The sequence below is a fragment of the Chryseobacterium sp. genome (assembly GCF_041914225.1).
Lineage (GTDB): Bacteria > Bacteroidota > Bacteroidia > Flavobacteriales > Weeksellaceae > Chryseobacterium.
Genome location: NZ_JAYSDT010000009.1, coordinates 57,672 through 114,049 on the forward strand (window position 1 = coordinate 57,672; position 56,378 = coordinate 114,049).

The following is a 56,378-nucleotide window of genomic DNA, read 5'->3' on the forward strand; positions in this document are numbered from 1 at the left end:
AAAAGCTGTCATATTGAAATAGAAACCAAAACAGAACATATAAAAATCCGTTTTGTTGATCATGGAATCGGTATTTCAGAAAAAGATCTTTCAAAAATTTTTGATCTTTTTTACCGTGGCTCCAATAAGAGCTTCGAAAAAGGAAACGGAATCGGTCTTTCCATTGTAAAAAGAATTGTAGAAATACACGAAGGAAAACTGACAATAGATTCTGAAGTCTCAAAAGGAAGTGTATTTACTGTAGAATTTCCCTCCAAAAAATAAAAAAGCAGTCAAAAACTGACTGCTTTTATTTTATGCTTTCAACCATTCTGAAGAAGAAAGATAGTTCTGATCGGGATAATAGATGAAGAGGCAGTTTCGTCCCTTAATGGTATTAATGATAGACTGCGTCAGTTCTCTTGGTACAGCAGGGCACCCCCAGCTTCTTCCGATTCTTTTGTGCATGGCTGCAAATGCATCACTTACATAATCCGCTCCATGAAGTACAATTGCTCTTCTGTAGGCAGCATCATTAAAGCCTTTGTCCATTCCAAGCAATTTCAAAGAATATCCGTTATCCCCCTGATAGGTTGCATCTGTGATATAAAATCCCAGGCTGCTCTGCAGCGAACTTTCCCTGTTAGAAAAATTCGTCGCAAATTCTTCACCTGTGTTTTTTCCGTGTGCCACCAATGAGTTAAACAGAACTTTTTTGTCTTTAAGATCAATTACCCAAAGTCTTTTCATGTTGGAAGACATAGAAAAATCGCAGATAGTTAATAAATGCGAGTCCTGGGTAAGCAATCCTGCTTTTTTTAAATTTTCATAGCCAGTCAATGCTTTTGAGAACACTTCATAATTCAGTTCATGTTCGGGGTCAAATGCGATTGATTGGTATAGTGCTTCTGATGAAGATATGGCTGTTGTGCCCTTCTCAGATTTCGTTTCAGCTACTTTTTCAGTTTTCGTTGTTTTGACATTCTCACTTTTCACCACCACTCTTGGAGAAATGTAGAATGAAGTCGTCACCATGTAAACAAGGCCTAGTACGCTATAAAATCCTTTCATTCAATAATATATAAATCCAAATTAGTGGGGCAAAATTATAAAAACATAATTACCAAGGAGTTATAACTCTAAAAAGTTTAACGCTATTTAAGAAACTTTAACGTCCTGATTTTGTGAATTAAAGCAGTTATTTTTGAGAATCCGGAACAAATTCCAGACTCACAGAATTCATACAATATCGTAATCCGGTAGGTTTCGGGCCAGCATCAAAAACATGCCCCAGGTGGGAATCACATCTTTTGCAAAGCACCTCCACTCTGTCCATCCATAGGACTGGTCTCTTTTATAATATACGCCTTCTTTATCTGCTTCAAAGAAACTCGGCCAGCCACAGCTGCTGGAAAATTTTGAGGTAGACCGAAAGAGATGATTTCCGCACACAGCGCAATAGTATTCCCCAATTTCATCAAACTCGTTATATTTTCCGGTAAAAGCTCTTTCTGTTGCTGCTTCTCTGGCGATTGCGTATAGATCCGGAGCGAGGATTTTTTTCCATTCTTCATTGGAAACATCAAGTTTTGTGGTATCGGTTCTGGAGTAGTATGGATTGCTTTTTGCTTCTGTATTTTCCATAAGAGTTTTTTTAATGGGTTCATATTTCTGCGCACATGCCTGCAGAAAAAATAATAGGATGAGTGAAACTAAAAATTTCATTACAAATTTTATGGTTTAACCGCAAAAGTTTGAAGCTTAAAAGCTTTTTTTAAGATTAAACGGTTTCATAACCAAATTTAGTAAATTTGAGAATATGAATGACGAAGCAAAAAGAAAACAGCTCAGAAAATATAAAGCATTTGCCACAGGATTATTTGTTCTGATGGCCGTTATTTTCATCGTTACCACTATTTTACAGAAGTCTGACAACTCTCATTGGGTCGGCTATGTACGGGCTTTTGCCGAAGCAGCAATGGTGGGTGCGCTGGCCGATTGGTTTGCAGTAACGGCACTGTTCCGTCATCCTCTTGGGCTTCCGATTCCTCATACCAACCTTATTGAAAACAGCAAACAAAGGTTAGGGGATAATCTGGGAAGCTTTGTAGTGAGTAATTTTCTTTCTCCACAGAACATCCGGCCTTATATTCAAAAACTCAAAGTCTCCAATTTCGCCGGCGAGTGGCTTGGGAAAGAAAAAAACCAGGAAATATTACTGAGAAACCTGTCCGATATTGTACTGGATATTCTTAACAAACTGGACGATTCTACGGTGAGCCAGTTTATCAGCAAAAAGGTATCGGAAATGACAGATGATATTAAGCTTAATAAGGTGGTCGGAAACGGGATTCACTATATTCTTGAAAAAAATGATCACCAGAGAATCATCACCAATCTTTCCAAACAGATCAAAGAATACATCCTTGAAAACGATGAAATGATTAAAGACCGCGTAAAAAAAGGCAGTTACTCCTTCATTCCTTCTTTTGTAGATAATAAAATTGCGGATAAAATTGCCGACGGACTTTCTGATTTTTTCAAAGAAATAGAAGAAGATCCCCGGCATGAAGTAAGAGCATTGATTACACAGAAAATTCATGAATTCTCTGTTGAGCTGAAAGAAGATCCTAAATGGGATGAAGAATTTAAAACCATCAAAAACGGTCTCCTGAAAAATGATAAACTGGATGAATATTCCAATGATATCTGGGTTTCTATCAAAAAAACACTGATCAAAGAACTTCAGGAAGAAAATTCCGCACTGAAGAACTACCTTTCAAAAAACCTGAATGAGTTTGCTCAAAACCTAAAGACAGACGAAAACCTTCAGAATAAAATTGATCATTGGGTTCGGGTGACGGCTTATAAATATATTCTGAAAAATACGCATCAGTTCGGGAACCTCATCAGTACTACTGTCGGTAACTGGCAGGGAAAAGAGCTCAGTGAAAAACTGGAACTGGAAGTAGGAAAAGACCTTCAGTTTATCCGGGTCAACGGAACACTTGTAGGAGGCCTTGTAGGGTTGATTATCTACACCATTGCTCACTTTTTCATTTAAAAAAACTAATATCCACGATACTCAACCATGAAAAAAGTTTTCACTGCATTCTTTTTTTGTTTCCTCACATTTGCCCTCTGCCAAAAAGTTGAATTAAAAAAAGTAACGGATTCTTCCCAGACATTTACTGGAGAAATCGGAGGAATACCGATTACCCTTGAACTCAACTACACAGGTGTGGTAGACTGTGATCAGTATCAGCACTATGTGGACGGGTGGTACTATTACGATAAGTACAAAAAGAAAATCCCACTCACCGGTATTTATGATTATTATGGAAGTCTCTCGTTATATAATTTTGGAACAAAGCAAAAACAAAATGCCAGGCTGTTAAAGGAGCAGATCACCTCTATGCAGAAAGTTGGGCAAACAGATGAAATAGCACAGAAGCTGGCTCCCCGGGAGTCTATACTATTTGAAAACCTCAACACTAACAGCAACCCGATTCCCGGGCATTTTTATATGGGTAAAAAAGAGCAGCCGGTAAAATTATTTACAGGCAATGCTATGATCTACCGCCTCAATAACTATCTGTATTTACCTAATAATAAAAAGATCAATACGTACGACTTTATCAACAAAGCAGGAGGAAATGAACTGATTTCCTATGCATCCGGGGAAAACGGAAACAGGGTTCTTCTTTATTTTGAACAAACTTCCAACTTTAATGCCTGCGGGCGATGTGGTGCAAGCGAAGGAGAAAAAGGTTACAGGGTTCTGCATTTTACAAAGGACTGGAATTATAAAAATTATGAAGAATTCCTGATCGAAAGCTGCCTGGAAAATATTTATGATGTCACCAAAACAAAATCCAAAGACAGACAAACCATATACTATAAAATAGGAAAATCTGATACGGCTCCGGCTCATACACTTACTGTAGATATGAAACATGCATCCGTAATAAAATCAAAATAAAAAGAGAGCCATATAGACTCTCTTTTATTTTATCTTGGTAATCTGCCTGCTCTTTTCAGAAGTTCCTGATTGATATCGTTGATCAGTTGCGGACCTTCATAAATAAATCCGGTGTATAACTGAATAAGGCTTGCTCCTGCATCTAATTTCTCCATAGCATCTTTTGCAGAATGTATTCCTCCCACTCCAATGATCGGGAAAGCCCTGTTGCTTTTATCAGAAAGATATTTGATCATTTTCGTGCTTCTCTCACGGATAGGTTTTCCGCTCAGTCCTCCGTTGCCAATCTGTTCCAAAACTTCCGGAGAAGTTTTCAGACCTTCTCTGTTTACTGATGTATTGGAAACTACAATACCATCAATTTTTGTTTCAGCAATCAACTCAATGATTTCGTCTAATTGGTTGTTATTAAGATCCGGTGCAATTTTCAGGAGTATAGGCTTCTGTACAGCTTTTGACTGGTTTATTTTTTTCACTTCTGTAATCAGCTCTCTCAGATAGTCTACATCTTCCAGTTTCGCGTGGCTTCCTACATTCGGGCAGCTTACATTCAGTACAAAATAGTCGACATGAGGATGAAGGCCTTCAAAACAGTCCAAGTAATCCTGGGTATAGCTTTCCGGGCTTGTATCTGTATTTTTTCCGATGTTTCCACCGATGATTATTTTTCCTTTGTTGGATTTCAGTTTTTCAATAGCTGCTTCAAGACCATCGTTATTGAATCCCATTCTGTTGATGATTCCCCCATCTTCAATAAGACGGAATAATCTTTTTTTAGGATTTCCAGTCTGTGCTCTTGGAGTTACAGTTCCGATTTCCACAAATCCGAAACCTAAATCTGCCAGTTCATTGAACAAAACAGCATTTTTATCGAAACCGGCAGCCAGTCCTACAGGATTTTTAAATTTCAATCCGAAAACTTCTCTTTCCAGACGTTTGTCTTCAACAGGTTTCGGGAAAAATAATTTTGTGAGAAATCCAAAATTCTTAAGTACCGAAAAGGTAAAGTGATGAACATCTTCGGGATCGAATTTAAAAAGGATAGGACGAATGAGCGATTTGTACATTGAAAAAAAGTTTTACAAAATTACTCATTTTAAAATTAATGCCCGATTGATGTATGATATTTTATCGAAATGGCTCATTTATAGTATCTATAAGCTGGAAAACAGCTATATATGCAACAAATCAGTGGGATTTTTTAACGCTGCGACCGCAAAGAAAGATGATTACCCTGAAACATTTTGGTTCGCAAAGGCGTTTCACTAAGCAAAGTACACGCTATCAGCCTTTGCTGAACGAAGTGCCCTTGCGATCGGAAATAAAAGTTATTTATTAATAAACTTTGTGAGCATTGCGATAAAACAATAGGTACAATCTGTGTACGCTGCAAATGAGTGAGATTTTAACACTACCATCGCAAAGAAATATCATCATCCTGAAAACATTTTGGTTCGCAAAGGCGTTTCACTAAGTAAAGTACACGCTATCGGCTTTTGCTGAACGAAGTGCCCTTGCGATCGGAAATAAAAAGCAGACATAATTAAACTTGCGAACATTGCGTTAAAAAATGTGGAGAAATATTTCCGCTATTTCTGAATGGAGTGAGATCAGGTGAAATTAGTAGATTTAATAGTTTATTTTTAAACTAAGAGTATGCATTCAAATCAAATTTCAGGATGTCTCCTACTCTTTTGAAATCGTCATCTATAGTAGCATTTACTATAATTCTTTCGTTGGAAATGGGATGATTAAAAATCAACTGATGGGCATGAAGCGTCATTTTGCTGATGCCAAATGTCTGAAGCCACAACTTATTCTGTTTATTGCAGCCATGCTTACGACAGCCTAAAATAGGATGCAGAATATGCTTAAAGTGTTTTCTTAACTGGTGAAATCTTCCCGTTTCAGGAATGGCTTCTACCAAAGAATATCTCGAAGTCTGATGTTTTAAAAATGGCAGATCTATTTCCGAAATCTGCAAACGGCGATAATTTGTAACGGCATTTTGTCTGACTTCATTTTCATTAACCAAATCATAATCAATCGTTTCCTCTTCTTTTGTCCAGCCACGAAGGATGGCCAGATATTTCTTCTCTACTTCACGTGACGAAAACTGCTCGCTCATGATTCTAAGGGTGTCTTTATCTAAAGTAAACAGAAGAACCCCCGAAGTTTTCCGGTCTAACCGATGTACGGGATAGACTTTTTGCCCAATCTGTTTCTTCAGCTCCTGAATAGCATATGTATCGGCTTCTCCCGCATAGAAAGATTTGTGAACCAGTAGTCCGCTGGGTTTATTAATGGCAATAATATGCTCGTCGCGATAAAGAATTTCTAACATGGGGCAAAAGTAAAGATTTTCGGCTGATATTATATGCTGCCGTGTTTGTAAACCTAACAGGTTTTCAAAACCTGTTAGGTTTAGACATTCCTTTATTAATAGCCCCGATCAAAGAGAAAATCCCGCAGTGAGGCGGCGGAGCGAAGCAGAGCCGCCGAGCGAGGAATTGCAACGGAGAGCGGGTTCCCGGCTCCTGAAATCACAAAAGTGACTATTTACACTTTTATTTACTGCTTTTTTTGTTCATTTTCATGATTTTGGAATCCAAATTCCTATTTTTGCACATCAGACGTAAAAATTATGGCAAAGCAAGAAGATGTTTTCAAGAAAGTGATTTCTCACGCTAAAGAATATGGTTTTATTTTCCCATCAAGTGAGATCTATGATGGTTTATCCGCTGTTTATGATTATGGACAGAACGGTGCCGAACTAAAAAATAATATCAAACAATACTGGTGGAAAGCTATGGTACAGCTTAACGAAAATATTGTGGGTATTGATTCGGCAATTTTGATGCACCCGACAACATGGAAGGCATCCGGCCACGTAGACGCTTTCAACGATCCATTGATTGACAATAAAGATTCTAAGAAACGTTTCAGAGCAGACGTTCTGGTAGAAGATTACTGTGCTAAAATTGAAGATAAAGAGAAAAAGGAGATTGAAAAAGCAGCGAAAAGATTCGGGGATGCTTTCGATAAAGATCAGTTTGTAGCTACCAATCCTAAAATCATTGAATACAGGGCAAAAAGAGAGACTATTCTTTCAAGACTGGCAAAATCTCTGGAAAATGAAGATCTTGCTGACGTAAAAGCTTTGATTGAAGAGCTTGAAATTGCAGATCCCGACACAGGCTCTAAAAACTGGACGGAAGTGAGACAGTTCAACCTGATGTTCGGAACTAAACTGGGAGCCTCTGCGGACAGTGCAATGGATCTTTATCTGAGACCTGAAACAGCTCAGGGTATTTTCGTTAACTTCTTAAACGTACAGAAAACTTCACGTCACAAGCTTCCTTTCGGTATTGCACAGATTGGTAAGGCATTCAGAAATGAGATTGTTGCAAGACAGTTCATCTTCAGAATGCGTGAATTCGAACAGATGGAAATGCAGTTCTTTGTAGCTCCGGGAACAGAACTTGAATTCTACGAGCAATGGAAGCAAAAACGTCTGAACTGGCACAGAGCTTTAGGTTTGGGAGATGAGAACTACAGATTCCATGATCATGAAAAGCTTGCTCACTACGCAAATGCTGCTGCTGATATTGAGTTTAACTTCCCATTCGGATTTAAAGAATTAGAAGGTATCCACTCAAGAACAGATTTCGACTTAAAGGCTCACGAGAAATATTCCGGCAGGAAACTACAGTTCTTCGATCCTGAGAGAAACGAAAACTATGTACCTTATGTGGTGGAAACTTCAGTAGGTTTAGACAGATTATTCCTTTCCATTTTCTCTCATTGTCTGAAAGACGAAGTATTGGAAGACGGTTCAGAAAGAACGGTTTTATCTTTACCTCCTGCATTGGCGCCAATTAAAGCGGCTATTCTTCCATTGATGAAGAAAGACGGTTTGGCAGAATATGCAGAAAAGATTTTCAATGACCTGAAATATGATTTCAACCTGTTCTACGAAGAGAAAGATGCGATAGGAAAACGTTACAGAAGACAGGATGCCATCGGTACTCCATACTGCATCACGGTGGATCACGACTCTCTTACGGATCACACTGTAACGATCAGGGATAGAGATACGATGCAGCAGGAAAGAGTTCCTGTTTCAGAGTTGAGAAGAATCATTGATGAGAAAACGAACTTTAGAAATTTACTTTCTCAATTATAATTTAAAAGCCCTGGTTCAGGGCTTTTTTATTTTTTATCAACATATCTGCTAATTTATTACTTTTATCCCTCAAATTTTAACCATGAAAAAAATAACACTAATGGTGTTTGGGCTGATCCAGACCTTTGCTTTTTCCCAGACCCAGGACCTGACAACACTAGCTGCCGGGGATCACGTGGGAATGAATGCTCTATTTGATGATAAAGACAACCTTTACGGCTACGTTTCTCTATATTCTTACGGAAAATCCGGTGACAAGACCAAAAAGTTCGAGTATGTGATACTGGACAAAAACCTCAACCCTGTTGCCAATAAAGAATTTGAAGGAGACATCACGGCTGCCTCTTATTTAGGCTATGTCGATTTCAAAGGACAGATTATCCTAAAGCCTTCCATGATGGATTATTCCCTTGTAAAAAGCAAAGAAGTCTTCACTCCGGTTTCTATGGTAATAGACCCGAAAACCAACTCCATTACCAGAAAAATATATTATGATTATCTGGAAAACGGTACTTTCAAAGAGATCAACGAGCCGAAAAGCTGGAAAGAACAGCGTAAAGAGAACCGTGACGAGAAGAAAGAAAAAGGTTACAACTATGTTTCTGCTGTCGGAGAACTGAAAGAAGGCGGTTATTTTGCTATTGAGTACAAAGATTACGGCAAGTATGAGAACAGCAACAGCCTAATGAAGTTTGATGAGAATAAAAAAGAAGTCTGGAGATACAGATACAATACAGACGGAAGCAAAAAAATTCACACTTCTTTATCTGTTCTTGAAAGAGATGAGAACTACATGTACTGCATCATGAAGAAGGTCAATGACAAGCAGAAAACATTCAGTCTGATGGTTCTGGATATGAAAACAGGTAAAGAAAAATCCAACAAACCCGTTACAGGGTTATCTGATGATACTATAGACAATATTGAATCTTTCTACTCAGGGTACCGAAAGCTTGACAATGACAAAACCTTTGATGATAAAGTAGTTCTTTTGGGAAGAAATTATGATAATTCCGAATCTGTAGGATTTGCAAGAATGATCCTCAATAAATCTGATTTTTCTGTTGATACGAAAGCCATCAATTACGAGCCTAATATCTCCGCTTTCCTTCCCAAAGTGGATAAATATGGAATGGTAGAAAGCGGTTATATGCTTCAGACCAAAGACATGTACTTTATGAATGACGGAAGTGTTGGTATTTTATCAGAAAAATATAAACCTGCAGGCCAGTACAACGCTCCGAAAACCACCGATCTTGTTTACATCTATACCGATAAGGATTTCAAGGTGAAAAATGTTCAGGTCTTTGAAAAGGAAAAATCAAAGTGGGTAAACAGTGATTATCTGTTTTCACAATACCTCAACGGAGGAAAAGATGTAGTGTTTTTCTACCGCGACTATCAGAAAGATGAAGTAACGAAACAGAAAAGGTGGAACCTGTTTATCAATACTATTATTGACGGAAAGTTCAAACAGGAGATTATCCCGATTTCTGAAAAAGACAATTATGCCGTAACTCCGTATGTAGGAAAAGAAGGCTATATCCTGCTTCGTGAGTACAACGAGAAGGAAAAGTTTAATAAGATCCGTCTGGAGAAATTAAATTACTAAAATAATAAGAACCCTGACGAAATATCAGGGTTCTTTCTTTTATGTTTGGCTAAAGCCAGTGGATTTTTTTATTATTTCAAAAACGGGCTAAAGCCCGGTCCTATTGAGATTTCATCAGAGATAATTAAATCAGTTTACCTTTGCTAAAGTCTCATTCGTTTGATAAAAATCTGCTATATTTTTTATTTCATCAAGGCTTAAATTCCACATAAAGTTCAGGAACTGCTGGTAACTTTCGCTTTGATCTTTAGGTTCTATCCGATCCAGATACCGGTTCAGGTTATAATTTTTTCTCGCTTCGTATATTTTGGTAAAGCATTTTCCCAGCCAGCTTTTATAATATTTTTCTTCCTCTTCATCCTGCAAAAACTGCATGGCAGCATAAATCCCTAATCCATAGTCTTCCGAGTGGAAATAATTAGGTAAAATCTCCATCCTTGCTGTTTTCTGTAATGCGACAAACAGATCAGAAGGTTTTTCAGAAGCAGCGGGTGTTTTCAGTTCAGCAAATGTTTTTTTAAGCATTTCTATTCTTCTGGAAACTTCAGGGTGTGATGCCAGGGAATCTTTGTTCAGCTTTTCTTTGTAAAAGTTGTAGTTATACAGTGAGAAGTCTTCCTTTTTCATCCATTTTTCATTGAATGCCTGCTTGGGAAGATTAAAAAGCTTTTTGTAGGTTTCCACCTTCAGTTCTCTTGGAGAGATCGTATCAAAATCCTGTAATCTCTGAAGAGCGTTTACAAATTCTGTTTTCCTGAAATCACTGTTTTTAAAAATAACATACCCTAAAGAATCTGCCTGTATTTCGTTTTGTCTTCTTTCCACGCTTTTCTTGTAGACTCTGTTTTTAAAAATATCGAAAGCCTTTTGGTTCTGGCTCTGGCTTCTGCTTGTTGTCGTTGACTTTATATTATCAACCACGATTTTATCCTGCTTATCCTGCTCAATGATTTTTAAAAAGGTTTTAAGGGAATGCTCTTCTATTTTATGTCCCAGTTCATGGGAAATCACTGCAGCAATCTGTTCCTCATTATTCAACCAGCTGTACAATCCCATATTGATGACGAAAGTTCCGTCTGCAAGGCAATAAGCATTAGGAGTATTGTCCTTTGCAATCAGAATTTTCAGATCTTGTGGAATCTTAGGATTATTCTTTTTCAAACGTTGAATCATAGATTGTATGCTGGCTTCAAATTCAGATTTGAAAATGAAATCCTTATTCTTCACCTGCTTTTCGAAGTCAGTACCGAATTCTTTATAAATTTTGGATAATTCTGAGCCCGTTTTCCCGGAATATTGCATCTTCAGCCTCTTCACAGTTGCTTCATTATTCCCTTCAAAATTCTTCAAAAATGTTTTTCTCTGTATATAATCTGCAGTATCTATCGGCTTATACATCTGGGCTATTCCAATGATCGAAAATAGAAAGCAACCCAATACAAAAAGTTTTCTGGTCATAGTTTTCATCAATAAGAACAAAAATAACGTATTTGTGGGTTCATTTTAAATTTTATAGTCAAATTATTCTAAATTTGTTAAAGACCCATTCATGAAAAAATGAGAATACTGAAGTATATGATAGGCGGAGCTGTGGCAGGTGCTGCCGCTGCTTATTTTCTGGGATATGATTATTTATTTAATGGTATTTCCAAAACCTATTTGAAAGGAAAATCAAGTGCATACATTGATGACGGAAATCTTTTCCCGAGCAATCCTGTTGCTACTGAAGAACCCAGGCTCTGGGAGGAAGATCCCGAATACAATAAAAAAGAATTACCGAAACATTTAGTTGAAAACTTAAAACATTCCAGGACAGCAGCTTTTGTGGTAATCAGGAATGGGAAAATCCTTCACGAGCAGTATTGGGGCGGCTACAATCAGCTATCACAAACCAATTCTTTTTCGATGGCCAAAGCTGTGACGGTAATGCTATTGGGAAAGGCTCTGGAAGAAGGCATTATTCCGGATATTGATAAAAAGCTGTCGGATTTTTACCCGGAATTTAAAAATAAAGTATTTGGAAATCAGGTTACACTTAAAAATCTAGCACAAATGGAAGCCGGACTGGACTGGGATGAGAATTATAACAATCCTTTTCTCCCCAATGCCAAGGCTTACTATGCCAAAAACCTTATAAAAGCTGTATTCTCAAGGAAATTTAAAGAAGAACCGGGAACCAGATTTGAGTACCAGAGCGGTTCTACACAACTTCTTGGCTTTGCTGTCCGAAAAGCGCTGAACCAACCATTGGCAAGCTATTTATCAGAAAAATTCTGGATTCCTTTGGGAATGGAACAAAATGCCAAATGGAGCACAGATGATTACGGCATGGAAAAAGCCTATTGCTGTATTCATTCCAATTCAAGAGACTTTGCCAAACTTGGACAGCTGTTTCTGGATAACGGGAAGGCCGGTGATCATCAAATTCTTAACGCAGACTTCATTGAAAAGATGAGAACTCCTACAGAAAAGTCTGAAAACATTTATGGTATGGGGCTTTGGATTAATCATGACAATCCGGTCAAACATTATTATTTCCTCGGATTGCAGGGACAGTATATCATTATGGTTCCGGAGCATCATATGGTTATTGTAAAAACCGGAAGCTATGCCAACAATCCTAAAAATGACCGTGGAAGACCTGATCAGGTAAAGTTCCTTGTAAATGAAATTGTAGAACTATTCCAATAAACAATATGGAAAAGCACAGCATAAACGTTGATGAATACATTGAAAAATCTCCGGATTTTGCAAAACCTATCTTACATTATCTCCGTGAAATCATTCACGAAGCCTGTCCCGATGCGGAAGAAGCCATCAAATGGAAATTCCCTACGTTTATGTATAAAGGGAAGATTTTATGTTCCATTATCGCTTTCAAGCAATACTGCAGTATGGGATTCTGGCTGCATCAGGAAATGAAAACGTTACAGGAAATAGAAACAACTGCTGAAAAGAGTTCAATGTTCAGCTTAGGAAAAATAACCCGTCTTGAAGATCTTCCATCCCCATCTCAGCTGAAAAGAGCCATTAAAGAAGCCATGGAGCTTACAGATATGGGTGTAAAGATGAAAAAAGCACCTCCATCCAAAACAGAAATGGAGATTCCTGATTATTTTCAGTCAGCTCTAAATGCCCGCCCTAAAACGCTGGAAATTTTTAAAAAAGCTTCCCCGTCCTTCAGAAAGGAATATATTTCCTGGATAACGGAGGCCAAAACAGAAGCCACCAGAAATAAAAGAATGGAACAGGCTCTGGAATGGATAGCCGAAGGTAAAGGAAGAAACTGGAAATATGAAAGAAAGTAGATCTGATTATACATCGAGATTGTTTAAGCTTTCATTATTTTAACCATAAAAGGCACAAAATTTTAAACACTTCAATTTTTTTCAGAACCAAACCTTATGTGTAATAAGTACACCTAAGTTTTGTGAAAATCTTTTGATTTTCATCTTATGTGAGCTTTTCTGCGGTATTATTTTAAACTTACTTAAGTGAACTCAGGTGTTTAAAATGATACCTTTTGTGACTTTTGTGGTTTTGTAAAGTTTAAACAACTTTATCATTATTCTGAATCTTCAAATTCCTGAAGGTAAGCAACAAGCTCAGTATATGATATATTTTGCCCTTCCTTCAATATTTTCCCGGTTTCATATTCTTCAATAATGATATCATAATGCCCGGTTTGAGAAAAATCAAATGTTGAAATATAGATGACAACATTTCCTTTTTGCAGCCCTAAAGCTTCATTATCGGCATCCCAATAGTTAACAAGCTTATATCCGTAAAAGTCTTCCCGGGACAGATCATCCAATAAATAACTGATTTTAAATGTTTTATTCTCCATTCAAAAAAAAATAGTAAAAAGGAAAAATAAGCAGAATTTTTAAATTAAAATAATTCCTAATGAAATCTGAAATTGGCTTCAGGTAATGTATTCTTTTTCAGGAACGCTTCATATTCCGGGGACAGCTTTGCACGGCCGAAAGTATTTTCTCCGCTCATGCTTCCCAGACGGACTTTATCCTTCCCAAATTTTCGGTTCATGGCATCCATTGCTTTCATTACGGGAAGATGCTGGTTTTGTATATCTTCTTCAAAAAGGCTGATCTGTCTCTGATCTTCAGGTACAAAGTCATTCACCATTACTCCTGCCCTTTTATAATGAAATCCTTCTCTGTAAATAGCTTCAAAAAGCTCATTAACCACTCTTCCAATCAGAATGGATGAATTCGTAGGATTGGAAAGAATCCTTGTCATAGCATTTTTATACTCAGGCAGATCTTTTCTGAAACGGTTGGTCTGCACAAAAACCGTAATCATTTTACAGCAGGTATTCTGCTTCCTCAGCCTTTCTGAACAATACATTCCAAAGGTTTCCACCCGTTCCCGGACTTCTTCTTTTTTGGTAAGCATCTGCATAAAGCTTCGGGTAACTGCTATAGATTTTTTAGGGGAAGGAGCGTCCAGTTCCAGTTGACGGATTCCTCTCAGCTCGTTGATCATTCTTACTCCATGAATCCCCATCATCTTCCGAACCCACATTTCAGGTTTCTGAAGAAGATCCCAGGCTTTATACACTCCGCTGTCATTCATTTTGGCGGCAAGCCTTCTTCCGATTCCCCAGACATCTCCTATATTGAGCCATTTCAAAGCTTTTTCTATCTTTTCAGGAGTATCTAAAATATAAACTCCGTTAAAATTCTCAGGAAAATCTTTCACAATTCTGTTGGCTACTTTACATAAAGTCTTGGTAGGTGCAATTCCTATACTTACAGGGATATTTTCCTTTTCTCTGATCTCTTCTTTAATTTTAAAGCAGTATTCATAAATATTGATATACTTAAATCCTGTTAAATCAAGAAAAAGCTCATCAATACTGTAAACTTCATGATCAAGAACGTAGGATTTAGCAATATTGATGACCTGCTGGCTTTTATAATTATACAATTCAAATTTTGCAGAAAAGCTTTTTACATCATGCTTCTGGAAAAGCTCTTTGTACTTGAATGCAGGAGCTGCCATCGGAATTCCAAGATCTTTTGCTTCCTTACTTCTGGATACAACACATCCATCGTTGTTGGAAAGAACCACAACGGGCTTACCTTCAAGATCGGGATCCAAAGTCCTTTCACAGGAAACAAAAAAATTGTTACAGTCTACCAGAGCATACATGACAATTGTATCGTAAATATCTGTACAAAATTATAGTTTTTGAAGAATAAAATAATCTTTTAATCCATAATTAACATCATATTTAACAATCTGAAAAACAAATGAATAAAATTTTTAAATGCGACATATTTTGTCGCATAAGCGCTTTAATTTTGTTTTCAAAAACATTATCGTGATGCCCATCAAATCATTCTCAACCGCTCTTCCTCAAGGTCAATCTGATAAAGCTGGTGGCGGATAATTTCTTCATTCACGGAAATATCTTTATTGAGCTCTGAAAGAAACTGTCTCTGGCTTTCCAGCATTTCAAAGAAGATCTCTTTTGTTTTTTCATTCATCCACTCTGTTTCATTGGTCTGTATTTTTTCCTCCCAGTGCTTTAGCATTCTTTCTAATCCTGCATGGCTGTTCAGTTCACTTTCATGTTTATTTTTAAGAAAATGATAAATGTGCTGTTTCAGTTTGTGCTTTATTTCTTCCCTGGCCCGTTTGTCTTTCTCTTCATCTGTAAAGTCATCAAAGACATGTCCATATTTTATAAGGTATGGCAATGTGAGCCCCTGAACAAGTAATGTAAGCAGGATCACGACAAAAGTAATAAACAGGATAAGGTTTCTGTTGGGGAAAGGAAGTCCGTTTTCAAGAGTAATCGGAATCGCCAGCGCTGCGGCCAATGAAACAACACCTCTCATACCCGTCCATCCAAGCATAAGAGGCATCAGCAAACGTCTCCTTCTGGAAGAAACACGGGGTGCAACACCTGGCCGGAAAATCATAGTGCCCAGCATTGCAGCATAGGAACTTATAATTCTGGCAGCAATCAGAATACCGGTCACCAATATCCCATATTGAATGGCTGTTCTCAAAGGAATGCCTTCGGACCTCAGACCGCCAACAATTTCAGGAAGCTCAAGTCCGATCATTAAGAATACAATACCATTCAGAATGAAAACAAAACTTTCCCACACACTATAACCTCTTATACGGCTGGTACTATTTAAGAATATCATCCTTTTGCCTGACATATATAAACCTCCACAGACTACAGCCAGGACGCCGGAAGTATGAAACTGTTCTGCAATCCAATACATCAGATAAGGTTCAATAAGTGTCAATGCAATATCTGAAGAAGCATCTGTAGGAAGCCTCCTGTGTGCCTGTACAAAAAGCCATGCCAATACTAACCCGATTGCTGCGCCTCCTATTACCATCCATAAAAAATGTAACGAAGCTTCATGCCATACAAACTGACCGGTTCCTACAGCAATTAAGGCAAAACGAAATATAATCAGTGAAGAAGCATCATTCAGCAGGCTTTCTCCTTCCAGAATGGCAGATGTTGAAGATGGTATTTTTACAAACTTCATGATCGCCCCTGTGCTTACTGCATCAGGCGGAGATACAATTCCTCCCAGCAGAAATCCGAGCGCGATAGTAAACCCGGGTATAAAGTAATTAGCTGTCACTGCAACGGCAAGTGCGGTGAAAAAGACCACTAAAAAGGCAAAGCTTCCAATGATACGCCACCATCTTTTCATTTCTTTAAAAGAAATGGACCAGGCCGCCTCAAACAGCAGAGGGGGTAAAAAAATAAAGAAAATGAGATCCGGATTGATCTTTACCACCGGGAGGCCGGGCACAAAACTAACGAGAAGCCCAAATACGACAAGCAAAATAGGATAAGCAATTTTTAATTTTGCCGCCCACATATTCAGCAGTACGATGGCCGCTATCATAGCAAGTAGAAAAGGTAAGATGGTATGCATTTGATATTGTGTTTTTATCCGTCATATTTACTACTTCTATTTGGTTTTTAAAAATTTAAAGCAATTTTTTTTCCTGTTCTGCATGTTTATCCCTGAGGATGAATGTTCTGGAATTGTAAATGAATTTCTAATAAAACACGTCAAGTTTCGTCGCTTCCGTGCTATACTTTTGTCCTGTAACAAAATAAGAAATATGGACAAAGTAACCTTAGAACGAATTCAGAAACTTCACCCGTTGGTAAGAGATGAAGTGAAGCAAATTATACAGGAATGTGACGAAGCCCTGACCGGCAGAGCCAAGATACGGATCACCCAGGGCTTAAGGTCTTTTGAAGAGCAGGAAAAGCTTTATGCAATCGGAAGAATCACTTCAGGAAAAAAGGTAACCAACGCTAAAGCAGGGCAAAGCATCCACAATTATGGTCTTGCGGTAGACATCTGCCTGATGATTGACGGAAAAACAGCAAGCTGGGATACCGTAAAAGACTGGGATAATGATAAGGTTGCAGACTGGTACGAATGTGTCAAAATTTTTGCCCGTTATGGCTGGGACTGGGGCGGAAACTGGAAGACATTTAAAGACCTTCCCCATTTTGAAAAAAAGAATATCCCATCTAAAAAAGGTCCTGTAAAAACAAGCTGGAAAACGCTTTTAAAGATGCCAAGAGATAAGCATGGTTATGTTATTTTTTAACCCTTGTTGATTTAAGATTAAAAAAAACCTACAAACACATAACAACCTGGTTTATAATTCTATTCTTTAATAAAATTAATTAAAAATATTTATAATACGACAAGTTCTGACGCTTCCTCCATCTATATTTGCTTTATAAGAAAAACATCAAAAAGCATCCTTATAATAAGCTGGAACCAATAGACATTTTTTCGGAAATCTATTGGTTTTACTTGTCTAAAGTTGCTAAATGTTTCTTCTAAAAAATGAAAAAATAACATGAAAAAGACAACCATTCTTTCTTTGGACGGAGGTGGAATAAGAGGAATTATTACCTGTATTATTCTGCGTTACATAGAAGAACAGCTCCAGTATTATGATAAACCCACTGCAAAGCTCGGGGATTATTTTGATCTGGTGGCAGGCAGCAGTACCGGAGGTCTGATTGCTTCTATTATTCTATGTCCCGACGAAACCCGAAAAGCAAAATATTCTATCCAGAAAGGATTGGAATTATATGCGGAAAAGGGCGGCGATATCTTCCAGGTTTCCTTTTGGGAAAAACTGGTTAATCCATTCGGATTATTGAATGAAAAAATTCCACAGGAATCACTTGAAAGGAATTTAAATGACTTTTTTGGAAATTTAGAATTAAAAGAATTAATAAAACCATGTTTAATAACAAGTTATGATATAGAGAACAGAAGGGCAAAGCTTTTTAACTCATGGAAAGCCCATCTCAGCACAGATAATTTTTATGTGAAAGATGTCTGCAGGGCAACCTCAGCTGCTCCCACTTACTTCTGCCCTGTTCAGATTAAATCTATGTATGGGCAGATCTTCAGCCTGATAGACGGTGGTATGTTTGCTAATAATCCCGCGCTATGCGCTTATGCAGAAGCCAGAAAAATTCCTTTCGCAGAAGTGCTGAAGAACCATCAGAAAGCCAATCATCCGGGAGTAAATGATATGATTATTGTTTCCATCGGAACAGGAATAGAAGCAAGACCTTACTCTTTTAAAAAACTGCAGAAAGCGGGAAAAATAGGCTGGGTAAATCCTATTATTGATATTTTGATGTCTGCCAATGCAGAAACGGTAGATTATCAGCTGGGCCAGATGTTTCAGACATTGGGATTCAGAAATCAAAAAAACTATTATCGTTTGAATCCTTCACTGAAAAATGCTTCTCCGGCAATGGACAATGTAAGAAGATCCAATATTGAGAATCTGATACAAGCCGGATTAAGCTATATTGATGACAACAGGGATACCTTGAACCAGATTGTTCAGAAACTCATCAAAAATAAAATATAAGCTATTTACCTTATAATAACCTTATATAAGCTTTAAAGATTATATTTTAAAATTAGAAAATCTTTTTTAAACACGTCAAGTTTTGTCGTTTCGCCCCATTACCTTTGGAGTATCAAAAAAGACACAAAACAACCATCCATAAAAACTTTAAAAAGCCTTTGAATTCAACATTCCCTTATGCTGAACAGCCTGAAATATGTTCAAAATATAACCAACACCCAATTACACAAAACATGGAAACACCAGATCACAAAACAGATACCCTCTTCGATGAAGACCTCTATACCATAGAATGGAGCGATATCGAAAATGCTGAGATGGATTATGAAAACTATCTCAATGACATTGAAAACTTTTTCAGAGAAGATTTTGAAGAAGGCATACTTGAAGAAGATATTTTTTAAGTAAAAAATTTAAAACACGACAAGTTCTGACGCTGTCCGGTATTACCTTTATAATCTACGAACAGCAATCTCATTAAACATTTTCAACACCTTTGAATTCACCATTCACAAAATGCTGGACAGCCAGAACTATGTCTGAAAATATAGCAATAGTAAGCCTGTTATGCTAAAAGACAGGACATATAATCAATTTATTAACCAACAAATCACACAACATTTTATGAAAACAAAAGAAGAATTAAAAAAATATTTCGAAAACGGAGATATTCCGGTACTGGAAGAATTCTGGGAGTGGCAGGAGTCATACTGGCATAAAGATGAAAAAATTCCAACTGATAAACTAGACTATGATCTTACTCAAAAAGCAGATGTGACGGCATCCAATTTAACTCCGCAAAATGCACAGCTCTGGAAAGATAAAATTGAAACTCAGACATCTATTCAGGCTCCGCAATTGAACGGAAACGTCTTAACAGTATTTTATACAGGAGAGAATGGTGTACAGCAGAGTAAATCGGTAGATTTAAGCAGTTTAGCAACCCGTGATATCAGTATTGAGAATGCAGTATATGATGCCTCTCAAAATATTATTACAATTACCCAGAATGATGGTTCAGCCTTTCACATTAATCTTTCGGAATTCAGTATTATTCCAACCACCAATTCTGATGGAAGTGTAACGTTGTCCCAGGAAGGACAGGAAAAAATTACAGTGAAAAAGGTAGCTGTAACAGGCAGCTATAATGATCTAACTGATAAACCAGCCTTTAGCGGAAATGATAATTTACAAAATGTTATCGACAGAGGTAACGGAACAACTAAACCTATTATTTTCCAACCAAATGAAGGCAGGGCCGGTGAAATAAATTTCAACCCTACCACGTATTCATTATGGTTTGGAAATATGAATCCTGACCACACAGGAACATATGGAATTGGAATTGGGTATAATACTCTTCCAAACTTAACAACAGGTCTAAGTAATATTGCCATAGGAGGTTATTCAGGCGCCAATTTAACAGCCGGAGACTGGAATACACTTGTTGGCGTAAACAGCGGTTCACTTTTAACTACTGGAAACTATAACTTAATGCTTGGAACTGAGGCAGGCAAAAACTCCACAACTGCTATAGGATGTACTTATGTCGGAGACGAAGCAGGTGTTAAGAATATTGACGGCAAGTACAACACCACTCTGGGAATTGGCTCCGGATACTGGCTGACACATGGGGTTCAGAATACATTTGTCGGAGCTTTTGCCGGCCAGACGCATGGAAAAGTTACAACTTCAGGCGCATGGGGATCCAATACTTTTATTGGATACAATGCAGCATCTACTACTCATGCAATGGGTGTTTGGGGAGATAACAACGTTGTCATCGGCTGTAATGCACCATTAGGAGGTTCAACATTCAACAAACTGGTTATTGAATCAAATCCGGTAGCAAGGCGTCATGATTTTGTTACTCCTCTAATTGGTGGCGACTTTGCCACAAGAACACTTGATTTTGACGCTGTTGTTTCTGCAAGAAGAACCCCTCTCGCCGACAGTACTTATACAAAAGTAGCTGTTCTGAATGCCAATAATGTATTTGGATATAAAAACTTATCAGATTTTACTGATTTTGTTCCACTAGCCGGAACCTCTGGAACTCCTGTAACCGGTAATATTCAATTCACAAATGAAGATTCGACAGAAAGACTTCTTTATAGAATCAATGAACTTGACAGTGTAAAAAGTGCCCTCGGTTTATTTCCTGAATCTGTAATGATGTTTTCGGGTGACTTAAATGGGACGAATGCTGCAAGCGTTGATGTAAGTAAAGAAAATGGAGTTTTCGCGTTTGGTCATGGTTCGCATCTGATACTAAATGACGCAGGTGCTGCTTTAAGACAAACCAATGGAGGAACCGTAAAAGGAATTTTTGCAAGCTCAACTCCTGATGAACCAGTATTTATAGAAGATGAATCAACAAATCCAAGAGGATTAAGTTCTAAAACTTATTTCGGAGACAATGCTCAGGAAAATGATTACATCCAGAAACAATATGCCGACAAACAGCATTCCTACAGTACCCAGGAAGAGCTGACAGGTGGAAAATGGATCAACGGAAAGCCTGTTTACAAGAAAACCTTATATCTGGATCAGATTCCAAGAACAGGAGAAATTGATCTGAAGGCTGAATTCCCGGATCTCGAAACCATTATCTCCAACGAAATGTTTACAGAATGGTATGATCTTAAAACCGCATTTGCAGGTAACCAATGGCGAGCAAAAGCCTACATCACTATCGAAAGGGAAATGGCTATCATAGAACTATTGAACATCCCTGATTATGACTATTCCCGTATCAACTCGTTTACTCTAACTCTTGAGTATACAAAAAAATAAACAAAATGCCAACAAATAATACATCAAAAAAATCCGCATTTACTGTCGGAAAATCCTTAATAGGAGAAGGAATTATTAACTATAAACAAACAAACCCTATGAACACAAACAACCCATCACAAACACTTTTCAGATTCGTAAGCTTAAGAAGCCCGCAATTACCCGATGAAGATAAACAAAATAAAAAATTCATTACGATTCTGGATTCTTTAAAAAGCGACAATACATTTTATGTACCTGTAGCCTCAGGAACAAGGCCCAAGCAGGAATTGTTAAAAGAAAGAGCTGCTGTTTTTGCCCAAAATGCCAATTTTATTGCTGATATGGACGCATTGAAACAAACCTATGGTATTGTGTACGATTACGCACTTTGGCTTGCAAAAAATAAAAACACTTGTTCTTATAATCAATTTAATGGGAAAAAGAATCAGGTAAAACTATCCTCTTCTTATGTATTTCCCGATCTTATCAACTTATGGAACAACTTAATTTATCAGATTGCCACTCATAAAGACTTTTATGTTAAAGAAGGGTTGATGCAGGTTTTATTGGCAGCCCATACCCTTACCCCTGAAAATTCAGCTCCGGCCGAAGATGAATACAAAGATTTATTATCCGCAAGAGTTGTAATTCCCAGAGAACTGATGCTGGATACTCCGGATGCCAACCCTATTGGCATTACTTCAAAAATGGAGGAACAAGAATCGGGAGAAGTTACATCACCGTCCTCTTACATGGAAAAGCAGCAAAATATCCAGGAAGCTCAGGCTCTTCTTAAGAGATATGAAGTGTTAACCAAAGAGATGTCTCTTATTGAGAATAGCTATAAAAAAGAATATACACGAGAATATAAAGCCAGTGAAGAAAAACATAACGAATCCAACCAATCCATCCTTGACGAATATTATGCCCGTGTAGAAGAAGCAAGGAGAAAATATTGTGAGATCAGAAATCCTGAATTGCCTTATGATCCTGAAGATCCTTGTAACAGACCAGAAGAAATTCCTTATCCGAAGCTTCCGAAATTTGAATTCTCGTTCCGCCCTGAAGTAGACGCGAGAACTCTTGTAAGTGGATTGAAACCCGACAGTATTGATACAGTATTATCCCTTTTAGAATATGATTTTTCAGAGCCAGAGAAAGAAAGGATTGATGACTCATCACTAATTGACAGTTTGCTGGCAGGAAGAAATACGTTCAATGAATTAAAAGACATTATTTCCAATGCTACGGAGAATGCTAATAAAGTTATTCTGGATAATATCATGGATAATTCTGAAAGCTATACAAGTATTGGTGGAGTCATTCTTCCTGTCTCAAGAGTAGAAACGATTCCTTTTACCTATCAGTTATGCCCAAGGCATATTTTAAGAAATACGTGTCTGGACTTATCTATCGATGTTCCTGATGCTTCCTGGAATGTAGCAAGTATGAGCTATACTTTCTATACCAATGCAGAACCTATTTCCGGGACTTATTTTGAAAAAAGCCGTGTTGGTAATAAGATTTTCTTAAGTAAATTATTAGGAAGCGCAACAACAGACGGTGTATACATTTCTCAAACAGAGAACTTTACAATGGATGTTAAAATCACCTTTACCAATGGTAAGGTAACGACTTTCTTCCCAAGAATTATTTCGATGAAGTCCTGCTACACCTCATCTTTTGAGTTTGTAAATGAAATTAAAGATCCTGTTCAGGAACCTGATGATTCTTATATCCCTTCCGGATTTGGATTTAAGCAAATTGGTATTGCTGACTATCTTAAGGTAGAACAGACTACCCATGCTTATGTAGAAGGGGAAGTGGCTCACATCGAAAACGTAATGGCCCGTGAGTACCGTGAAAAGGCAACAAGAAGACTAAGAAGAAGCGAAAACACCAATACTACATCTTCAGATACTGAAAGAGAAAAACTTACGGACACTACTACTGCAACCAGATTTGAAATGCAGACTGAGATTGCCAAAATGATGCAGGAATCCAGAGATGCCAATGTACAGGCACATTTTGATGCCACCTGGGAAATGACAGGAGGAGGATCTATCAGTACAGGAATTGCCGGTGGGTATGCCACTCATTCTTCCAAAGAAGAAAGTACAAGACAGGCGCTTACCCAAGCTCAGGATATTACAGCAAGAGCATTAGACAGAGTAGTCACAAAAGTTCATGAGGAAAGAATTGAAAAGATCATTGAAGAGTTCGAAGAGAATAACAAACATGGCTTTGACAATACCAAAGGAGATAAGCATGTTGTAGGTGTTTTCCGTTGGGTAGACAAACTTATGAAAAACCAGATCTATAATTATGGTAAGCGTCTGATGTTCGAATTCATGATTCCTCAGCCTGCTAAATTACATACGCTGGGAATGACATTGGACAATTCAGCAACGAAGAGTGATCTTGTAAAACCTGAAGACCCAAGAAAAGCTAGCTATCTGCCATTAGAAAACTATTCATCTTTAGGTAACGAAGCGGCATTAAAATATTGGATAAGTAAATACAATGCCGAAATTGATGAGAGACCTGTAGAATCCTTTGCTATAAGTAAATCATTCAGTGGACGCGATGGAAACTTCGGAGGAAAAGATGATGACAAGGTTCAGATTGTAAACGGAAATGGAGAAGTTGAAGTTCCGGAAGGTTATTTATTAAAAACTGTTGATTATACTTTCCAAACCTATCCACATGGCTTTAAAGGTGCTCACCAGGCTTTTATGACCATTGGAGGACAAGGTACTTACTGGATCTCTTCACCTAACAGTACACAAGTAAGTGGAACAACAACAACCCTGAATATCAAAAATAAACTTGAATTTAGTTTTGCTACAGGAGAAAGCCCAATTATGCAGGGTACTCTGAAACTGAATTTAGAGCTTACTCCAGAAGCAAGAAATGCATGGCTTCAGAAAACATTCAAAGCCATTATTGACAGCTATGAAAAGGCTTTAGCAATTTACGAACAGAAAATAGCGGAAGAAAAAGCTACCGGTATCCAAATTAAAGGATCCAATCCAGGATTCTATCGTCAGATCGAGAATACGGTACTCCCTAAAAACTGTATCTCCTATATGATCAACAGATCAGCCAATTCTACCCATGGCTATGGTATGGCAGGGCTAACTACCGGAAGCACCTTTACAGATTATGAAACAGACCTGTCATCAACATTGGATAAATATACAGCCTTCCTTAAGTTTATGGAACAGGCCTTTGAATGGGAAAACCTTTCTTATTATCTGTATCCTTACTATTGGGCTAATAAAACAGAATGGACTAATCTTTACCAGGCTGAAGATGTAGATCCGTTATTCAGAGCATTTCTGCAAAGTGGTATGGCAAGAGTTGTTGCTACGGTACGTCCGGGATTTGAAGATGCTGTTCAGTTCTATATGGCAACAGGTAAAATCTGGAATGGAGGCGAAGTTCCTGTCATTGGAGATTCTCTTTATCTGTCTATTGTAGATGAAATGAAACAGCCTAAAGGCATAAAACAAGGAAAAGCCTGGATTACCAGACTTCCAACTCCATTAAATATTCTTCAGGCTGAAAGCATCGGCTTAAAAGTAGCGCATGCTTTACCATTTAGTGCTGAAGATCCTAACGAGTTTGAAGTGCCGGGAGATGTAATTACTGAAGATAAATTCAATTTTGAAAAGGAAAATGATCTTCTGGGAGGAGGTAAAGACGAAAAATGGATTGAGATCACTTTCAATACTATGGATACTTATCCTAATATTGCTACGATGGATCAAGAGGGTATTTTTCCCAGAATATATGAGTGTTTAGGAAATACTATTAAAATTGACAGGGATGCCACATGGAGTTCCGGACAACTTACTACTATTTTTTATAAGGCGTTAGCTCAGGAGTTATTATTAATTGATGGAATCAAAGCAACCCCAACAGCAAATAATGGATTAACACTTAAAATAGATGTTAATAAAATTAAGACGTTTGTATTCAGAAAACCTGATAACAATGATGAATATGGATTGTTTAAATTCATTACAGATGGGAGTACCTATCTTAAAATTTTATCTCCTACGATGTATGCATACGAAAGAATTTTAGATAAAAATAAAATGACACTTTCTACAAATGATCTTACAGACAGAGCTCCTCTTTCTAAATTCTTAGTTTAATCTATAATTTTCAACAATGAGCCGAGTAAAACTCGAGGCTATCTGGCAGCACGATAAAGTGCTGCCTTATATCCTCACAACCTTAAAGGACAAGATTGATGATATTACAGCTGTAGAAAAGATATTTCTTTTCGGAAGCAGAGGCAGGATACCATTTGATAAATGGGATACGCTGGAAGGAAAAGACTGGGATGTTTTGGTACAGGCTAAATGCAAACTTAAAAATGCCCACGTACTCCTTGATAAAGATTACTATCTGGATCTTCTCGTATTGGATGAAGAAACAATTCAGAAGCATTATTACAACAATAAGCTTACAATGATTTTTCCGGAAAATGATCTTCTTTCAAAAAACAATTAATAATAACAGGGTTATTATGCCCTGTCTTTAATCTTAAAATAACAAAATGAGTTTAGATATATTAAATAACAAAGGGAGTAGTAATCTGTCCGGATCTAAGCTCCTAACTGAAAACGACACTCAAAATGACTTTTTTAAAGAAAATTTTTTCACAAGTAAGACAACTTCTTTCGATGAAATAAGTGCATTTAAAAACAGTCCATTTGGACAATACTGGAATAAATTTTTACCATCCTGGGCAGTAGCAGATTATGGTCCTGCCAGAATCCTGAACGAATCTAATTTTAGCATTATAGATCTTTCACAAAAATTCAGTAATGCAAAAGCAACATTTTATAATGATTCAATTGGTGAAAACTGGGATGAAATAAAATTTAAGGTGTATGCCAATCCCAATGGCCAGGACATTTTAAAACAATATGCTAATGTTGATTTTAAACCGAATGACGACGAAGTTCTGTTTCTTATTGAAACCGATGACGGAAAATTTGACTTTGGAAAAATTGTCAGGGTAAAATTAGGAAAGAAAGCAGTAGAAAAACTTCAATTTCAATTTCCATTTCTAGGACAGACTAATGAAGAAGACCTTGCTGAAGAATTTTTAAAGCGTCCTTTTGAAATAAAAAATAATTCAAGTTTAGACTTTGTTGAAGCGGGCAAAGAAGTAAAACTTGATCCCAAGGAATTAAAAGATCTTTTGGCAAAGGCCATTAAATATGATTTTCAGCAGAAAAAATTTGATGACATGTCTTTATTTCTTGTATTTCTTCAGGGAAGTGAATATCTGGGTTTGAATATCCCTAAAAAAATACTGGAATTTTCACACTGGATGAGATCAAAAAAATATGATGAGGAAAAATACTGGAATGCTCTTTTAAATAAAGGATTTACTCCTGCTTTTCTCCCCAATGTTATAGTTCCTCAGAATAGAGAAGAAATAAAGGAGTCTATAAAAAATAAATTTAAAAAACAGATTGATGATGTTTCAAAATTCAATCAAAATGATGCTACTATAGAAAAAATATTTAAAGAGATCCTGAACAATCTTTTATTATATTTGTTTGAGAAATTTTCTTCTTTATTGGATGAGGGACTAAAAAAATTTGATGAGGTTTTACCAGAAGGAGAAATACTGAATGAGATATATAATCTCAATGCTTTTTTAGTTGGTCTTTGGAATGGATGTTTAGAATTTGTCGCAGGACTTATAGATTTAGTTTCTCTAGTAATGATGATCGCCAGAGACGGTGTTGGCTTCACGCTTACTGATGCATTGGGAGAGGCTTTTGAAAATCTTTTAAATGATCTTGTTTTTAACTTTGAGAATTTCATCAAAAAACTTTGGGCAAAGCTTATTACCGCATTAAAAGAATTTCCTGACTGGTACTTAAAGTATGGAACCAATCAATATTATTGGTATAAAAAACTTGGAGAGCTTACTCCTGATATACTTACTTTTCTTGTCCCAGCCTTGAAAGCCGGAAGAGCAGCCAAAGCAGCAGAAGAGGCTTCTGTATTAAAAAAAGCAGCTACTACAGCTGAAAAAGATTTAGAGTATCAAAAATACTTGGATGGATATTATGAATCGCTAAGAAAGCAATCAGATGATTTTTCTAAGAAATTAGAAGAGCAGTCAGCAAGACAAGAGGCTAAAGAAGCTTTTGATAATGCAGAGAAAGAATTAGATGATAAAATTTCAAATAAAAAAAGTTCTGAAAAGGATTCTAGAAAAGTATTAGATGAAAAAATAAAAGAAAGAAAAAAATTCAGATACACAGATCCTAATATACGTAAAATAGAAGCCAAATTAAACCAAGCCAGAAAAAGTTTTCAAAGACAAAGAGCCGGATTGGACTTTAGAAAAGTAAAATACGAGTGGTATTATGGAAAATTATCAAATAAGATTGAAAAGGTTGTGTTATCATTTGAAGAGATCAAAATTCTAACAAAATTAAAAAGTGGAAAGGCTCAATTTACAAATATTGCAAATGCAGAATTGGAAATAACTTATAATGGTCGAATAATTTTTTCTAAACAAGATTATTGGGCAAGTGCTTCTAAAAAAGATTTGATGAGTAATGGAAAAGGCATTGAAAAGACAGTAGAAAATGTTGAAGGTGAATTTTTTAAAGACAGCGCTCTAAAACCTGCTAGATCGAGAATTGATGATTCAGAAGTAAAGATTACAGCATTAGTAGATGAAGATATTGCCAGAGTTGCAACAGAACATAATATTGATATAGAAAAATTAGAAATAAAATTAAGAATTCTCACTACTTATGACCCATGTAATGTTTGTAAAAGGGAAATTCTCAGCCGTGCAATAACTTACCCTAAATCACAAATTACGATAGCAAGACCTATGTATAAAAACAGTAAAAATATCATTGAGCCCGTTTACAATAATGAAACTTTTGAAATGTTCTTACAACAAAATAAACACTAAAAATATAATATATTATGAGCTTACAATATTTTAAAGAACTTAATGAATATCTTATAAAGAATAAATGGAACAACAGCAATGTTTCTCTTGCTTCAATAAATCAACTGGAAATAAAAATTAATAAAGAATTTCCAAAAGCTTATAAAGAATTTTTGGAATTAACAGGAAAGCACTTTTATCCTATTCATAACTCAAATACGGGTTTAGGAGGAACTTTTGATTTTTTGGAATCCGCAAATAAAAATGCTAAAGAACAATTAAAAGATTATGGATTACAAAATATGATTAAGCGAGACTTTTGGACAATTGCAGAGTCTGATGGCTCTATTTACATCCATTATATATTTTTTGATGAAGGAGACAATCCCCCCGTTTATGGGCTTGATATGGAAGGTTATACGGATGACAGCATGAATTCGCAAGAGTTTCATAAAAAAATAGCTAATAGCTTTACTGAATACATCCAAAATTCTATTAATGGATATAATCATAAACTGGATAAATAGAAAGAATAACACGTTATATTTTGTAGCATTAAATCCATTATTTTATAAATATTGTCGTCTGACAAGGATACCTTAATTATAAAAAGATTAAAAAGTTCTCCAGCTATTATTCATAGCTGGAGAACTTTCTTTTAATTTCAGACTCTCTATTCTAATAAACTTCCCACAAAATTAAAAACACGTCAAGTTTTGTCGTTTTCCCAAACTACTTTTGGAGCATAAACAAAGACACAACAAATAATCATTAAAATTTTAAAAACTCTTTGAATTCAGCATTCACAACATACTGAGCAACCACGACTATGTTTGAAAATCTAAAGCTTGAAACATAATCAGCTTTAAAAACTGAGCTTCTCTAACTTAACTATTTAATACAAAAATCACCAAATTTTTATTATGAAAACAAAAGAAGAATTAAAAAAATATTTTGAAAACGGAGATATTCCAGTACAGGAAGAATTCTGGGATTGGCAGGATTCTTACTGGCATAAAAACGATTTGATTCCGCTAAACCAAATTCAAAATAGCGGCCAAATTATACAGCAAAACAGCAGTTTCAATGATTATATGAATCCAACCCTGGAAGTTGGAGCACTGGCAATTTCCGGGTCTGTCGGGTTTCCCACAGGATCAACTATAAGAGGAAGGACGGATTCTTTTTTAGATATCATCTATGCCAACCAAATTGAACTTCTGGGTGATATGTTATTGCAAACTATTTTCTATTATACCGATACAAATGTTTTTATTTCAAAACAGGATATAAACGCAAAAACATTTACGCCAACCATCCCTGCAACAGCAAAGAAATGGAAAGTTTCCCTGCATCATATTGACAAAACGCAAACAGTTACCCAGTCAGAATTAAATGCAATTAAGATTAATTGCTACTCATCTAAATCTGTTACATTTAATGATATTGTAGAAAATGCAAAAGCTTCTATAAAAGTCATATCAGAATACAATAATTTAGAAATTAATTTAGGAGAAAATATCCCTACAGAAATCGGCAGGATAGCAGTAAATAATGGGTTCAATTCTACCTCTGACACAGGGATAAGAACAGCTTTAATTTCTGTAATTTCCGGTAAATATTTGATTAGTCAGAAATCAGGATATAAAATATCCCGTGTTGTTTTCTATAAGGATGGAATATTTGCCAACCAGAATGTTACGACCAATGATTTTTCAGTAGATAATTTGACCTCTAATCAGGTGAGAATAGTTTTTGAAAAGAATACTCCAACAGATATCATTACCGAGCAGGAGCGCCTTGATTTCACATATGTTTTAAAAAATGTCAGTGCCAGTAAGTATGATCAGTTATTAAATGAAAGTAAAAAAAGCAAGCCTCTTCCATCTGCGATTTATACGATCAATGAACAGGTTGCCATCCTAAATACCAATGATACCGACATCAATTTTGATTTAGCTAACCGTAAGATCATAATTTCCGGAGGAGCAATCATTGACACAGGAAACACAACTGTAGGGAGAATTAGTCTGCCCATTTCAACTGCGGGTATAGATATGCCTTCTGCTATAACAGCTTGTGTTGTATTGTATAATAAAACGAACAATACAATCATTGTTCAAAGCCAGACATCCGCTCCTTTGTTAAACCATTTGGTTTTATTTACTTACCGGTATAGTGGTGCCTTCACCAGTTTTTACATCACCGGCCTGAAAAATTATTCTGTAAACGGAGTTCCCGCATCTCAAAAGGATACCCGGCAAATGAATAAATTTGCAGTCGACAATTTCGGAATTAAATATTGGAGTGCTCCGGTTTATCCTGCCTTCAATCCTTTAACTCTTACATCAGATGTTCTTTACCCAATGTATGATCGTGTAATAGCGCCCTTCTCAAATAATGTCACTAAAACAGTTATTGGCCAGACAGAAGGTCCTCACCTTATGATATTTTGCGGATTGATATTTCATTGAACAGAAAAACGCCACCAACACAAAGACGCAGAAAGCCTCGTATATTCGTATGTGCCGGTACACATGGAGGCGAAAAATTAAGTGTTTACACAACCTATTTATTTTTTAAACTGTTGCTTGAAAATCCTAATAAAGATGAGATGATAGATGCTTTACGTACTAACTATGACTGGACATTGATTCCTTTGGTTAACCCATATGCGTTAAACGTTGGAAATGTGGGTGGCACAGAATCGGTAAGATGGAATCATAACGGTGTGGATATTAACAGAAATTTTGATTATCGCTGGGCAGAATATGCAGACGGTGGCGCCGGCTCACAATCCTATAAAGGAACGGCACCATTTAGCGAAAAAGAATCACAATTGGTAAGGGATACTTTTAATGCTATTAAAACAGATACTGTGTTATTTATTGACTGTCATAATTTTGGGTCGGGAGTAAATATTGATTATCGGGCAGCCTGGTTTGCATCATCATTTAATACTGTTCAGAATGCCATCTATTCATTATGTGACAGATTAGATGCTGAAATAAGGAAACGATATAGTTATTTAGCCGATAAAGATCTGCTTGCTTTTTCAGATATTGATGGCAGCTCTCCGATGTCTCAGGCCTGGATGGGGAATCAGCAGGTAGTAGCAATGACAATGGAGACTGATCAGAGTGATTACTACAATCCAACAGATCCAACATCCTTTAACAGCAATGTCATTACAAGAAGCATAGAAACCTATGTAAATACATTTTATTCGATGGGTAAATATGCCGTCGATTTTTATAACAGCAGAATGTACTAACCAATATAATATCAATACATAACTTTAAAGTTCAAAAACTAATAACCATTAATATAAGTATTGGGAGCATTCCAACCTGAGTGTTTTAAGAATATTATCCCATAAATTTCCAACAAAAAAATAAAACACGACACGTTTTGTCGCATGAACCGCATATATTTGTCTTATAAAACTTTACCATGAATCGCAGCGCTGCTGCACCCTAAAAATAGAGAAATGAAGAAAGATTTTTATCTGACAAGATATGCCTTAATTATTAAAAGATTAGAAAGTTCTCCGGCTACCTATTCACAGCTGGAGGACTATCTTTTAAACTCTTTTGAATTCCAGGATGCAGGAATCAAGAGCTACTCTATCCGTACTCTGCAAAGGGATATCCGGGAGATCTCAGATCTTTTCAATCTCTCCATTCATAACAAAAAGAAGGGTGACAACCGGTATTATATCGAGAGCCGCCCGATTATGGAAGTGGATGAATACAATCAGAAACTTCTTGAATCTTTCCAGGTAAGCAATGCGCTGAACCTTCACCCGGATTTTTCAGATTTTATCTTTTTTGAAAGCCGCAAACCTACGGGGGTGGAACATTTTTATGACCTGTTCTTTGCCATCAGGAATAAAAGAGTGGTGACTTTTGAGCACTACAATTATAAAAACAAACTGATGACCTCCAGGAAAGTGCATCCTTTGGCTTTAAAAGAATCTAAAGACCGATGGTATCTTATTGCCATCGATACAAAAGATAAAGTTTTAAAATCATTCGGGCTTGACAGGATCAATTATCTTGATGTGGCCAAAAATCAGTTCAGGGAAAAATACAAATACAACTTCAGAGAGCATTTTAAAAACGCATTCGGAGTCATGAATCTGGCAGAACAGAAACCACAGAATATCGTATTGAAATGCAGCCGCCATCAGGGAGAATATATCAGAAGTTTCCCACTTCATCAATCCCAGAAAGAGACCAGAGAAACTCCGGATGAAATCTATTTTGAGTTCTTCCTCCATCCTACTTATGACTTTATGCAGGAGATTCTTTCTTATGGAAAAGAAGTAACCGTTCTGGAACCGAAAGCTTTAGTTGAAGAAATCCGCAATCATTTACAGGAATCTTTGAACCGTTATCTTGAAAGCTGATCATAAAGAACTTATTTCATATTTTTTGTTATATTTACATAAATATACCCTTATTGAAAACTTTATTCATTGGCATCAGCTGTTTTATTTCTACCTTTTTTCTCGCTCAGCAGAAAGAAGAGTTCAGGCTTGTAAAGAGCTATTATAACCAGCACAGAAACATGCTGAATAAAGAATTCAAAAAGAAATTTGATGCAGAGTCCAATGCCGTAAAAAAAGCAGAGATTAAAGGTGATTTTCTTTTTTTCATGAAAAAAATGGACAGCATTGAAAATAATGCGATGATTGGAGCTTTATTAAAAGTCAGAAATCTGGAAGACCTTCAGACCATCAGAAATCCCGGTTTTCAAACCTCATCTGGAAAGTTTTCAGACGCTGAAAAGATTGCAGATTACCCGGGCGGGATCAATTCTTTGAGGCAGGAAGTTGCCAATCTCCTGTATGTTGATGGGGTATATTCTGAGGAAAAAACGATAAAAACGGATGTGGATTTTATTGTCGAAAAAGATGGAACAGTCAGCAATGTTCATGCAAAGGGTGATAATTTTACCTTTAACAGGCAGGCGGAAATTGCTCTATATTCTCTGGCAGAAAAATTTTCTCCGGCAACAATAAAAGGCGATCCTACTACCTATCGTTTCAAACTTCCTTTAACTTTAACGATAACGGACTAAATGTTTACCGACGAATATTACATGAAAATGGCGCTGCAGGAAGCAGAGTCCGCTTTAGAAAAAGATGAGGTCCCTATCGGATGTGTGGTGGTTTCCAACAACCGGATTATTGCAAGAGCCCATAATCTTACTGAAACACTGAACGATGTTACCGCCCATGCAGAAATGCAGGCCATAACTTCGGCAGCTAACTTTCTTGGAGGAAAATATTTAAAAGACTGCACATTGTATGTAACCATGGAACCTTGTGTCATGTGCTCAGGAGCGCTTTCCTGGTCTCAGATTTCCAAAGTTGTTATTGGAGCGCGTGATGAACAGAGAGGTTTTATCAATAAACATCTTTCTCTCCATCCGAAAACAGAAGTTATCACAGGGATTATGGAAGCAGAATGCTCTTCTATTGTTAAAGAATTCTTTAAAAGCAAAAGATAATTTAAAAACAGAAAGCCGGAGAATAGTTAAATATTCCCGGCTTTTACCTTATAATTTTATCCTGTTAAGATTTCTTCTACTCTTTTAAAATACAGTATCTCACCAGATCAAAATATTCTCCATCCTTTTTCACCTCCTGTATGAGAACCGCCTCCTGCTTCATTCCTATTTTCTCCATAATTCTTCCGGAAGCGGGATTATGAGGGAAATGAGTAGCAAAGATTTTATGAAAATTCAATTCATTAAAACCAAAATCTATTAAGGCTTTTGCAGCCTCGGTTACATACCCTTTATTCCAGTAAGGAATTCCTATCCAATAGCCTAATTCCGCTTTATCATCATCCTGATCGTGAAGCCCAATCGCTCCAATGATCTGCCCCTCTTTATTCCTGATTCCAAAAATATATCCGGTATGATTATCAAAGGCTTCCTTAGACATTTTCAGCCACATCCTGGCATCATTTTCTACATAAGGATAAGGAATATTAGAGGTAAGATCAGAAAAAATTCTATGCTGGAGATATTCAACGATAAAAGGAATATCCTTCTCCTCCAGTTCTGATAGAATAAGCCTTTCTGTATGTATAATCGGAAATTTTTTCATTATTTTAAAATTAAGATTGAGGTGAAGACTAAGGTATTACCCGGATTCAACCTGAACCTTAATCTTTCATTTATAAATCTTTCCCAAGGAAATAAAGTCCCTTCAGGGTGTGAAGCCTGTCCATCACATGAATTTTATCTGTCAAAGGTTTATAGATATGAGAAACTCCTCCTGTTGCAACTACAAAGCAATCATCATTTACTTCTTCATTGATACGGCTGACAAAGCCTTCTACCATTCCCAGGAAGCCATATACCATTCCGCTTTGCATACAGGTTACGGTGTCCAGGCCCAGGACAGATTTTGGTTTCTTCAGTTCGATATCCGGGAGCTGAGCGGTTTGGTTGATCAGAGAATTCAGAGAAGTAACAATTCCGGGAGCAATAATTACGCCCAGGGTCTCTCCGTTTTCCGCTACACAACTTGCCGTAAGAGCAGTTCCGAAATCGATGATAATCTTTTTCTTGCCAGGATATAAATTATGTGCAGCTACAAGGTTCGCATAGATATCGGTTCCCATCTGCTTGGATTTAGCCTGTACTGCCGAGGGAGTATTGCGATCGACAATCACAGGGGTAGTTCCGTGAATTTTTTTGATTCCCGAGCTCATTACTTTGGTAAGCTGAGGTACCACTGATCCGATGATAACCTTATCGATTTCTTTGGGTTCAATTTTATAAGTCTGATAAAGCATCAGCATCTGTACATAAAGTTCGTCTGCTGTTCTGTATGGTTTTGTATTGATTACCCACGAAATATCACAATTATCACCATTGAAAAGACCAAATCTGATATTGCTGTTCCCTACGTTGATTACGATTGAATTCATTGACATATTTTTCAGAAGAAATTCATTATATATAATTGAAATTCCTGCTTGATTTTGAGGGATTAAATTTAATCATTTTTAAAAAAAGAACCTGTCATTATCAAAACTAAATTACAATGACACTTATTTTTTCTTTCTCCGGAACAATTCAGTATATTTAAAACACAATATTATTATTCTGACTATCTTATGAAAAAACTGATCCTCGGTACTTTATTATGCTTCGGCGTTTGTATTTTTGCGCAATCCGGCAACTCAATGGCAAGCGTTTTACAAAAAATGAAGAGTCAGTCAAAAATTGATCCTCAGGATAAAGTAGTTTATGATCTGATGGATGAATTCTATCAAAAAAATCTTCAGGCTGACAATGATGAAGTAACTCCTGAACTTGCACACAGAATTCAAAATGCAGTTTCTGATCCTAATACCAAAAATATACACCTGCTTTACCTTCTTCTGATGTATCAGCAGCATATCAGCCAGACTGTAGCGCAAGGAAAAAGTTCAAATCCTGTATTTCAGATTGAAACCATGAATCTCCTGGAAAGCGAAACAAAAGAAGTATATGGAAAGCTCCCGGCAATCATTTACATTTTTAAAGCGGAGGCCTTGGATAGCGGCTCCAAAAAAGAAGAAGCAAAAATTACGGTTGCAAACGGGTTAAAAGAATATCCGGATTCTATTCCTTTAAAGGTTTATAGTTATTTAAACACCCAGGATGAAGCTTTGAGGCAGGATCTCATCCAAAATCATCCCAATCACTGGATGGTACAGCAATTTGGAATAAAATAAAAAATCCACAGACTCATCTGTGGATTTTTCTTTGTATATATTTATCGTTATTTCACCTCTACAAAATTATTTTCCATATTCACATCAGCAATTCTCTGGCTGAAATCAATTCCAAGAACAGATAACTGAGATTTTGTATAAGGAATAGTAAGGGTATATTCTTTCTGAGTCCATGGCCAGTAAGGCATTGTCTTAAACTCACCATAAATATCCTTTTCTTTCCATGTATGGGTCATATTCATTGGGATCTGATAAGTAACGATTTTCTTATCCGTTGTCATCACTCCGAAATCAATTGGCATTGGCACCTGGCCATTATTAACCAGGGTAATCGTGGTTGACTTTGCGTCGTACTTTACATCTTTAATTCCGTAATCGATGGTTTTTATCGTATTGATCCAGTAATTGTGGAACCATTTCAGATCCATACCGGAAACTTTCTGCGCAATATGAAGGAAATCCCTGTCTGAAGGATGCTTCATGCTCCACTGGTCATAATATTGCTTCAGGGTTTCGGCAAGATTTTGCTCACCCATAATGTATCCAAGCTGTACCAGATACAATTCACCTTTTACATAAGAAGCAAAGGTATAAGATGTACCGTTATCGTGATGATCCCCTAACCAAACTGCAGGTTCTTCAATTCCTTTTTTAACGAACTTTCTGTAAGCATCTAATCTTTCAACAAAAGGATTCGGAAGATCTTCAGGGAATAGCTGATACATTGTATAACCTTCTGCATAACTTGTGAAACCTTCATCCATCCACGGGCGTACAGACTCGTTGGTGGCGAGCATCTGCTGATACCAGGAGTGGGATCCTTCGTGAGCCATTAAGCCCATTAAATCTTTAATGCTTTTAGCTTCCCCTAAAATCATGGTACACATCCCATACTCCATTCCGCCATCTCCTCCCTGGATAAATGCATAAGTAGGATATACATATTTCCCGAAGTGGGAATTCATGATCTGGAAATACTTGGTAATATAAGGCTGTGCTTCACCCCATGCTTTTGTTTTATCATTTTTCTGATATACCAGATATACTTTCGGACCTTCCGGAACATTGAAGCTTTCTACAGAATAATCCCTGTCTGCACTCCATGCAAAATCAAGGATGTTTTTTGCAGTCCATTTCCAGGTTGCTTTTTTATCTTTTTCAGTTTTTACTTTAGCATTGGTATCATATCCTTTTACTTCCATTGGATTCTCAAGAATACCTCCCGCTCCCACTACATAATCTTTATTGATTTTAATGGTAACATCAAAATCAGAGAACGGCGCATGAAATTCTCTTCCCAGATAATCAAAAGTTGCCCAGCCGTCATAATCGTATTCTGCAATTTTCGGATACCATTGCGTCATCGTCATATCCACTCCTTCTTTGTTGTTTCTTCCGCTTCTTCTAATCTGCTGAGGGATCACGGAATCCCAATCCATTGTAAAGGTAGTGGTAGAATTCGGTTTGATGGGTTCAGCCAGATACACTTTCATAATGGTTTCCTGAACTTCAAACTTCAGGTCTTTCCCATTCTGCTTAATCCAGTGAATATTCTGAGCACCTTCCTGATCTTTCGGAATGGAAGCAAGTCTTGAAATGCCATCTTTCTGCAGCCTTGAGTCTCCGTTTTTCCCCTGGGAAGCCACTCTCTGATCCATCATGGAATTAGGCTTGAAAGCATTCCAGTATAAATGAAAATAAACCACATTCAGCTCATCCGGTGAATTGTTGGTGTATTCTATCGTTTGTTTTCCCTGGTAGGTAAATTTTTCAGCATTGACATCTATATCCATCTTGTACTTCGCAGCCTGCTGATAGTAAGCTCCTTGCTGAGCCTGAAATTGTGAAATGATAAACGCAAAAATGATTGCAGCCGATTTTCTCATTTAAAATTTTATTTTTTCTAAAGGTAGGTAATTTAAATAAGAACCTCAAATAGGAGTTATTGTGAGATTTTATTCTGTTTAATATGGTTTTAGATGAATTTTAATCCACATTGTTAAAATAGAAATCTATGAAGATAAAGTGATTTATTTTATCAACCACAAATGACACGGGTTTTCACAGATGATTGTGGGTAGTTTTTTGATACAGTAAGAATTGATGTGCCTATTAGTTCTTCAACAGTTTTTTAATTAAAGTAATCTGTCCCAGATGGTAGTAGCTGTGCTCAATCATTCCGTCTATATTTCTTTGGTAAGTTCCGTATTTTTCATCTACAAAAACCTCATCAAGCTTAGAATCGGGCATCTGTTCCAGCAATGCTGCAAACTTTTCAGCATCTTTCCAGAGCTTATTCAACAGTTCTTCCCATTGTTCCTGGGATTCTATGGGAGGAAGATCAAAACTGAATTTGTCTTTGATTTCAAGATCACCGCCTTCAAAAACATTGATAATCCCTGCAATATAATAATCAATATGAAAAGTAAGCATTGCAATCGTATTCAGAGAATCAATTTTTGCCACGGCCTGTTCCCAGCTCACATCCGAAAGCTGATCTTTAAAATTGGTATTGGCGATCCAGAAACCATCCAGCAAAACTTCTCGGAATCTTTTTGATAATTGTGATACTGAACTCATGGTATTATATTATTTATGTTTCCTAAAGATAAGTTTTTATTTAAACACAAATTTCACCAATGAAAAACCACTATTTTAAACACAATAAAATAAGACATTTCGTGCAAATAAACGGGTGATATTTGTGTTAGATAAGTATAAAAAGCCTCAGATACAAAAGTACCTGAGGCCAATATTATAATGTTAAATTACAATTATTTTTTAGCTGAAGCTTCTTTTTTTCCGCTTCTTAAAATCTTTTCAAGGATTCTTAAAGTAATCAGGTATGTTGGCTTCACTCCTGTAAGTCCAAGACCTCCTGAAGAAAGTGTACTTCCTGTTTCCAGCGGATTATCCGATGCATAATAAGCATAGCATACGAACAGATCCGGTGAAATATGATGTCTGATCTTGGAAGCTACCTGAATGGCTTTCTGATAATGTGCCCCTTCCATTTCAAGACCAATAGCTTTCCATGAAGTGTTCATAAAGTAAGAAAGAATGTCCTTGTTCTGAAGAGAGGTTCCCAGAACGGTAATCATTGGACCTTCAAAAGCCCTTAGCTCATCATCGATGAAATCTTCCAGTTTTAAAGCATTTTCAAAAGGATAGTTATCTGCAGTTCCTTCAAAGATATGAGAAGTAGGAATCATGATATCTCCTTTCGCTCCGGTAAGAATACCTGCTTTCCCCATGATGGAAACGGATTTTACATGCATCATGTATACTTCTCCCTTATGTTCAAAAGGTCTCAGCAATTCATCCATCACCTCGAAAGCCTGTTCCCCGAAAGCATAATCAAAAACCATTACAACATCATCTCCGGAGAACTTGATGTCTGCAAACGGAGTATTCTTCAGATCTGTTTTGCTGAGGTCTATGATCTGGACATCAATATTACTTCCACTCTTGTCCGCAATATGAATCATCCCTTCCTCCAAAGCATATTTTAAAACTTTATCACGAAGTTCTTTCTTGTTTGAAATCTCTTCATACAGCTTATAATCAACTTCATGATGTTGTTTCTTCTTAAGTGCATGATTGGCATACAGCATATTTTTCACTGAATGCATATTGGCAGAAATAATATGCAGGGGACGCATGTGAAGGTTATTTTCAAATAAAACCTCTTTCACCTTGTTAGCCCATTTTTCACCAAAATAATGGTGTCCCACTCTCTCTTTTAATATAGAGCTGAAATAAATTTCTCTTTCTCGGCTTCCTTTTGCATCCTCAAGACTTACTTTTCCTAAGTTGTAAATAATTTTGAAAAGACGGTCAGGATTATGATCATCACCAAAGGTATTGTAGGCTCTTAATGTTTCATCAAAAGATCTTCCTATTAAAGAAGAAAGGTGAATAAGCGCCACTTCTTTTTCTTTTCTGCTGAATTTCTTTTCTCCCTTCACCACTTCTTCAATAATTTTGAAAGCACGTGTCGGTTTCCAGTTTTCATCCTGGATGAATGCCAGGTTACGGATTTTATCAGCTTCTATAAACAGGAATGTCAGGTGGGTAAGAATGTCATAAATTTCGGAACGGCCCAAAAGAACCTCAATATTCATCTGGTGTTCGTCTATTCTATAACAGTTTCTTCTTCTTTTCTTTGGAACAATAGGTTCGAAACTTCCTTTATCAAACCCTTCATCAGATGTAAGATGAATAAAAGCACATTCTTCAATTCCTTCCGGAAGCCTGTCTAAAACATACATCAAACCGTCCAATTCCAATTTGCTAGGAATATTCATGGTTCCGTAAATTTCCGGATTGATGGTTTTCAACAAACTTCTGATACTCTCTCCTGAAACTCCTCCCGGCTTGAAAAATCCTCTATAAAACAGGTGTCTCATAGAGATGTATAACCTTTCAATAGCCTCTGTTGTTTCTCTTGCTCTAGAATTTGTCATAAAATAAATTTCACACAAATATACGAAATCTTTACCCACTTTATTTTAACTGTCTTTTAATAAGTACCTTAATCCTCTTACATGATTGTTAATTGTACAATATGTAGTATATTTACTCTATATTCTATAAACAGGCTGAAAATCTCACATTTTAAACATTAACTCACCAAACACCCCTGTTAAAAAACACCAAAAATTTGTTTAAATTGTATAAATTTTCAAAATACCCCTTAAATTTTCAGGGTTAAAATATTTTCAATTCATTTTTTTTTGTAAATTTGCCCTGTAAAAAATCAACCCATTTATGTCAACCTTAAGATTCAAAGCGTTAGAAACCCTACCATTTAAGGATTTCAGAAGAGATAACTCTATTGAAGTGCCTGTGAAATTATCAGAATTATTCTGCCAGAATGTTTTCTCAGAAGAAACAATGAGAGAATATTTAACGAAAGAAGCATTCCAGTCTATTATGGATGCAGTAAAAAAAGGGACTAAAATCCAGAGACACATTGCAGACCAGGTAGCTGTAGCAATGAAAGACTGGGCAATGAGCAAAGGAGTAACTCACTATACTCACTGGTTTCAGCCTTTGACAGGGACAACCGCAGAAAAGCACGATTCTTTCTTCACTCCTATCGAAGGAGGAAGAGCTATTGAAAGATTCAGCGGAAACTTATTGATTCAGCAGGAACCGGATGCATCTTCTTTCCCGAACGGGGGAATCAGAAACACGTTCGAGGCAAGAGGTTATACCGCATGGGACCCTACTTCTCCGGCTTTCATCATGGGAACTACATTGTGCATCCCATCCATCTTCATCTCTTATACAGGAGAAACTTTAGATTATAAAGCACCCCTTTTAAGAGCTTTGAACGCTGTGGACGAAGCTGCAACCAACGTAATGCAGTATTTCGATAAAAATGTAACAAAAGTAACTCCTACTTTAGGTTGGGAGCAGGAATATTTCCTTGTAGATTCAGCATTATACCAATCCCGTCCGGACCTTGTATTAACAGGTAAAACATTACTGGGACACTCTCCAGCAAAAGGACAGCAGCTTGATGACCACTATTTCGGTTCAATTCCTACAAGAGTAATGAACTTCATGAAGGAGCTGGAAATCGAATGTATGAAATTAGGTATTCCTGTAACTACAAGACACAACGAGGTAGCTCCAAACCAATTTGAGCTGGCTCCAATGTTTGAGGAAGTAAACGTTGCTGTAGACCACAACTCTTTGTTGATGGATATCATGGCAAGAATTGCTCACAGACACCACTTCCATATTTTATTCCACGAAAAACCATTCGCAGGAGTAAACGGAAGCGGAAAGCACAATAACTGGTCTTTAGCTACAGATACAGGTGAAAACTTATTAAGCCCGGGAAAAAACCCTAAGAAGAACTTACAGTTCTTAACTTTCTTTGTTAACACGATCAAAGCAGTTCATGAGTATGCTGATCTTTTAAGAGCAAGTATCGCATCTGCAAGCAACGACCACAGATTAGGTGCAAACGAAGCTCCACCGGCAATTATCTCCGTATTCATCGGAAGCCAGCTGTTCAGCGTTTTGGAAGAACTTGAAAAAGTAACCAATGGAAAACTATCTCCGGAAGAAAAAACAGAATTAAAATTAAATGTAGTAGGAAAGATTCCTGAAATTTTATTAGACAATACTGATAGAAACAGAACTTCTCCATTTGCATTTACAGGAAATAAATTTGAGATCAGAGCGGTAGGTTCTTCTGCAAACTGCGCAGAGTCTATGACGGTGATGAATACCATTGCAGCAAAACAATTGAACGATTTCAAGAAAGAAGTTGATGCTTTAATTGAAACCGGACTGAAGAAAGACGAAGCCATCTTTAATGTATTGAGAGAGTACATCAAGCAGTGTAAAAACATTATGTTTGAAGGTGACGGATATTCTGATGACTGGGCAAAAGAAGCCAAGAAAAGAGGATTGAACAACCTTAAGACAACTCCTGAAGCTTTAAAACAGGAAATGGATAAGAAATTCCTGGATCTTTATGAAGAGATGGGAATTTTCACCCACAGAGAAGTTGAGGCAAGAAACGAAATCAAATTAGAAAAATATTCTACAGTTATTGATATTGAAGCAAGAGTTTTAAGTGATATCGCAAGAAACCACATCATTCCTTCTGCATTAAATTATCAGAACAGATTAATTGAAAACGTAAAAGGTCTTAAAGAAATCTTTGGAGATAAAGAATTCAAGTCGCTGGCAAAAGAACAGATGAGTTTAATTACAAGCATTTCTGAAAATGTTTCTAAAATTAAGCTTGGTGTAGAAGATCTTATCAAAGCCAGAGAAGCAGCAAAAAGCATATCAGACAGCCAAAAACAGGCAGAAAGCTATTGTAATAAAGTAAAACCGTTATTTGATACAATCAGAGAAGCTTCTGATGCATTGGAAATGATGGTTGACGATGAGCTTTGGCCGATGACAAAATACAGAGAAATGTTGTTTACAAAATAACACCTGTAAAGTTCCATATTAGTTTAAATTCCCCGTTTTCCGGGGAATTTTTTATTTAACCTAAAACACTCATAGACAAAGACTTCTATAACTTCAAATTTGATACAGAATTTAACTTTACCTTTGTTTTCGTTATGAAAATCCTGATCATAGAAGACAACCATGAACTTGCCCAAAGTATGAAATATTATCTTGAAGGCGAGAACTATATCTGTGAGTGCTCCCATCACTACAATGAAGCCCTGGAAAAACTCAGCTTCAATTCTTACGATTGCATTTTGCTGGATATAATGCTGCCTGACGGAAACGGATTAAACATTTTGAATTACATTAAAACCGAAAAAATCAGCAGCGGAATTCTTATTATTTCTGCAAAAAATGCATTGGATGATAAGATCAACGGACTGGAACGGGGTGCTGATGATTATATCACAAAACCTTTCCATTTACCGGAATTGCACGCCAGATTAAGAGCCGTTTACCGGAGAAAAAAAATGGATGGTTACAGTGAAGTCAAATTCAATGAGATCATTTTAAATACCGACACTTACGAAGTTATTATTAACGGGACAAGATTGGAAGTTACCCAGAAAGAATTTGAACTCTTGCTGTACTTTCTTGTCAACAAAAACCGTGTATTATCAAAACAGTCTATTGCCAATCATCTTTGGGGTGATTATACGGATAATCTAGCCAATTTTGATTTTGTTTATCAGCACGTTAAAAATCTAAGAAAAAAAATTGGTGCTGCACAGGGAAAAGATTACATTGAAACGATCTACGGATTAGGCTATAAGTTTAATGCTTTAAAATATAGTGGCTCATGAATTTATTGAATAAGATATCAGTCTGGTTTATCGCCATTGTATTGCTGGTTACCCCCGTAAGCATGTACATATCATATACCGGTATCAAAAAAAGACTGGATAACGTTGAGATTGAAAGGTTGAAAACTGTCAACAATTACGTTATTAATCAGCTCCGAAAAGGAGACCCCCCTGCAAAAACCTCACAGGGGCTGCCTATTACCGTAAGTTTATTCCAGGGTAAAAACATTCCTTCAGAACCACAAGTCATACACACCTGTCTTGAAGATCAGGGCGTTTCCAGAAATGAATGTAAAATCCAGATCAATTCTTTTGCAGACATCAACAGCAAGATTTATAAAATTTCTTCATACGCTTACATCACAGCCACAAAAGAAATAATGGGCGGAATGCTGATTGCCCTTTTCTGGAAGCTTTTATTAATCACAGCCGTTGTTTTTATCACAGCACGGATTCTGTCTAAATTTATATTAAAGCCCTTTCACCATGCAATTGACAGACTTCAGAAATTCAGCATTCAGAAAAAAGAAAGGCTTGACCTTTTACCCACAAGCACCAAAGAGTTTAAAAAATTAAATGAATTTCTGAAAACAATGACAGACAAAGCCCTGGAGGATTATGCTTCTGTCAAAGAATTTTCAGAAAATGCCTCACATGAAGTTCAGACCCCTTTAGCCATCATTCAAAGTAAAATTGAGCTGCTGGCAGAAACAGAGATCAATGAAAATCAAGCTGTCTTATTAACGGACATTCAAAACTCCATCGATAAATTAAGCAGAATAAACCGCTCATTAATTCTTCTTACCAAACTGAATAACAATGAGTTTCTCACCAACGAGGAATTAAAGTTCTGTCGTGTGGAAAGAGAAGCACTATGCATGTATTCCGATCATTTAGCCTTAAAAAATATTACATTACACAGAAATTGCGAAAAGAATGTTTTTATTAAGATCCACCCTACTTTAGCAGAAATTCTACTAAGCAATCTTCTTTCCAATGCCATTCGGCATAATCTTGAAGGGGGAAAAATTGAAATAAATTTAACCCAAAATTACTTTCAGATCAATAATACCGGTCTTCCTCCTCATGTTCCCACACAGGAACTATTTAAAAGGTTCAAGAAAAGTAATCAGTCACAGGAAAGCATTGGCCTGGGACTTTCCATTGTCAAGCAGATCTGTGAGGTAAATGATTTTGCTGTTCATTATGATTTTGCAGACGGATGGCACAGCATAACGGTATATTTTGACGGTAACAAACTGCACGGAACTTCAATTTCTGAAAAAATCTCAGCTGAAAATCCCATCGCATTTGAATCTGTAGAACAGATGGTAAATTTTTCTAAATAATTACCATCATCATTAATTTTTCAACTTCAAATTTGCTTCAAAATGTATTTTTTACTTTGAAAAAAGAAAAATACGTTAGATGCTTTCAAGAATTTTTATTCTCGCCTTATCATCCGTTTTTTTGGTCAACACAGCAAAAGCACAGAAGGTCCTCACCCTGCAATCTGCACTGGAAACTGCTGTTCATAATTACGGAACCATTAAAGCCAAAGAATCTTACCGGTTATCATCCCAGGAATCGATAGAGCTGGCAAAACGGCAATACCTGCCTAACCTGAATATCAGCCTGCAGCAGGATTATGGAACCGTCAACGGACAAAACGGTCCCCTGTATGGATTCGGAGGCTATGGAGAGGCTTCATCCGGACTTCCCCTCCCTGATCAAAACTGGAATGCTTCTTTCGGAGCTTTGTATCTGGCTAACGTCAACTGGGAATTTTTCGCTTTCGGAAAAGCCAGACAAAGAGTGAAAGTTGCCGAAACTAAAAATCAGAGAGATGCCAAAGATTTATCTGATGAAATCTTTCAGCACAAAATAAAAGTAACCGCCGCTTACCTGAATGTTTTAGCTGCAAAAAAATTAAAACTTTCATACGCCCGGAATCTGGGAAGGACTGATACCATCAGAAGAATCGTTGAGGTTAAAGAAAAAAACGGCCTCGTTCCCGGCGTAGATTTATCACTTGCAAAAGCAGATTACGCCAATGCAATGATCACTTACACCAAAGCAAAAGACAATGAACAGGAGCAGGAAAATAAACTTGCCCAGCTATTGGGAATTCCGGCTCAGGAATTTGTACTGGACAGTACTTTACTGAAAAGAATTCCGGCGGACTTCCCTACAGAAAAAAGCTCTTCTTTAGACAATCATCCTTTATTGGCTTTATACAAAAGCAGAATTGATGTAAGCGAGCAGGAAAAACAGTTCCTCAGGACACAGTATTATCCATCATTCTCTATGGTAGGTATCTTTCAGACAAGAGGTTCAGGATTCGGAAGCAACTATGCACAAAATCAGAATGACTATTCCTCCTCCTACTGGGACGGGATTCATCCTACAAGAAGCAACTACCTCTTTGGGATTGGCGTTTCCTGGAATTTCACACAAACCTACAGGCTCTCAAAGGAAATAAGCGCTCAGGATTATGTAAGCCAGGGATTAAAACATGAGTACGACCTCGCAGAGCAACAGTTAAAAGCCCAGCTGGATTTATCTGATAACAAGTGGAAAAACGCCATCCGGATTTATGACCAGGTTCCGGTTCAGCTCAAGTCAGCCAATGATGCCTATATCCAAAGGTCCGTTTTATATAAAAACGGACTGACAGATCTTGTGGATTTGTCTCAGGCTATTTACGCTCTGGTAAGAGCAGAAACCGACAGGGATATCGCCATCAGCAATGTATGGAATGCCTTACTGCTAAAAGCAGCGGCTATGGGAGATTTCTCTGTGTTTGAAAATGAACTGTAAGATTTAATATCAATTATAATCAATAGTATCTCAATGAACTTAATAAGATTTGCATTAAGAAAACCCATTACGATTTTAGTGATTGTTGCCGGTCTTTTTTTCTTTGGAATCCGGTCCGTGAACTCTATTAAAGTCGATATCTTTCCAAAACTGGATTTACCGGTAATCTATGTTTCCCACCCTTTCAGCGGATATACTCCTCAGCAGATGGAAGCATTTTTTGCCAAACAATATATTAACATTTTCCTATTTGTCAACGGAATCAAAAGTATTGAAACCAAAAATATTCAGGGACTGACATTAATGAAAATTAATTTCTATCCCGGAACCGATATGGCTCAGGCTGCGGCAGAATTGAATTCATTTTCCACCAGAATTCAGGCCGCTTTTCCACCGGGATCAAACCCTCCTTTTATCATTCGCTTTGATGCGTCCACACTTCCGGTGGGGCAGCTTGTTCTAAGCAGTGATAAAAGATCAAACAATGAACTGCTTGACCTCGCCAACGTTTATGTTCGTTCCACATTTACTTCAATTCCGGGAATTGTTTCATCACCTCCTTTCGGGGGAAATATCCGGACAGTGGTGATTAATGCCAATCCGGACTTGCTTCGTCAACATAATATGACGCCAGATCAGCTCGTAGAAGCACTGAGGCTGAACAATCAGACCGCGCCGTCAGGAAACGTAAGAATAGGTGATAAATACTATATCACCCCTACCAATACGATGATTAAAAATGTAAAAGATTTTGAAAATATCCCTCTCTATAAAGGCAGTGTTCAGAATCTATACTTAAGAGATGTTGCCACAGTAACCGACGGGGCAGATATGACCTCTGGCTATGCTCTGGTAAACGGACGCCGCTCGGTGTATCTGAGTATTGCTAAAAGTGCTGACGCCTCTACCTTGTGGTTCAGAATCTGAAAAAACAGTTGCCTCAGATTCAGTCCAACCTTCCGGATGATGTAAAGGTCAGCTTTGAATTTGACCAGTCTACCTATGTCATTAATTCTGTTAAGAGTTTATTGAGTGAAGGAACCATCGGAGCCATTCTCACCGGATTGATGGTTATATTATTCCTTGGAGATATCAGAGGGGCATTGATTGTAATTCTTACAATTCCGACCTCTATTATTTCAGCCGTTTTATTTTTAAGCCTTTTCGGCCAGACTATTAATATCATGACTTTAAGCGGGCTTGCCCTTGCCATTGGAATTCTCGTTGATGAAAGTACCGTTACCATAGAAAATATTCACCAGCATCTGGATATGGGGAAACCTAAATCTCTTGCCGTCTGGGATGCCTGTAAAGAAATTGCTTTTCCTAAACTCTTGATTCTATTCTGTATTCTGGCTGTTTTTGCTCCTGCATTTACTATGGGTGGAATTCCGGGATCATTATTCCTGCCTCTTGCATTGGCCATCGGTTTCAGCATGATTGTTTCTTACTTCCTTGCACAGACCTTTGTTCCTGTAATGGCTAACTGGATCATGAAAGTGAAACACCACAAAGCAAAAGACGGCCATGTTCTGACAGACTCTGAAGAACTGCAGCAAGCAGGATTAAGCGATGAAAATGATACATGGAGCCAGAAAGAAATCTTATTGCAAAGCGAAGACAGCAACCGTGACGGGAAAGTAAGCATGTTCGAAAAAATCCGGTTCCGTTACCTGAAGTTTTTAGACAGGATCATGCCCTACAGAAAAATACTGGTTTCTGCCTATATTATCCTGATGATGGCAATGGTAGCCTTATTGTTAAACAGTATCGGACGGGATGTTTTACCTCAGGTAAACGGAAGTCAGTTTCAGGTAAGAATGCGTATTCCGGACGGAACGAGAATTGAAAAAACCGAGCTGCAGACCTTAAAATTATTAGATGGTATTAAAGAAATTGTCGGAAAAGACAATGTTTCAATTACATCTGCATATGTAGGCACCCATCCTACTCTTTTTTCTGTAAGCCCTATTTATCTTTGGATGGCAGGTTCACATGAAACCGTTTTACAGGTGGGGCTAGATGAAGGTTACCATACCAATATGGATGATTTAAAAGATAAAATAAGAGAAAAAGCCAAAAGCATTAATCCTGACATGAAATTATCTTTTGAACCCATTGAACTGACAGAAAAAATTCTTAGCCAGGGATCTCCAACTCCTATTGAAGTAAGATTTTCAGGCAGGGATAAAAGTGTGAATGAAGCGTATGCCAAAAAAATAGAAGCTGAACTTAAAAAAATTCCGTATTTAAGAGATGTTCAGATAGGGCAGTCCATAAAATATCCCGCTCTTGACATCAATGTCGATCGCATTCGTGCGGCCCAGCTTGGTGTAGATATGTCAGATGTTTCCCGTTCATTGGTAGCATCCACCTCATCATCAAGATTTACCGAAAAAAATATCTGGACGGATGAAAAAGCAGGCTACAGTTATAATGTACAGGTTCAGATTCCTGAAAATAAAATGAACAGCAAAGAAGAAATTGCAGGAATTCCATTGCAGAAAAATTCAAACAGACCGAATCTGGGTGATGTAGCAACGATTAAAAATAGTTTCACATACGGTGAAACTGACAATCTGGGGGCAATGCCAACACTTACCGTTACAGCCAACCTTAATCATACCGATTTGGGAACTGCTTCAAAAGATGTTCAAAAAGTGATTGATAGCATAGGAGAGCTTCCAAGAGGACTCAATGTACAGCTGATTGGTTTAAGCCAGACTTTAAATGAGACCCTGAGCAGCTTACAAAGCAGTCTGATCATTGCTATTGTTGTAATATTTCTAATGCTTGCGGCCAACTTTCAGTCTTTCAAAGTTTCAGGAGTAGTATTGGTAACTGCACCGGCGGTTCTGGCAGGATCTTTAGCATTATTAATCATCAGCGGATCTACATTGAACCTTCAATCTTATATGGGAATCATTATGTCTGTAGGGGTTTCAATTTCAAATGCCGTACTGTTAATCACCAACGCAGAACAATTAAGAAAACATAATGGAAATGCTTTACTTTCCGCAAGAGAAGCCGCAGCCCTGAGACTTAGACCTATCGTGATGACTGCTTTGGCAATGGTTGTAGGGATGGTTCCAATGGCATTAGGGCTGGGAGAGGCCGGAGATCAGGTTTCACCATTGGGCAGAGCTGTCATAGGCGGTTTGGTAGCCTCTACATTTGCCGCCCTTTTTATTCTTCCGCTGGCATTTGCATGGGGGCAGGGAAAAGCTACTACTCAAAGTGTTTCCCTTGATCCTGAAGATGAGGAAAGCATTCACTTTATGCCTGAAATTGTTAAATAAATAACCTTAAGCTACTATAAATAAAATATGAACCGATTATATAAATATTTAATTCCGGCAATAGTTATTTTCAGCCTTCAAAGCTGTGGACATGCGGAAAAGAAAGAAACTAAAAAGTCCGCAGACTCCGCATCTCCGGAAATCGAAACTGTTAATCCCAGACAGGATGATTTTTCTTCATCCACCACAATTCCCGGAGAATTGCAGCCTTATCAGAAAGTGGATATCTATGCCAAAGTCAGCAGCTTTGTTAAAAAATTATATGTAGATGTTGGAAACGAAGTAAAGGCAGGTCAGTTACTGGCCACTTTAGAAGCTCCCGAGATCAGCTCCCAGCAGAGTGCTGCCTCTTCAGCTCTAAAATCAAAAGAAGCCCTGTATATTGCCAGCAAAGCAAAATATGACCGTTTAAAAGAGACGAGCAAAACTCCCGGAACCATTTCAGCTCTTGATCTGGAGCAGGCTTTAGCAGCACAGAAATCTGACCTGGCTCAACTGGAGGCTGCAAGAGCATCCTACCGGGAAGTTGCAGATGTTAAAAATTACCTGCAGATCAGGGCTCCGTTCAGTGGAAATATTGCAACAAGAAATGTAAGTACCGGAGCGTATGTAGGACCATCAGGGAAAGGCTCTGATCTTCCTATGTTCAGCCTTGTACAGCAGGACAGATTACGTCTGGTGGTTAATGTTCCTGAATCTTATACCGGACTGTTGAATAAAAATGGAGATATTAAGTTCTCCGTTCAATCTATTCCTGGAGAAACTTTCACCGCAAAAGTATCAAGATTTGCAGGAGCGCTGGACAGCAAATTACGTTCTCAGTGGGTAGAAATGGATGTTTATAACAAAGACAAAAGGCTTTTACCGGGAATGGTAGCCAATGTTATTCTTCCTTTAAGCGAAAACAGCAAATCCTTGTCAGTTCCTTCTTCTGCTGTACTTAATTCCACCCTTGGAGTATTTGTAATTAAAGTAGAAAAAAATACTGCCCATTGGATCCCTGTAACATCAGGAATTGCCAATGGTGAGACCACAACAATTATAGGACCTGTATCCCCAGGTGATGTAATTGTCAAGACTGCAACAGAAGAAATCCGTGATGGGCAGAATATTAGAATTAAAGCCCCTAAATAGGCTTATAGTCAAATATTTATTAACAAAATTTATACTTGCTTTTTTAGACTTATAAATTTAAAAAACAGGCTGATTCAGGGTAAACTGAAATAAGTTTGTTAAAGAATCTTAATAAAAAAAACCGCACACTGACCAAAAACAGGCTGTTGCGGTTTATTTTTCTTTAACATATGTAAATAATATGTTAAATAGTGTTAAAATAAGATCCTGATAATTATCATAACAGGGGTCTTTTGCTCGGAATCTCTACTTTTGTAATGCTTTTGAAAATAAATATTCCTTTTTAACACGGATAATCAAATATATATGAAGAAAAGAGTTTTGTTTTATTTAGTTGCTTTAGTCTCTACAGTTTCATTACAATCGTGTGCTACAAATTATGTGGTTTCAAAACCAGCAACTTACACAAAAGAATACAAAACAGATGCCAAACTAGCTTCTATAGATAACAAAAAAATGGAGCAGGATAAGCAAAAACTTATCGACTCTTTCCTTGCTGAAAAGGCGGCATCTATCGCCAACGCGAAAAAAGCAATTAAGAATTCTGAGATTGCAAAAGCAGTCAAACATAATAAAACCATTGATGGTATCCTTGAAGAAGCTGAAAGATACCTTGGGACTCCTTACAGATACGGAGGAACTACAAGAAACGGTATAGATTGTTCAGCTTTTGTTCTTTCCGTATTCGGGGCAGCAGCGGGTCTTAGCTTACCAAGAGTAGCAGCATCTCAGGCTCAGGAAGGAGAAAGAGTAGAAAGAGGAGAGCTACAGAAGGGAGATCTTATTTTCTTTTCTCATGGAAGAAGAATTTCTCACGTAGGTATTGTAGAAAGTGTTTCTGAAGATGGGGAGATCAAATTTATCCACGCAGCAACATCAAAAGGAGTAATGATTTCGTCACTTAATGATTCTTATTGGGGTCCTAAATTCAGATTTGCCAAGAGAGTAATCAACGAAGAAGGAGAAGCTTATAACAACCTTGCCGCTGTTACTCCAGCTACACCAGCAAATTTTTAATTTTATAAATAATTGATTTAAATAATGAAGCCATCAGAATTCTGATGGCTTTTTTATAGGTGATACTTTACAATAAGTTTAAGCTAAAGCTGAGAACATATGTTTAAAAGAAAAGGCGGGTTAAAAACCACTTCTATTGATTCAATATTATATTTATATGAACTCACCGAATAGTCATGAGTTCTCAACTGTTCTTATCAATTTCAATATCCAGTTTATACAATAGTCCATATATTTCAGACAGCGAAAATTTAGCTTTTTTAAGCCTGTTTAAAGCCGGATCTATAGAATAATTGACTGAAGTCCTGAAATCTGCTTTTTCGAGGTTTGTGCCATCAAAAACAGCGCCCGACAGATCGCAGTTACTGAAGACAGCATTGGATAAATCAGATTCAGTGAAATCCGCTTCAATTAATTTGGAATTCTTGAAAACTGTTTTCTTGACAGATGCCTGATAAAAAACTGAATTATTTAAAGCACAGCCATCAAATCTGAAAGATAACCCGAACGGATTACAATCATTAAACTGAAGCCCAAACATTTTACATTCTTTGAAAAGCACTTCGTGGAAAGATGTCTTAACAAGTTTTGCCATGCTGAGGTTACATTCAATAAATTCACAGTCTGTAAAACTGAACCCAGACAGATCCAGATATTCAAAGTTGCAGTTTCTGAAAGTACAGTTTTCGTACTCGCCTTTTTCTAACTGAGAACCGTCTGTATTTACGAAATCCTGATCGAGGATGTAAGCTTCTTTCATAAATTTAAATGATTTATAAAACGACAATATACTCCGCAATCTGCAGATTTACAAAACAGGTGGATCAAACTTTTTTGCGATTATACATCACTGCTGAAAAGAGTTATACCAAACTGTTTTTATCGGAATAATTAAGTTTAAAGAAAATAAAAGTCATCATTGAGAAAGCCAGTAAAGAACTTCCTCCATAACTGAAATACGGAAGAGGGATCCCAACCGTAGGGAAAAGTCCCATAACCATCCCTAAATTGATCGAAAAGTGCATAAGCAGGATCGAGGCAAAGCAATACCCGAAAACACGGTTAAACGTAGATTTCTGCTTCTCTGCCAGGTAATATATCCTGCCGATATAAACCATGTAGCATAAAATAAGAATTGCACTTCCCAAAAAGCCCCATTCCTCTCCTACTGTACAAAAGATATAATCGGTTTCCTGCTCCGGCACGAATTTACCCTGGGTAACGGAACCTTCACGGTATCCTTTTCCCCAAAGTCCACCAGATCCGATAGCTGTTTTAGAATAAAGCAGGTTGTATCCTGAAGTATCCCTGAACGCCTTTTCTCCTTTGTAAAGAACCTCAATTCTTTCTCTCTGGTGTTTAGGAAGTTTTTCTAAAATATAAGGAGACCCGAAAGCCAGACCGCACAGCAAAAGGACAGACCCTGCAATTCCTGAGATAGAAATCACATCCCATGACATTCTGTGGTAATTCATGGCAATCAGAACACCGGCAATGACTAAAACTGCCACCGCAACATAAACCGGAGGAACAGCCAGTGAAATCAGAAAAACGCCGGCAAAAATAAATCCTATCCCGAACAAAAGGCCGCTCAGCCCTTCTCTGTATAAAGCAATAAAGAATGCAATAAATACCAGCATGGAACCAACATCCGGGATGGCAAGAACAACCGCTGCCGGAATTCCTATAATCGCAAGAGCTGTCCAGAGTGATTTTTTATTTTTAAGATTAAAATCCGGACTTGAAACATAATTGGCCAGCATCAATGCCGTCCCGATTTTTGCAAACTCTACAGGCTGCATGGTAAAACTACCGAACTTATACCAGTTCTTCTGCCCGAGGATCTCTTTACCAAACGGAAAAAGTCCTATCAAAAGCAGGACACCTCCAATGTAAATAATCCCGGCCATATTCTCAAAGAACTTGCTTCTTCCCACGAATATGACAAGCCCCACAAACAGGGAGATACAAAAGAAAACCAATTGCTTTTCTCCCAGTTTCTGATCAACACTGTAGATATTTGCAATCGCAAAAATGCAAAGCAGGAAATACAGCCCAAGGCCCAGTTTATCTATTCCTTCCGTCCATTTCATTGCTTCACAGTTTTTTTAGCAGTGTTATTTTTTTTAGCTTCTTCTATTTTCTTTTGCAGCTTTGCTTTTTGTTGTTTTACCAACTCAAGGCTATCCTTGATTCTTTTTTGTTTAATAGAATCAGGTTTAGGGTCAACATATAAACCTTTACGCTTCAGGTCTGCAATCCATTGCCTTTTATACTCAGGCATGAAACTCGAGGTGATCATTTTTTTGTAAAGATTTTCTCTTTTTAAATCACCGGTAATATATTTTTCAGCAATCACCGTACAAGCCGGACCCGCCCATGTAGCACCGAATCCTGCGTGCTCCATTACTGCCACTACAACAATTTTAGGTTTTTCTGCAGGAGCAATCAATACAAAAATTGAGTTATCTTTTCCTTGGGGCACCTGTGCAGTACCTGTTTTAGCTAGCTGTGTAAAATCATTGGATTTCAAACCACGGGCTGTACCTCTCAAAACCACGGCCTCCATTCCTTTCAGAACCGGTTCGAAATGTTTTGGATCTACAAGTGTTTTATGTTTTACTTTGAACCTTGGATCAGGGTTTGGCTTTCCGTCAATTGCTTTTACGATATGAGGAGTGTAATACCATCCTCTGTTGGCAATTGCCGCCACATAATTGGCCAGCTGAATAGATGTTACCAAAACATCTCCCTGCCCCATCCCGTTATAAATAGCACCGGTTGACATTTCATCCCAGTTTTTGAAATCAGTTCTCTGGGAACCGCTGGCTTTCATGATCGCTTTAAATCTTCTTTCGTAAAAATCTCCTGAAGGGATTCTGCCTCTTGCCCCAACAGCAAAATCATTATTTAAAAATTCTCCAACTCCGAAACTGCTCATGATCTTTTTCCATTCATCAACACCTTTTGATGGATTTCCCGGGTATTTTTTGATAATTGCAATAAATGCATAAGTAAAGAAACAGTTACTGGAAACCTGAATAGAAGGAATAAGCGGATCTGCTCCACCATGACCTTTGATTCTTTTACCTTTATAGAAGAATCCGCCGCCGCAAGGGAAAATGGTTTTTTCATCCATTACTCCCATCTGCATTGCCGCTAAAGCAGTCAACAGTTTAAAAGTGGATCCTGGAGGATATCCTGCCTGTAATGCACGGTCAAAAGTGGGCTTATTTTCATAAAGTGTATCTTTTGACAGAGCATATAAGTTTTTGGATTTGTTGGGTCCGGTAAAAAGATTCGGATCGATATCCGGACCGGTTGCAGAAACCAGTACTTCCCCGTTATTAGGGTCCAAGGCTACAATTGCACCGTGTTTATTGACCAGCATTTCTTCAGCTGTTCTCTGAAGGTCATAATCAATGGTTAATGTAATATCTTTACCTGTAATAACGTCTTTATCCAGAGCACCATTTTTATAGGATCCAATATTTCGGAGCCTGATATCTTTCTGAATATATTTTACTCCTTTTACTCCACGAAGTTCTTTTTCATAGGATTTTTCAACACCGGTTTTCCCGATGAAGTCTCCCGGTAAATAATAAGTAGAATCTTTTTTAATATCTCTTTCATTTACCTCACTCGTATACCCAAGAAGGCTCCCGGATGTGGATACTTCATATTGACGCTGGGGTCTTGATACGATATTAAATGCGGGATATTTAAAAATAATTTCCTGAACTCTTGCAATATCTTCTCTGCTGAGGTCTTTAATAAAAGTCATCGGCGTCAGCTTAGAATAATATTTCTCCTTTTTGATAGCATTGATTTTATTGATAAAATCCTGTTTTGTAATTTTCATTAAACTACAAAATGCCAAAGTATCAAAATCAGGTTTCATCAAAGCCTGCGTAAACGAAATTTCATAAGCAGGCTGGTTACCGACCATGATTTTACCATTTCTGTCAAAAATAACTCCACGTTGTGGAATAACATATTCTGTTTTAATGGAGGTATTGGCAGCATTCAGGGCATAACGGTCTGTAAACAGCTGCAAATACGCAAGCCTCGCCACAAAAATAAGGGCGATGACAACAAGAATGGAAAAAATTTTTAAATAACGTGTGTTCAAACTTTTTGTTTGATTTTAAATATT

General features: G+C 37.2%; 42 protein-coding genes and 2 pseudogenes (1 of these 44 only partly in view). 28 read left to right on the forward strand and 16 right to left on the reverse strand.

The features are described from left to right. On the forward strand, positions 1 to 264 hold the final stretch of the coding sequence (locus tag ACE3RB_RS06425) for an ATP-binding protein (protein ID WP_374463473.1). 795 nt of this gene lie to the left of the window's left edge; 264 of the gene's 1,059 nt are visible here — the last part of the coding sequence; the start codon falls outside the window, past its left edge; the stop codon is at positions 262 to 264. Positions 265 to 294: 30 nt separating this feature from the next. Here ACE3RB_RS06425 and ACE3RB_RS06430 read toward each other — a convergent pair whose 3' ends face one another. Continuing rightward, positions 295 to 1,050, reverse strand: a complete 756-nt coding sequence (locus tag ACE3RB_RS06430) for a murein L,D-transpeptidase catalytic domain family protein (RefSeq protein ID WP_374463474.1) — start codon at positions 1,048 to 1,050, stop codon at positions 295 to 297. A gap of 127 nt (positions 1,051 to 1,177) precedes the next feature. Further along, positions 1,178 to 1,623, reverse strand: a pseudogene (msrB, locus tag ACE3RB_RS06435) (peptide-methionine (R)-S-oxide reductase MsrB). 175 nt (positions 1,624 to 1,798) lie between these two features. Between msrB and ACE3RB_RS06440 the strand changes: the two are divergent. Next, on the forward strand, positions 1,799 to 3,043 hold the full coding sequence (locus ACE3RB_RS06440) for a DUF445 domain-containing protein (protein WP_374463475.1): 1,245 nt from the start codon (positions 1,799 to 1,801) through the stop codon (positions 3,041 to 3,043). A gap of 27 nt (positions 3,044 to 3,070) precedes the next feature. Beyond that, entirely contained in the window at positions 3,071 to 3,961 is an 891-nt protein-coding gene (locus ACE3RB_RS06445) for a hypothetical protein (protein WP_374463476.1), read from the forward strand. A 29-nt stretch (positions 3,962 to 3,990) separates the two neighbouring features. Here ACE3RB_RS06445 and ACE3RB_RS06450 read toward each other — a convergent pair whose 3' ends face one another. Next, positions 3,991 to 5,028, reverse strand: coding sequence for a quinone-dependent dihydroorotate dehydrogenase (locus ACE3RB_RS06450; protein WP_374463477.1), 1,038 nt, complete (start codon positions 5,026 to 5,028; stop codon positions 3,991 to 3,993). A 581-nt stretch (positions 5,029 to 5,609) separates the two neighbouring features. Beyond that, a complete protein-coding gene (locus tag ACE3RB_RS06455; protein WP_374463478.1) occupies positions 5,610 to 6,305 on the reverse strand; it encodes a pseudouridine synthase in 696 nt (231 codons plus the stop codon). Positions 6,306 to 6,605: 300 nt separating this feature from the next. Here ACE3RB_RS06455 and ACE3RB_RS06460 point away from each other — a divergent pair, with 300 nt between their 5' ends. Together ACE3RB_RS06460 and ACE3RB_RS06465 are read left to right on the forward strand one after the other, a co-directional pair. Continuing rightward, positions 6,606 to 8,147 carry a glycine--tRNA ligase gene (locus ACE3RB_RS06460; protein WP_374463479.1) on the forward strand — a complete coding sequence of 514 codons (1,542 nt, stop codon included), beginning with the start codon at positions 6,606 to 6,608 and terminating at the stop codon, positions 8,145 to 8,147. Positions 8,148 to 8,229: 82 nt separating this feature from the next. Further along, positions 8,230 to 9,759 (forward strand): hypothetical protein, encoded by a 1,530-nt coding sequence (locus ACE3RB_RS06465; RefSeq protein ID WP_374463480.1) that lies wholly within the window; start codon positions 8,230 to 8,232, stop codon positions 9,757 to 9,759. Positions 9,760 to 9,888: 129 nt separating this feature from the next. Here ACE3RB_RS06465 and ACE3RB_RS06470 read toward each other — a convergent pair whose 3' ends face one another. Next, entirely contained in the window at positions 9,889 to 11,217 is a 1,329-nt protein-coding gene (locus ACE3RB_RS06470) for a M48 family metalloprotease (RefSeq protein WP_374463481.1), read from the reverse strand. 99 nt (positions 11,218 to 11,316) lie between these two features. Here ACE3RB_RS06470 and ACE3RB_RS06475 point away from each other — a divergent pair, with 99 nt between their 5' ends. Both ACE3RB_RS06475 and ACE3RB_RS06480 read left to right on the forward strand, forming a co-directional pair. Then, positions 11,317 to 12,450 carry a serine hydrolase domain-containing protein gene (locus ACE3RB_RS06475; RefSeq protein WP_374463482.1) on the forward strand — a complete coding sequence of 378 codons (1,134 nt, stop codon included), beginning with the start codon at positions 11,317 to 11,319 and terminating at the stop codon, positions 12,448 to 12,450. A 5-nt stretch (positions 12,451 to 12,455) separates the two neighbouring features. Further along, the gene (locus ACE3RB_RS06480; RefSeq protein WP_374463483.1) at positions 12,456 to 13,067 is read left to right on the forward strand and encodes a YdeI family protein; all 612 of its coding nucleotides are present in this window, start codon (positions 12,456 to 12,458) and stop codon (positions 13,065 to 13,067) included. A gap of 257 nt (positions 13,068 to 13,324) precedes the next feature. On the opposite strand, the gene ACE3RB_RS06485 is transcribed toward ACE3RB_RS06480, so the two are convergent. The 3 genes from ACE3RB_RS06485 to ACE3RB_RS06495 all read right to left on the reverse strand — a co-directional run bounded on the left by ACE3RB_RS06485 (position 13,325) and on the right by ACE3RB_RS06495 (position 16,700). Further along, positions 13,325 to 13,606, reverse strand: a complete 282-nt coding sequence (locus ACE3RB_RS06485; protein WP_374463484.1) for a hypothetical protein — start codon at positions 13,604 to 13,606, stop codon at positions 13,325 to 13,327. Positions 13,607 to 13,662: 56 nt separating this feature from the next. After that, the gene (locus ACE3RB_RS06490) at positions 13,663 to 14,934 is read right to left on the reverse strand and encodes a DUF4113 domain-containing protein (RefSeq protein ID WP_374463485.1); all 1,272 of its coding nucleotides are present in this window, start codon (positions 14,932 to 14,934) and stop codon (positions 13,663 to 13,665) included. A gap of 182 nt (positions 14,935 to 15,116) precedes the next feature. Further along, on the reverse strand, positions 15,117 to 16,700 hold the full coding sequence (locus tag ACE3RB_RS06495) for a Na+/H+ antiporter (RefSeq protein WP_374463486.1): 1,584 nt from the start codon (positions 16,698 to 16,700) through the stop codon (positions 15,117 to 15,119). Between the two features lie 193 nt (positions 16,701 to 16,893). Here ACE3RB_RS06495 and ACE3RB_RS06500 point away from each other — a divergent pair, with 193 nt between their 5' ends. The 13 genes from ACE3RB_RS06500 to ACE3RB_RS06560 all read left to right on the forward strand — a co-directional run bounded on the left by ACE3RB_RS06500 (position 16,894) and on the right by ACE3RB_RS06560 (position 33,934). After that, positions 16,894 to 17,394 carry a M15 family metallopeptidase gene (locus tag ACE3RB_RS06500; protein WP_374463487.1) on the forward strand — a complete coding sequence of 167 codons (501 nt, stop codon included), beginning with the start codon at positions 16,894 to 16,896 and terminating at the stop codon, positions 17,392 to 17,394. Between the two features lie 258 nt (positions 17,395 to 17,652). Further along, on the forward strand, positions 17,653 to 18,690 hold the full coding sequence (locus ACE3RB_RS06505; RefSeq protein ID WP_374463488.1) for a patatin-like phospholipase family protein: 1,038 nt from the start codon (positions 17,653 to 17,655) through the stop codon (positions 18,688 to 18,690). 233 nt (positions 18,691 to 18,923) lie between these two features. Beyond that, entirely contained in the window at positions 18,924 to 19,094 is a 171-nt protein-coding gene (locus ACE3RB_RS06510; protein ID WP_164720339.1) for a hypothetical protein, read from the forward strand. A gap of 220 nt (positions 19,095 to 19,314) precedes the next feature. Next, a complete protein-coding gene (locus ACE3RB_RS06515; protein WP_374463489.1) occupies positions 19,315 to 21,486 on the forward strand; it encodes a hypothetical protein in 2,172 nt (723 codons plus the stop codon). Positions 21,487 to 21,584: 98 nt separating this feature from the next. Beyond that, the gene (locus tag ACE3RB_RS06520) at positions 21,585 to 25,631 is read left to right on the forward strand and encodes a hypothetical protein (protein ID WP_374463490.1); all 4,047 of its coding nucleotides are present in this window, start codon (positions 21,585 to 21,587) and stop codon (positions 25,629 to 25,631) included. Between the two features lie 16 nt (positions 25,632 to 25,647). Then, positions 25,648 to 25,992 (forward strand): hypothetical protein, encoded by a 345-nt coding sequence (locus ACE3RB_RS06525; RefSeq protein ID WP_374463491.1) that lies wholly within the window; start codon positions 25,648 to 25,650, stop codon positions 25,990 to 25,992. 46 nt (positions 25,993 to 26,038) lie between these two features. Then, positions 26,039 to 28,438 carry a hypothetical protein gene (locus ACE3RB_RS06530; RefSeq protein WP_374463492.1) on the forward strand — a complete coding sequence of 800 codons (2,400 nt, stop codon included), beginning with the start codon at positions 26,039 to 26,041 and terminating at the stop codon, positions 28,436 to 28,438. 14 nt (positions 28,439 to 28,452) lie between these two features. After that, a complete protein-coding gene (locus ACE3RB_RS06535) occupies positions 28,453 to 28,944 on the forward strand; it encodes an SMI1/KNR4 family protein (protein WP_374463493.1) in 492 nt (163 codons plus the stop codon). 396 nt (positions 28,945 to 29,340) lie between these two features. Continuing rightward, positions 29,341 to 30,891, forward strand: a complete 1,551-nt coding sequence (locus ACE3RB_RS06540; RefSeq protein WP_374463494.1) for a hypothetical protein — start codon at positions 29,341 to 29,343, stop codon at positions 30,889 to 30,891. Beyond that, entirely contained in the window at positions 30,888 to 31,691 is an 804-nt protein-coding gene (locus tag ACE3RB_RS06545) for a M14 family metallopeptidase (RefSeq protein ID WP_374463495.1), read from the forward strand. The genes ACE3RB_RS06540 and ACE3RB_RS06545 overlap by 4 nt, the downstream gene beginning before the upstream one ends. Positions 31,692 to 31,907: 216 nt before the next feature. Further along, positions 31,908 to 32,828: a helix-turn-helix transcriptional regulator gene (locus tag ACE3RB_RS06550; RefSeq protein ID WP_374463496.1), complete on the forward strand. Its 921-nt coding sequence runs from the start codon at positions 31,908 to 31,910 to the stop codon at positions 32,826 to 32,828. Between the two features lie 53 nt (positions 32,829 to 32,881). Beyond that, on the forward strand, positions 32,882 to 33,502 hold the full coding sequence (locus ACE3RB_RS06555) for a hypothetical protein (protein WP_374463497.1): 621 nt from the start codon (positions 32,882 to 32,884) through the stop codon (positions 33,500 to 33,502). Continuing rightward, the gene (locus ACE3RB_RS06560) at positions 33,503 to 33,934 is read left to right on the forward strand and encodes a nucleoside deaminase (RefSeq protein WP_374463498.1); all 432 of its coding nucleotides are present in this window, start codon (positions 33,503 to 33,505) and stop codon (positions 33,932 to 33,934) included. A gap of 76 nt (positions 33,935 to 34,010) precedes the next feature. Here the strand turns inward: ACE3RB_RS06560 and ACE3RB_RS06565 are convergent, their stop codons facing one another. Continuing rightward, positions 34,011 to 34,538 carry a GNAT family N-acetyltransferase gene (locus ACE3RB_RS06565; protein ID WP_374463499.1) on the reverse strand — a complete coding sequence of 176 codons (528 nt, stop codon included), beginning with the start codon at positions 34,536 to 34,538 and terminating at the stop codon, positions 34,011 to 34,013. Between the two features lie 70 nt (positions 34,539 to 34,608). Then, positions 34,609 to 35,367, reverse strand: a complete 759-nt coding sequence (locus ACE3RB_RS06570) for a type III pantothenate kinase (protein ID WP_374463500.1) — start codon at positions 35,365 to 35,367, stop codon at positions 34,609 to 34,611. A 279-nt stretch (positions 35,368 to 35,646) separates the two neighbouring features. Between ACE3RB_RS06570 and ACE3RB_RS06575 the strand changes: the two genes are divergently transcribed. Next, positions 35,647 to 36,159, forward strand: a complete 513-nt coding sequence (locus ACE3RB_RS06575) for a hypothetical protein (RefSeq protein ID WP_374463501.1) — start codon at positions 35,647 to 35,649, stop codon at positions 36,157 to 36,159. Between the two features lie 47 nt (positions 36,160 to 36,206). On the opposite strand, the gene ACE3RB_RS06580 is transcribed toward ACE3RB_RS06575, so the two are convergent. From ACE3RB_RS06580 to ACE3RB_RS06590, 3 genes are all read right to left on the reverse strand, one after another. Beyond that, on the reverse strand, positions 36,207 to 38,045 hold the full coding sequence (locus tag ACE3RB_RS06580; RefSeq protein ID WP_374463502.1) for a M1 family metallopeptidase: 1,839 nt from the start codon (positions 38,043 to 38,045) through the stop codon (positions 36,207 to 36,209). A gap of 226 nt (positions 38,046 to 38,271) precedes the next feature. Further along, positions 38,272 to 38,739, reverse strand: coding sequence for a DinB family protein (locus tag ACE3RB_RS06585; RefSeq protein ID WP_374463503.1), 468 nt, complete (start codon positions 38,737 to 38,739; stop codon positions 38,272 to 38,274). 194 nt (positions 38,740 to 38,933) lie between these two features. Beyond that, positions 38,934 to 40,625: a hypothetical protein gene (locus ACE3RB_RS06590; RefSeq protein WP_374463504.1), complete on the reverse strand. Its 1,692-nt coding sequence runs from the start codon at positions 40,623 to 40,625 to the stop codon at positions 38,934 to 38,936. 304 nt (positions 40,626 to 40,929) lie between these two features. Between ACE3RB_RS06590 and ACE3RB_RS06595 the strand changes: the two genes are divergently transcribed. The 7 genes and pseudogenes from ACE3RB_RS06595 to ACE3RB_RS06625 all read left to right on the forward strand — a co-directional run bounded on the left by ACE3RB_RS06595 (position 40,930) and on the right by ACE3RB_RS06625 (position 52,222). Continuing rightward, on the forward strand, positions 40,930 to 43,125 hold the full coding sequence (locus ACE3RB_RS06595) for a glutamine synthetase III (RefSeq protein ID WP_374463505.1): 2,196 nt from the start codon (positions 40,930 to 40,932) through the stop codon (positions 43,123 to 43,125). Positions 43,126 to 43,259: 134 nt separating this feature from the next. Further along, positions 43,260 to 43,952 carry a response regulator transcription factor gene (locus ACE3RB_RS06600; protein WP_374463506.1) on the forward strand — a complete coding sequence of 231 codons (693 nt, stop codon included), beginning with the start codon at positions 43,260 to 43,262 and terminating at the stop codon, positions 43,950 to 43,952. Then, complete coding sequence (locus tag ACE3RB_RS06605) at positions 43,949 to 45,301, forward strand: sensor histidine kinase (RefSeq protein WP_374463507.1); 1,353 nt, start codon at positions 43,949 to 43,951, stop codon at positions 45,299 to 45,301. Before ACE3RB_RS06600 ends, ACE3RB_RS06605 begins: the two co-directional genes overlap by 4 nt. Positions 45,302 to 45,380: 79 nt before the next feature. After that, positions 45,381 to 46,772: a TolC family protein gene (locus tag ACE3RB_RS06610; protein ID WP_374463508.1), complete on the forward strand. Its 1,392-nt coding sequence runs from the start codon at positions 45,381 to 45,383 to the stop codon at positions 46,770 to 46,772. 33 nt (positions 46,773 to 46,805) lie between these two features. After that, positions 46,806 to 50,071 (forward strand): annotated as a pseudogene (locus ACE3RB_RS06615) (efflux RND transporter permease subunit). Positions 50,072 to 50,098: 27 nt separating this feature from the next. After that, a complete protein-coding gene (locus ACE3RB_RS06620) occupies positions 50,099 to 51,205 on the forward strand; it encodes an efflux RND transporter periplasmic adaptor subunit (RefSeq protein WP_374463509.1) in 1,107 nt (368 codons plus the stop codon). A 306-nt stretch (positions 51,206 to 51,511) separates the two neighbouring features. Further along, positions 51,512 to 52,222, forward strand: coding sequence for a C40 family peptidase (locus ACE3RB_RS06625; RefSeq protein ID WP_374463510.1), 711 nt, complete (start codon positions 51,512 to 51,514; stop codon positions 52,220 to 52,222). Between the two features lie 184 nt (positions 52,223 to 52,406). Here the strand turns inward: ACE3RB_RS06625 and ACE3RB_RS06630 are convergent, their stop codons facing one another. The 3 genes from ACE3RB_RS06630 to ACE3RB_RS06640 all read right to left on the reverse strand — a co-directional run bounded on the left by ACE3RB_RS06630 (position 52,407) and on the right by ACE3RB_RS06640 (position 56,354). Then, on the reverse strand, positions 52,407 to 52,982 hold the full coding sequence (locus ACE3RB_RS06630) for a pentapeptide repeat-containing protein (RefSeq protein WP_374463511.1): 576 nt from the start codon (positions 52,980 to 52,982) through the stop codon (positions 52,407 to 52,409). Between the two features lie 103 nt (positions 52,983 to 53,085). Further along, a complete protein-coding gene (gene rodA, locus ACE3RB_RS06635) occupies positions 53,086 to 54,315 on the reverse strand; it encodes a rod shape-determining protein RodA (protein ID WP_343686792.1) in 1,230 nt (409 codons plus the stop codon). After that, positions 54,312 to 56,354 carry a peptidoglycan D,D-transpeptidase FtsI family protein gene (locus ACE3RB_RS06640; protein WP_374463512.1) on the reverse strand — a complete coding sequence of 681 codons (2,043 nt, stop codon included), beginning with the start codon at positions 56,352 to 56,354 and terminating at the stop codon, positions 54,312 to 54,314. Before ACE3RB_RS06640 ends, rodA begins: the two co-directional genes overlap by 4 nt. Positions 56,355 to 56,378 lie beyond the last annotated feature (24 nt).

What these genes read in the sequence shown, in the direction of transcription:
- ACE3RB_RS06540 (WP_374463494.1), top strand. Translation starts at nt 29,341, where the DNA reads ATGAAAACAAAAGAAGAATTAAAAAAATATTTTGAAAACGGAGATATT.
- ACE3RB_RS06470 (WP_374463481.1), bottom strand. Translation starts at nt 11,217, where the DNA reads ATGACCAGAAAACTTTTTGTATTGGGTTGCTTTCTATTTTCGATCATT.
- ACE3RB_RS06595 (WP_374463505.1), top strand. Translation starts at nt 40,930, where the DNA reads ATGTCAACCTTAAGATTCAAAGCGTTAGAAACCCTACCATTTAAGGAT.
- ACE3RB_RS06575 (WP_374463501.1), top strand. Translation starts at nt 35,647, where the DNA reads ATGAAGAGTCAGTCAAAAATTGATCCTCAGGATAAAGTAGTTTATGAT.
- ACE3RB_RS06445 (WP_374463476.1), top strand. Translation starts at nt 3,071, where the DNA reads ATGAAAAAAGTTTTCACTGCATTCTTTTTTTGTTTCCTCACATTTGCC.
- ACE3RB_RS06490 (WP_374463485.1), bottom strand. Translation starts at nt 14,934, where the DNA reads ATGTATGCTCTGGTAGACTGTAACAATTTTTTTGTTTCCTGTGAAAGG.
- ACE3RB_RS06610 (WP_374463508.1), top strand. Translation starts at nt 45,381, where the DNA reads ATGCTTTCAAGAATTTTTATTCTCGCCTTATCATCCGTTTTTTTGGTC.
- ACE3RB_RS06590 (WP_374463504.1), bottom strand. Translation starts at nt 40,625, where the DNA reads ATGACAAATTCTAGAGCAAGAGAAACAACAGAGGCTATTGAAAGGTTA.
- ACE3RB_RS06620 (WP_374463509.1), top strand. Translation starts at nt 50,099, where the DNA reads ATGAACCGATTATATAAATATTTAATTCCGGCAATAGTTATTTTCAGC.
- ACE3RB_RS06510 (WP_164720339.1), top strand. Translation starts at nt 18,924, where the DNA reads ATGGAAACACCAGATCACAAAACAGATACCCTCTTCGATGAAGACCTC.
- ACE3RB_RS06450 (WP_374463477.1), bottom strand. Translation starts at nt 5,028, where the DNA reads ATGTACAAATCGCTCATTCGTCCTATCCTTTTTAAATTCGATCCCGAA.
- ACE3RB_RS06580 (WP_374463502.1), bottom strand. Translation starts at nt 38,045, where the DNA reads ATGAGAAAATCGGCTGCAATCATTTTTGCGTTTATCATTTCACAATTT.
- ACE3RB_RS06465 (WP_374463480.1), top strand. Translation starts at nt 8,230, where the DNA reads ATGAAAAAAATAACACTAATGGTGTTTGGGCTGATCCAGACCTTTGCT.
- ACE3RB_RS06455 (WP_374463478.1), bottom strand. Translation starts at nt 6,305, where the DNA reads ATGTTAGAAATTCTTTATCGCGACGAGCATATTATTGCCATTAATAAA.
- ACE3RB_RS06505 (WP_374463488.1), top strand. Translation starts at nt 17,653, where the DNA reads ATGAAAAAGACAACCATTCTTTCTTTGGACGGAGGTGGAATAAGAGGA.
- ACE3RB_RS06500 (WP_374463487.1), top strand. Translation starts at nt 16,894, where the DNA reads ATGGACAAAGTAACCTTAGAACGAATTCAGAAACTTCACCCGTTGGTA.
- ACE3RB_RS06585 (WP_374463503.1), bottom strand. Translation starts at nt 38,739, where the DNA reads ATGAGTTCAGTATCACAATTATCAAAAAGATTCCGAGAAGTTTTGCTG.
- ACE3RB_RS06440 (WP_374463475.1), top strand. Translation starts at nt 1,799, where the DNA reads ATGAATGACGAAGCAAAAAGAAAACAGCTCAGAAAATATAAAGCATTT.
- ACE3RB_RS06625 (WP_374463510.1), top strand. Translation starts at nt 51,512, where the DNA reads ATGAAGAAAAGAGTTTTGTTTTATTTAGTTGCTTTAGTCTCTACAGTT.
- ACE3RB_RS06605 (WP_374463507.1), top strand. Translation starts at nt 43,949, where the DNA reads ATGAATTTATTGAATAAGATATCAGTCTGGTTTATCGCCATTGTATTG.
- ACE3RB_RS06515 (WP_374463489.1), top strand. Translation starts at nt 19,315, where the DNA reads ATGAAAACAAAAGAAGAATTAAAAAAATATTTCGAAAACGGAGATATT.
- ACE3RB_RS06535 (WP_374463493.1), top strand. Translation starts at nt 28,453, where the DNA reads ATGAGCTTACAATATTTTAAAGAACTTAATGAATATCTTATAAAGAAT.
- ACE3RB_RS06475 (WP_374463482.1), top strand. Translation starts at nt 11,317, where the DNA reads ATGAGAATACTGAAGTATATGATAGGCGGAGCTGTGGCAGGTGCTGCC.
- ACE3RB_RS06550 (WP_374463496.1), top strand. Translation starts at nt 31,908, where the DNA reads ATGAAGAAAGATTTTTATCTGACAAGATATGCCTTAATTATTAAAAGA.
- ACE3RB_RS06485 (WP_374463484.1), bottom strand. Translation starts at nt 13,606, where the DNA reads ATGGAGAATAAAACATTTAAAATCAGTTATTTATTGGATGATCTGTCC.
- ACE3RB_RS06525 (WP_374463491.1), top strand. Translation starts at nt 25,648, where the DNA reads ATGAGCCGAGTAAAACTCGAGGCTATCTGGCAGCACGATAAAGTGCTG.
- ACE3RB_RS06430 (WP_374463474.1), bottom strand. Translation starts at nt 1,050, where the DNA reads ATGAAAGGATTTTATAGCGTACTAGGCCTTGTTTACATGGTGACGACT.
- ACE3RB_RS06460 (WP_374463479.1), top strand. Translation starts at nt 6,606, where the DNA reads ATGGCAAAGCAAGAAGATGTTTTCAAGAAAGTGATTTCTCACGCTAAA.
- rodA (WP_343686792.1), bottom strand. Translation starts at nt 54,315, where the DNA reads ATGAAATGGACGGAAGGAATAGATAAACTGGGCCTTGGGCTGTATTTC.
- ACE3RB_RS06565 (WP_374463499.1), bottom strand. Translation starts at nt 34,538, where the DNA reads ATGAAAAAATTTCCGATTATACATACAGAAAGGCTTATTCTATCAGAA.
- ACE3RB_RS06480 (WP_374463483.1), top strand. Translation starts at nt 12,456, where the DNA reads ATGGAAAAGCACAGCATAAACGTTGATGAATACATTGAAAAATCTCCG.
- ACE3RB_RS06570 (WP_374463500.1), bottom strand. Translation starts at nt 35,367, where the DNA reads ATGAATTCAATCGTAATCAACGTAGGGAACAGCAATATCAGATTTGGT.
- ACE3RB_RS06630 (WP_374463511.1), bottom strand. Translation starts at nt 52,982, where the DNA reads ATGAAAGAAGCTTACATCCTCGATCAGGATTTCGTAAATACAGACGGT.
- ACE3RB_RS06495 (WP_374463486.1), bottom strand. Translation starts at nt 16,700, where the DNA reads ATGCATACCATCTTACCTTTTCTACTTGCTATGATAGCGGCCATCGTA.
- ACE3RB_RS06560 (WP_374463498.1), top strand. Translation starts at nt 33,503, where the DNA reads ATGTTTACCGACGAATATTACATGAAAATGGCGCTGCAGGAAGCAGAG.
- ACE3RB_RS06600 (WP_374463506.1), top strand. Translation starts at nt 43,260, where the DNA reads ATGAAAATCCTGATCATAGAAGACAACCATGAACTTGCCCAAAGTATG.
- ACE3RB_RS06530 (WP_374463492.1), top strand. Translation starts at nt 26,039, where the DNA reads ATGAGTTTAGATATATTAAATAACAAAGGGAGTAGTAATCTGTCCGGA.
- ACE3RB_RS06520 (WP_374463490.1), top strand. Translation starts at nt 21,585, where the DNA reads ATGAACACAAACAACCCATCACAAACACTTTTCAGATTCGTAAGCTTA.